This is a genomic window from Nocardia sp. NPDC057663, from assembly GCF_042799895.1.
Lineage (GTDB): Bacteria > Actinomycetota > Actinomycetes > Mycobacteriales > Mycobacteriaceae > Nocardia.
The window spans coordinates 230,566-288,236 of record NZ_JBHVHX010000006.1 but is presented as its reverse complement, the minus strand read 5'-3'; the positions used below and the strand labels follow the sequence as shown (position 1 = coordinate 288,236).

Below are 57,671 nucleotides of genomic sequence, written 5' to 3'. Positions count from 1 at the left end.
AGCGCAGGATCAGCCCGTCGCGCAACAGCACCGTGCCCGTGGTCGCCGCGACGGCTTCGGTGGTGCGCGAATCCTCTTTCACCGTACCGGGATACACCTGGCAATCGGTGGTGTCGCAGGTCTGCGCGTAGCTGTAGCGGTCCTCCGCGAGGGCGTAGGAACGGGCCGCGATCGCTTGCGCGCGCAGCGCCTCGAACGCGCCCTGGTCGGCCCAGTTCGCCTGCATCTCGGCGGGCAGCAGCCCGGCGAGGTAGTCGTCGAGGTCCACCTGGTTGACGGTCCGGTACGCACCGCCCTCCAGCGCGACGCCGAGCGCGCCGCGGTAGGCGGTGCCGCCGCATAATGTGAGGTGCTCGTCGGGGGGCCTGCCCGGCCCGGCATCGACGGGGTAGACGTACGGATCGTCGGTCGCGGCCTGCCACAGCACTTCGCCGTCGCAGCCCGTCGTCACCACGATGCTCGCGCCGCCGTCCGGTAGCGGAGTGAGGTGCGCGGCCTCGCCCGGTCCGATCATCCGGCCCGCGACCTGCGCGCCCGCGGCGGCGTAGGTGTCGAGGGTGGCGTCGTCCTGGGCCTGCAGCCTGACCCCGATGGTGGTCGGCCCGACCTGACCGAGTTCGGCGCCGGGGTAGTAGTGCCCGAGGATCTCCTCCGCGGTCCAGCCTTCCCTGGCGCTGTCGAACGCGCCGACCTGGCTCATCCCACGCCCGTGGCCGGCGCCGACGGTCGGCGCGATGTGGCCCGGCAGGATCTGCCACAGCCCGATCGCGCCGGTCAGCGCCAGTGCGGTGCCGCCGACCAAGGCCGGCAGCGGCGGGGTCCGCAGCATCGGCACGGTGCGGCGCCTGGTGCCTCGGCGGGTACTGCGGTTGATCTTGGTGTCGGCTCTCATCCTGCGCTCCCACGGTTTCGGGGTTCGACCGGCGGAGCTCGCGTCGGCATGTCGTCACCGCCGAGCGGGTTCCGAAGGCTACATTCGAGCAATCACATAATCCTCAAGTTGAGGTTTAGATATGTGACGTATGTTAACTAGTGTGGTGTGTGAGGCAAGAGGAAGCAAGCATCACTTGCCGGTGATGGCCCTGATACCACCAAGGTCTACGAGCTCGACCCTGATTGGAGAAGGCACGTGCGATATCCCAAGCCGAAACGTTCCTACGTGCTCCCGGTGGTCACCACGCTCGCCGTCGCCGCTCCTGTCGGCGCGTTCGCGCTGAGCGACTCGACCGATTACCGCAGCACCAACGACTCCCAGCTCGCGGCGGTGCCGGCGCAGCTGGCCGAGGTCCCACTGACCTCGGTCCCCGACATCACGGTCCCGCTACGCCAGCTGACCGGTCTCGACCTACCCGATCTGCACCTGTCGGATCTGCAGATGCTGCCGCTGCCGACCTCGATTCCGGTGCCGCCGGGATTGCCCGTTCCGCCGGGCGTGGCGCTGCCGACCGAGATCGTGCTGCCGCCGCTACCGACGAAGGCGCAGCCGACCACGACGACCGCCGCGCCCGCACCCGCCCAGCAGGGTGACGCGCCCGCGCGGCCACCGGCGCCGAGCACCTCGGTCCCGACCGCACCGCCGGCACAGCCGCCCGCCGCCGCACCGGCCGCACCCGCGGCACCAGCACCGGCGGCACCAGCAGCTCCGGCTCCCGCAGCGCCGCTAGCGCCGACGTCCGCCGCCCCGGCACCGACAACCTCCGCACCGGCCCCGGCCGCACCAGCGACCACTCCCTCCGCGGGCGCTCCGGCTTCCCCGAACCGTCCGACCGGCATCAAGTTCATCGCCGACCCGGCCAACCTGGAACCCGGCACCACTCCCGACACCCCCGCGCTCTCCCCCGGCGCGATCGCCCCCGACCTGGTCGACCAGGTCGGCGCGCAGGTCAAGGAGCTCACCCAGGACACCCCGTTCAGCATGGTCGCCGTCACCGCGCGGGACCTGGTGAACACCACGACCAAGCTGCGCGCCCGCCAGCAGGACGGCAACTGGGGCCCCTGGTACGACGCCGATCCGCTCGACACCAGGGCCACCGATCACACCCCCGCCGACGCCCCGACCGGCACCGAGCCGATCTACGTCGGCGAGACCACCGCCGTCCAGATGCTGGTGACCCGCAAGCCGACAGCGGGCCGCGACCACGACCCGGCCCACCTCACCGAGGCCGCGCTCAAGGCCATCCTGATCAATCCCGGCCGCGCCGCCATCGACGCCGGACTCACCGACGTCGCGGCCGCGCTGCCCGGCGGTGGGCCGAAGGTCATCACCCGCGCGCAGTGGGGCGCCGACGAGTCGATCCGCTGCGAGGAACCCACCTACGACGACGGCGTCGGCGGCATCACCGTGCACCACACGGCCGGCCGCAACGAATACAGCCGCGCGGAGTCGGCGGGCATCGTCCGGGCGATCTACGCCTACCACGCCGAAACCCTCGGCTGGTGCGACATCGGCTACAACGCCCTGGTCGACAAGTACGGCCAGATCTTCGAGGGTCGCTACGGCGGCCTGGACCGGGCGGTGCAGGGCGCGCACGCGGGCGGCTTCAACGAGAACACCGCGGGTGTGGCGCTGATGGGCAACTACGAGTCCGAGGAGCCGAGCGAGGCGTCGCTCAACGCGATCGGCAAGTTCGTCGGCTGGCGGACCAAGCTCGCCGGGCTGAACCCCAAGGGCTTCACCACGATGTATTCCGAGGGCACCGAATTCACCCCGTACGCCCTGGACGAAGCGGTCGACCTGCCGGTGGTGTTCGCCCACCGCGACGTCGGCAACACCGACTGCCCCGGTGACGCCGCCTACGCGCTGATGGACCGGATCCGCAATATCGCCGCGGGCAACGCGGGCACCTACTCCTCACCCGCGACGCCGTCCCGTCCGCCGAGCAGGCAGGCCCGCGCACCGCAGGGCAACATGGCCGAGCTGGGCGCGCTGGTCGACAAGCTGCTCGGCCTGTCCGGCGAGAACGAGATCGCCAGGCACTGGGTGAGCCGCGGCGGTGTCGACGGTCCGCTCGGCGCGCCGCAGTCGGACCTGCTGTCGGGCTCACAGGGTCGTCAGTACGCGAAGTTCGCCAACGGCTACATCTTCTCCGGCGAGAACGGCCAGGTCTTCGAAGTGGTCGGCGCGATCCTGGATCGCTATCTGAGCCTGGGTGGCGACGCGGGCGTGCTCGGCCTGCCGACCGGCAGCGCGTACCTGGTGCCGGACGGTCTGCGCACCGATTTCCAGAACGGTGCGCTGGTGCTCAACGAGCTCACGGGCATCGTCACCACGTTCTGGAAGACCTACAACGAGACCTACCAGGAAGAGATGGAAGGGATGGACGGCACCAAGCCCGAACAGACGCCCGCCACCACGGCGCCCACGTCGACGGTGCCCGTCACCCCGGCCGCACCGGCATCGACCGAACCGGCCGCCCCCGCGACCCCGCCGGTCCCCGCTGACCCGCAGGCCGCCGCACCCGCACCAGCCGCACCCGCACCAGCGGCACCCGCGCCCGCCGCACCCGCACCGGCTGCACCCGCACCGGTCGATCCGGCACCGGCCCAGCCCCCGGTCGCCCCGGAGCCCGCCCCGGCCGGCTAACCCCCGGTCATGGCGAAGAACGGCCGGTGCCCCTCCGAGCGAGGGCACCGGCCGTTTTCGCGTTCGTCTATCTCCACCAGCGTTCGAGCACCATGGCGACGCCGTTGTCGATGTTGCTGCCAGTGACCTCGTCCGCGGCGGCCCGCGCCTCCGGGTGCGCGTTGCCCATGGCGACACCGTGCCCGGCCATCGTCAGCATCGGCACGTCGTTGGGCATATCGCCGAACGCGACGATCGACGCGTCGTCCACGCCGACCCGCCGCGCCACCTCGGCCAGCCCGGACGCCTTGGTCACCCGCGGCACCGCCAGCTCGATCAGCCCGTTCTCGGTGGAGTAGGTGATCTCGGCGCGGTCCCCGATCAGCGGCGCGAGCGCGGCGCGCATCTCGGAACTGCGGGCCGAGCTGAGCCGGATCAGCATCTTGATCGCGGGCGATTCGATGACCTCGGCGTGCGAGACGACGGTGTCGTCGGGGTTGAGCCAGGCGTGCTCGTAGTTCGGCGAGCTGACGAACTGCGGGGTAGCGGCGTCGTGCGCGCTCGCGCCGACGCGCTCGGTGGCCAGCCCGCAGCCGGGTAGCGCGTGTTCGGCGAGTTCGGCCAGCCAGCCCAGGGTCTCGACGTCGAGGGTGTGGCTGGACAGGACGCGATCGCTGGCGCTGTCGTAGATGACCGCGCCGTTCCCGCACACCGCGAGCGGGGCGTAACCGAGTTCGCTGACGACCGGATCGATCCAGCGCGGCGGCCTGCCGGTGGCGAGCACGAAGATGGCACCGTCGGCGACGAGCGCGTTGACCACGGACTTGGTGCGGGCCGATACCTTGTCCGCGTCGTCGATCAGCGTGCCATCGACATCGGTGGCCACCAACTTCGGTTTCGGGTGCAGGGGCGTCATCCGTTCCATCCTGCCGCACGTCGCCACGCGGGGACGGCGGACTGTCCTTATGATCAGGGCCTGAATACCCGATCCAGAGGGGACTGATGACCGGCTTCTTGTTGCGGCGCGCGCTCAACTACGTCGTGCTATTGCTGCTGGCCTCGTTCCTGACCTTCAGCCTGGCCTCGCTCACCTTCAGCCCGCTGGACAGTCTCGAGCAGCGCAATCCGCGTCCGCCGCAGTCGGTCATCGACGCCAAGGCCGAGCAGTTGCACCTCGACGAGCCGATCCCCCAGCGCTATCTCACCTGGCTCGGCGGCGTCGTGCAAGGGGATTTCGGGACGACGCTGGCGGGCCAGCCGGTGAGCGAGGAACTGGGCAGGCGGGTGGCGGTGAGCCTGCGGCTACTGATCCTCGGCTCGGTCATCGGCACCGTGCTCGGCGTGCTGATCGGCGCGGCGGGCGCGATCCGGCAGTACAAGTTCAGTGACTATTTCACGACCGTGGTGTCACTGCTGATCATCTCCACGCCCGTGTTCTTGCTGGCGACATTGCTGAAATACGGTGCGCTCCAGATCAACACGGCCACCGGCACGCAGATCTTCCTCTATACCGGCGAGACCTCGGCCACCCAGATCGTCGGCTGGTGGAACCAGTTCGTCGACCGCGCGCAGCATCTCGTCCTGCCGACGCTGGTGCTGGTACTCAGCGCCGCGGCCGGATACAGCCGCTACCAGCGCAACGCGATGCTCGACGTGCTGCAGAGCGATTTCATCCGCACCGCCAGGTCGAAGGGCCTCAGTCACCAGCGCGCGCTGTACAAACACGGCCTGCGCACCGCCCTGATCCCGATGGCGACCATGTTCGCCTACAGCCTCGGCGGCCTGATCACCGGCGCGACCTTCGTCGAGAAGATCTTCGGCTGGCACGGCGTCGGCGAATGGTTCATCGACGGGGTGAACTCCCAGGACCTCTACGTCGTCGTCACGGTGGCCACTTTCGCCGGGCTGGTGGTGCTGGTGTCGGGTCTGCTCTCCGATGTCGTGCTGGCCCTTCTCGACCCGAGGGTGCGTATCTCATGACCGAAACCGAACTCATCGTCGTCGGCGCCCCCGAGGCGGTCGCGGCCGGGCGCAGCAAGCTCGTCTGGCGGCGCTTCCTGCGCAACAAGCCCGCCGTGGTCGGCGCGGTGATCCTGCTCCTGCTGGTGATCGTCAGTTTCACGCTGCCGCCGCTGCTGGCGTGGGACTACCAGCAGATGGACTACACGGCGCTGCTGAAGCCGCCGAGCCTCGAGCATCCGTTCGGCACCACCCAGATCGGCCAGGACGTGCTCGCCCAGACCATGCGCGGGTTGCAGAAGTCGCTGATCATCGGCTTCTGTGTGGCGCTGTTCTCCAGCGTCATCGCCTCCACCGCGGGCGCCCTGGCCGGGCTGCTCGGTGGCTGGACCGACCGGGCCATCATGTGGCTGGTCGACCTGCTGCTGGTCGTCCCCGCCTTCATCATCATCGCGCTGTTCGCGCCGCGCACCAAGGGTTCCGGTTCGATCGCGATCCTGATCGTGCTGCTCAGCGTGTTCGGCTGGATGATTTCCGCGCGCATCATCCGTGGTCTCACCCTGAGCCTGCGTGAACGCGAATTCATCCGCGCCGCACGGTATATGGGCGCGCCGACGCACAAGATCATCCTCAGCCACATCATCCCGAACATCGCCTCGATCCTGATCATCGACACCACGCTGGCCGTCGGCGCCGCGATCAGCGCCGAAACGGGTTTGAGCTTCCTCGGTTTCGGTGTCCAGCCGCCCGATGTGTCGCTGGGTTCGCTGATCGCCGCGGGCACCAAGTCCGCGCTGACCTACCCGTGGCTGTTCCTGTTCGCCGGTGGCCTGCTGATCACGATCGTGTTGTGCGCCAACCTCGTCGGCGACGGCCTGCGTGACGCCTTCGACCCGGGCGCCCGCGGTGCCCGCAAGGCGCGCAAGGAGGTCGCCGAGAAGAAGGACGAGGCGCAGGTGGAGTTGAAGAAAGCCGAGAAGCGATGACCACGTCCACTGCGCCCCTGCTCGAGGTGACCGACCTGCGGGTCTCCTTCCCCGGCGAGGAAGGCCGCGTCGACGCGGTGCGCGGGGTGAACTACACCGTCGCCGACGGCGAGGTGCTCGCGATCGTCGGCGAGTCCGGTTCCGGCAAGTCGGTGTCCTCGCTCGCGGTGATCGGCCTGCTGCCCGAACAGGCGCGGGTGCAGGGTTCGATCCGCCTGCGCGGGCGCGAGCTGCTCGGCCTGGGCGACAAGCAGATGTCGAAGCTGCGCGGCTCCTCGATCAGCATGGTCTTCCAGGACCCGCTCTCGGCGCTGACCCCGGTGTACCGGGTGGGCGATCAGGTAGCCGAGGCGCTGCTCGCGCACGGCTCGATGAGCCGCAAGGAAGCGGGCGAACGCGCGATCGAGCTGCTCGAACTCGTCGGGATCCCCGACGCGCGGGTGCGCTCGCGAGCGTTCCCGCACGAGTTCTCCGGCGGTATGCGCCAGCGCGTGGTGATCGCCATGGCCATCGCCAACGATCCGGCGCTGATCATCTGTGACGAGCCGACCACCGCACTCGACGTGACGGTGCAACGCCAGATCCTGGACCTGCTGCGCAAGGCCCGCGACATCACCGGCGCCGGCGTCATCATGATCACCCACGACATGGGCATCGCGGCCACGATCGCCGACCGGGTCGCGGTCATGTACGCGGGCAAGGTCGTCGAAACCGCACCGGTCGCCGAGCTTTTCACCGCGCCACGGATGCCGTACACGGTGGGTCTGCTCGGTTCGATCCCGCGCATGGACGGCCCGCCACGCATGCCGCTGATCCCGATCGTCGGCGCGCCGCCCGCCATGCACGATCTGCCGCGTGGCTGCTCGTTCGCGCCGCGCTGCCCGATCGCGATCGACGACTGCACCGCCGCCGAACCGCCGCTGGAGAAGGTCGCGCCCCGGCACTCGGCGGCCTGCATCCGCACCGCCGAGATCGGCACGGCCCAGCTGTTCGAGGCCTACCGCAAGGAGATCGCCGAACCGGCGCAGCCCGACGCCACCGATACCGATGTCGTCCTGCGGGTCACCGACCTGGTGAAGACCTTCACGCTCACCTCCGGCGTGCTGCTGCGCCGCAAGACCGGCGAGGTCCGTGCCGTCGACGGCATCAGCTTCGCCGTGCGCTCCGGCCGCACCCTGGCCCTGGTCGGCGAATCGGGTTCGGGCAAGTCGACGACCCTGTCCCAGATCATGGACCTGGTCCGCCCGCAGTCGGGCAGCATCGAGGTGCTCGGCAACGACGTCGCGAGCCTCACCAGGGACCGCACCCGCGAGATCCGCCGCAAGATGCAGATCGTCTTCCAGGACCCCAGTTCCTCCCTCGACCCCCGCCTGCCGATTTTCGACGCGCTCGCCGAACCGCTGCGCATCGACGGCCGCTCCCGCGAGGAGGTCAACCGCCGGGTACCGGAGCTGCTGCGGCAGGTCGGCTTGCGCCCCGAGCACGCCGAGCGCTACCCCGCGGACTTCTCCGGCGGCCAGAAACAGCGCATCAGCATCGCCCGCGCCCTCGCCCTCGACCCCGAGCTGCTCGTCCTCGACGAACCCGTCTCCTCCCTGGACGTGTCGATCCAGGCCGGCGTGCTGAATCTGCTGCGTGACCTGCAGGCCGAACGCGGACTGTCCTACCTGTTCGTCTCGCACGACCTGTCCGTCGTCCGCAATCTCGCCCACGACATCGCCGTCATGTTGCGCGGCAAGATCGTCGAATCCGGCCCGGCCGAGCAGATCTTCGCGAATCCTCAGCACGAGTACACCCGCGCGCTGATCGCGGCAGTCCCGGAACCCGTCGTCAGCGGCTGAACACCTGGAGGCACGCCATGAGATCCCGAGGAATGCAGTCCCGTCGCCGCACCAGGCTGCGCTGCGCCGCGGTGGTGGTGGCGGCCGGGATGATCGTGGCGGGGTGTGGGGCGGGTGAGGAGTCGGCGACCGGTCTCAGCGATGCGCTCGGGACGACCAGCGATATCAATCCGCAGGGGTTGGATGCGCTGCGTGAGGGTGGGAATCTGCGGCTGGCCACCACCTCGTATCCGGCGAACTGGAACACGCTGTCCAACGACGGCAACGAGGGCGAGATCGCCGACATCCTGCGGCCGATGATGCCCCGCTCGTTCGAGATCGACGCGGCCGGACAGCTCAGCGTCAACACCGACTATTTCACCGATATAGCGCTGACCGGCACCGACCCGATGCGGGTCACCTATTCGATCAACCCGAAAGCGGTGTGGTCGGATGGTTCGCCGATCACCTGGGAGGACATCGCCGCGCAGGCGAACGCGCTCAGCGGCCGCGACAAGCGCTACCTGATCGCGATCACCAGCGGTTTCGAGTTCGTCGAGAAGGTGGAGCGCGGCGTCGACGACCGCCAGGCGATCCTCACCTTCCACACCCCGTTCGCCGACTGGCGTGGCCAGTTCGCAGGCAACAGCTCCCTGTACCCGAAGTCGGTGACCAGCACGCCCGAGGCGTTCAATACCAGCCTGGTCGACGCGATCAGCCTCACCTCAGGCCCCTTCGTCATCACCGCCACCGACCGTGCTCAGGGCCGGATCACTCTGGGCCGCAACCCGAAATGGTGGGGCGACAAGCCGGTCCTCGACACCATCACCTACAGCGTGCTCGACCGATCGTCGTGGGTACAGGCCCTGCAGAACAACGAGCTCGATCTCGCGCTGCTCACCACCATCGACGACGTGAAGACGGTCCGCGGCACCGAAGGACTCGTCGTCCGCCGTGCCCCCGGTAATCGCTGGCGGCACATCACCTTCAACGGCGCACCCGGCTCGATCCTCGCCGACCCCGCTGTGCGCGTGGCGATCTCGAAGGCGATCGACCGCCAGGGCATCGTCTCCGCGATCCAGAACGGCCTCGTCGAGAACCCGAAACCGCTGAACAACCACGTCTTCCTGCAGGGCCAGAAGGGCTACCAGGACAACAGTCTCGGCTTCGATCCATCCGCCGCCGCCCAGGAACTCGACGCGCTGGGCTGGAAGCTCAATGGTGACATCCGCGAGAAGGACGGCCGCAAACTCGTCATCCGCGACGTCATGTACAACGACCCGACCTGGGTGCAGATCGCCCAGATCATCCAGCAGAACCTGGCCGCGATCGGCGTCGGACTGACCATCGACACCAAGCCCGCCGCGGGCCTTTTCACCGACGTCATCCAGCCCGGCGATTTCGACGCCGCCCAATTCACCTTCCTGGGCGACCCGTTCCCCCTCGCCAGCATCCGCCAGATCTACTACTACGACCCCAACGACCTGCAGGGCAATTACGGCCGCATCGGCTCCCCCGAACTCAACGCCCTCATCGAACGCACCCTCACCGAACTCGACCCCCAGAAGTCCATCGACCTGGCCAACCAGGTGGACCGCATGGTCTTCGAGGAAGGCCACTCCCTGCCGCTCATGCAGTCCGACGGCAGTTATGGCGCCCGCACCACCCTCGCCAATATCGGCTCGCCGGGATTGGCATCGTACGACTACACGAAGATCGGATTCACGAAATGACCACTGCTACTTACGCATCCCGGCTGCGTCGCGCCGGTTTCCGCGTCGCGGCGCCTGTTGTCGCGTTGACCTTGGTACTTGGTGGCTGTGGGTCCGATACCGGTTCGCAGATCGGCGCCATCGAGATCGGCGCCACCAACGACATCAACCCGAAGGACGCGAGCGAAGTCCGTGACGGCGGCAACCTGCGTCTAGCGCTGACCGCGTTCCCGGAAACCTTCAATTCCGACCATGTCGATGCCAGCGCGGATGTCTCCGATGTCGTCGGCTGGACGCTGCCGGGCACGATCACGTCGAACGCCGCGGGCGAACTGTCCGTCGACCACGACTACTTCACCGATATCCAGCTCACCGGCACCGACCCCCAGCAGGTGACCTACACGATCAACCCCAAGGCGGTTTGGTCCGACGGCACGCCCATCACCTGGGAAGACATGCGGTCCCAAGCCCAGTCGCTGACCGGGAAGAACGTCGCCTACCAGGTGCGCGGCACCGACGGCTTCGACCGGGTGGAGAAGGTCGAGCGCGGCGTCGACGACCGGCAGGCCGTGGTCACCTTCGCCAAGCATTACGCCGAGTGGAAGGGCATGTTCAACCCGCTCTACCCGAAGGCCTCCACGCAGTCGCCCGAAGCGTTCGAGAATTGGGCGCGCAACGAGCTGCCGGTGTCGGCGGGTCCGTTCATCATCACCTCGATCGACCGGGGACAGCAGCGAATCACCCTGAACCGCAATCCGAAGTGGTGGGGTAACACGCCCAAGCTGGATACGGTCACCTTCGCTGTGCTCTCCTACGAGGCCCGCATGGCGGCCCTGCAGAACAACGAGCTCGACGCGGCGTCGGTCTCAGGCGTCGAGGAGATCACGACCGCGGCCAATTCGCCGGGTCTGATCGTTCGCCGCACGCCGTCGCAGCGGTTCTCGCACTTCACCTTCAACGGTGCGCCCGGTGCGCTGCTCGAGGATCCGAAACTGCGCATCGCGATTTCGAAGGGCATCGACCGCCAGGCCATCGCCACCACCACCCAGCACGGCGTCGTCGAGAAGCCGGAGCCGCTGAACAACCACATCTTCATGAAGGGTCAGAAGGGCTACCAGGACAATGCCCAGGCCGTCGGCTACGACCCCGCCGAAGCGGCGCGCATGCTGGACGAGCTGGGCTGGAAGCTCAACGGCGACGTCCGCGAGAAGAACGGCCGGAAGCTGGAACTGCGCGATGTGATGTACCAGCAGGACGCGTGGGTCCAGATCGCGCAGGTCGCCCAGCAGAACCTGGCCGCCATCGGCGTGAAGCTGACCATCCAGACCGTTCCCGGCAACGGCCTGTTCAAGGACGTGATCGACCCGGGCAACTTCGACATCTGCCAGTTCACCTGGTCCGGCGGCATCCTGCCGCTCGGCGCGCTGCCGCAGATCTACGCCTACAACCCCGAGAACCGGCTGAGCAACAAGGGCCGCATCGGCAGCCCCGAGCTCAACGCCCTCATCGAGGAGACCATCTCCGAGCTCGATCCGGAGAAGGCGATCGAACTCGCCAACAAGGCCGACCGGATGATCTTCGAGGAAGGTTTCTCGCTGCCCATCGTGCAGTCTCCCGGCGCCGTGGCCGTTCGCTCTACGCTGGCCAATTACGGAGCCTTCGGTCTCGCCTCCAGCGACCTGACCAAGGTCGGCTTCGTCAAGTAGCTACCACCGTGCCGCACTCGTGCAGCGAACCAAGGGGAAAGGGAGCGGACCATGCGAATTCGTTCGATGACCACCCGCCTGGCGATACCACTGGTCGTCGTCAGCCTGATCGCTGCCGGGTGCGGCTCGGGTAAGGACAGCTCGCCCACCGGCGAGGCAGCGCTCGGCACCACCAATGACATCAATCCGAAGGATGTCAGTGAATTGCGCGACGGCGGCAATCTGCGCCTGTCGCTCAGCGCGCTGCCGCAGAACTGGAACGCACTGCACACCGACGGTAACGACGCGCAGATCGCCGGAGTGTTGCGGCCGACGATGCCGCGGGCGTTCGCCACGAACGCCAGTGCGGAGCTGTCGGTCAATACCGACTACTTCACCGATGTCTCGTTGAGTTCCACCGACCCGCAGCAGGTCACGTACACGATCAACCCGAAGGCGGTCTGGTCGGATGGTTCACCGATCACCTGGGAGGACATCAGCTCGCAGGCGAACGCGCTCAGCGGGAAGGACAAGTCCTATCTGATCGCTATCGCCAACGGTTTCGACCGGGTCGAAAAGGTCGAACGCGGCGTCGACGACCGGCAAGCGATCATCACCTTCGATCAGCACTATGCCGATTGGCGCGGACAGTTCGCCGGGAACTCGTTCCTCTATCCCAAGTCGGTGACGAGCAGCGCGGAGGCCTTCAACAAGAGTGTCGTAGACGGTCCCGGTCTCTCGGCCGGTCCGTTCAAGGTCCAGTCCATCGACCGGGGTCAGGGGCGGATAGTCCTCGAACGAAATCCCCTGTGGTGGGGCAACACCCCCAAACTCGACACCATCACCTTCAGCGTGCTCGACAGCGCGGCGACCCTGCCCGCGCTCCAGAACAACGAGATCGATGCTGTCGGACTGGGCGACATCAACGACGTGCAGACCGCGCGGAGCACGCCCGGCATCGTCATCCGCCGCGCTCCCGGCAACCAGTGGTCGCACCTGACATTCAACGGCGCACCGGGTTCGATCCTGGCCGAGCAGGGTGTGCGCGTCGCGATTTCCAAGGCCATCGACCGTCAGGGAATCGCCAACGCGATCCAGAACGGCCTGGTTCAGGACCCGAAACCGCTCAACAATCACGTCTACCTCGTCGGCCAGCAGGGCTACCAGGACAACAGCCTCGGCTTCGATCCCACCGCGGCCGCCAGCGAACTCGACGCCCTCGGTTGGAAGCTCAACGGCGATGTGCGCGAAAAGGACGGGCGCAAGCTCGAGATCCGCGACGTGATGTACAACGATGACACCTGGGTGAGTATCGCCCAGATCATTCAGCAGAATCTCGCGCAGATCGGCGTCAAGCTGAACATCGAGACGAAGCGAGGAGCGGGCTTCTTCGCCGACAACATCCATCCGGGCAATTTCGATGTCGCCCAATGGAGCTGGGTCGGCGACCCGTTCCCGCTGGGCAGCCTCAACCAGATCTACGGGCTCTACCCGGACGACGTCCAGGGCAACTACGGGCGGATCGGCTCGCCCGAGCTCAACGCTCTCATCGAGCAGACCGTGTCCGAACTCGACCCGGCCAAGGCGATCGAACTGGCGAACCAGGTCGACCGGAAGGTCTTCGAGGAAGGCCATTCCCTTCCGCTGATGCAGTCGCCCGGCAATGTCGCGGTGCGCGACACGCTCGCCAACTACGGTGCGGCAGGCCTGGCGTCGCTCGACTACACCAAGATCGGCTTCGTCAAGTAGCCGTGACCAGTTCAGGCCCGGCGCGCGCCCTCACCTACCCACTGCTGGTCACGTCCGGCACCCTCGCGGTCATCGCCGCGTGGGTGCCGTTCGCCGATCTCGATCAGGTGAGCGCGCTCGCCGTGGTCGCCCTGGCGATCCTCGCTGTCACCGCCTATCAGCTCGGACTCGCCTTCGGTGTCATCCCGACCGGTCTCGTGGCGACGGGCACGGTGGGCGGAAAGCGGGTCCGGCAGCAGCATCGGCTGGTGAGCCGGTCGTGGCTGGAGATCACCAGTGGTGATCGGATGGTGTGGCAGCCGGTCTTCTACGAACCGAGCCTGTCCACGCTGACGCCCACGGACCTGGAATTGACCGGCCGCACGATCCGGTCGGGCGATACCCGCTTCTACCCCTCCGGCCGGGTCCGCACCACCGAGCCCGCGGGCAAACTGATCGACAACCCGACCCGCCCCACCGAGGTACCGGCGTTCAGCATCGCCCGCCGCCTGATCCTCGACATCCAGCCCGCCGTCGGCTCCCCCATCGCCGGCCTGCTGTGGGTCTACGTCATGAACGGCGGCACCGGCGCCTTCGCCGCCGCCACCACGGTCGCCGCCGCCACCTTCACCTGGCTCTCCGCCATCCGCGGCTCCGACCCGAGCTGACGCCCATCTGGACGTTCGATCACCAGGCTTTGATGGATTTTCGCTCTCGGGCGATGTCGACGCGAAAGCCTGGTGATCAATTGACCAGCTTCATGCACTGGTCTGACCACTTGACCTCTTGACCTGTTGGGCGCATTATCAGTGGCATGGCATGGACTCCCGTGGTGAAGCGCTCGGTTTCCGGTGATGTGTTCGAGCAGATCGCCGCCGAGGTGCTGGGCGGGGAGTTGGTGGCGGGGAGTACGTTGCCGAGTGAGCGGCAGTTGGCCGAGGCGCTGGGGGTTTCGCGGCCTGCTGTGCGGGAGGCGTTGCAGCGGCTGGCCGCGGCGGGGCTGGTGTCGGTGCGGCAGGGTGAGGCCACCACGGTGCTCGACTATCGGCGGAGTGCGGGGCTGGAAGTGCTGCCTCGGCTGCTGCTGCGGGGTGACACCATCGACCCGGGGGTGGCGCGCAGCATTCTCGAGGCGCGGCTGCACAACGGTCCGAAGATCGCCGAGCTCGCGGCCGCGCGGGTGCGCGGCGGCGCCGAGTCGCAGGTCGACGGCGAGTTGACGCTGCTGCACGAATCGGTGGATTCCCTTGTCGCCGAATCGGACCCGCTCACCCAGCAGCGGATCGCCCTCGAATTCTGGGATCACGTTCTCGATCTCGCCGATTCGATCGCGTTCCGGCTGATGTATTCCATGCTGCGCGCCGCCTATGAACCCGCGCTCGCAGCGCTCGCGCCGATCATGTCGGCCGAGGTGGGCAATGGTGGCGCGTATCGAGACCTGGCCGCCGCGATTGCCGCGGGCGAGCCGGAAAAGGCCGCCGATTTCGCCCGGGCACTGCTCGGGCCGGCGACCACCGCTCTCATTCACGCCCTCGACGGGGCGTGATCCACCCAAGGAATCGCCATGAAGAATGACCGTCCGACAACGACGTCGCACGAGACCGCCCCGGCAGGGGACACCCCGATCGATACCGGGCAACGCCGCACGACCGGCGCGATCCGCCGCGGCGCGACGCTGCGCGAGATGGCGCGCGAGTTCGTCCGGCACCCGTCACCCTGGATGATCGCCGCGGTTTTCGTCGTCGCGCTGGTGGCCCGCGTCGCCGTCGGCGACTGGGAGCTCACCGACGCCCTCGTTCCCCTGATCGTCGTCGCCACCTTCCCGGTGACCGAGTGGATCATCCACGTGACGGTGCTGCACTGGCGCCCGCGCCACCTCGGCCCGATCACCATCGACAGCGAGCTCGCGCGCAAACACCGTGAGCACCACACTGATCCGCGCGACACCCCCTTGGTGTTCATCCCGCCCAAATCCCTGCTGCTCACCATCGTCACGCTGGTCGCCATCGCCCTGCTGGCATTCCCCCGCCTCGGCCTCGGCCTGACCTTCCTGCTGACGATCACCACACTCGGCCTGCTCTACGAGTGGACCCACTACCTCATCCACACCGACTACAAGCCCAAGCACGCTCTCTACCGGGCGATCTGGCGCAACCACCGCCACCACCACTACAAGAACGAGCACTACTGGTTCACCGTGACCACCTCCGGCACGGCCGACCGGCTGCTCGGCACCGCCCCCGACCCAGCGACCGTGCCCACCTCACCGACCGCCCGTCACCTGCACGCGCAGTAAGCCCCACAGCCCCGCCGCCGACCGCGCCGTACGCCTGCACTGCGCATCCGGGTGACCCCCAGGCAGTCGCCGCTCGATGCCGCCACCGACACTCAGGCGAGCAGCCGGGCGGCGATGGCGGCCGCGCGGTCGGCGGCGGCCGGGGAGTTCTCGCGGACGGCGGTGACGATGGCGCCGTCGATGAGCAGGGCCAGTTCGGCGGCGAGGGTGTCCGGATCGGGTTGGTCTGCGGCGGTGAGGAGTTCGGTGAGGTAGGCGATGACGCGGCGCTTGTGCCGGTCGGCGACCTGGTGGGCCGGGGAGGTGGCGTCGGCCATTTCGATCATCGTGTTGATGAAGGCGCAGCCGCGGAAGTCGTTGCGGGCGAAGCGTTCCGCGAGGGCGGTGAAGACGGCCAGCGGGCGGGCCGCGGGGTCGTCGACGGATTCGACCGAGGCGCGCAGCCAGTCGAGCCAGCGGCGGTCGCGGTCTTCCAGGACGGCGACGACGAGGTCGTCCTTGCTCGCGAAGTGGCGGTAGAAGGAGGCGCGGCCGACGCCGGACTCCTGGAGCAGCCGGTCGATGCCGACGGCGCGGACGCCCTCGGCGTAGAACAACTCTTCCGCGGTCGTGAGCAACCGCTGCTTGGCCTGTGTCGCCATGCGCTCACCGTACCAGAACGGAAACGATCGGTACCGAATTGCTTGACCGTCATGGAACCGATCAGTACCGTCTCAATTCGGTACCGATCAGTACCGTCGTCGAAAACCCTGGAGCGCACCATGTCCCGACTTCCCCTCGTCACCCCCGACACCGCCGATGCCGAACAGGGCGAACTACTCGCCGAGGTGCAGCGGCAACTGGGCCGGGTGCCGAACCTCTATGCCGCGATGGCGAACAGCCCGGCCACCCTACGGGGGTATCTGCGCCTGCGGGACGCGCTGACCGCGGGCAAGCTCGGCGCCAAGACCCGCGAGCAGCTCGCCCTGCTGATCGCGAGCGAGAACGGCTGCGAATACTGCGTTTCCGCGCACACCATGCGTGCGGCGAAGATGGGCTTCACCCCCGAGGCGATCACAGCGACGCGCGCAGCACGGGCCGAGAGCCCGCATGCCGAAGCCGTGCTGCGCTTCGCCCGCGAGGTGCTGCGCACCGGCGGCCGGGTGCGCGACGAGCAGCTGACCGAGGCCAGGAACAGCGGTGTCGGCGACGGCGAGCTGGCCGAGGCGGTCGGCCATGTGGCGTTGAACGTGCTGTCGAACTACTTCAACCATGTCGCCCGCCCTGAACTGGACTTTCCGCTTGTTCCGAGCACCACGAAAGAGAGTGCCATGACCCCGAAGTGGCGTGCCGCCGACACCGTCGCGCTGGTCGACGGCTACACCCTGACCGATCCCGACGGGCGGCCGGCGTCGACGGTGCACGATGTGCACGTCGCCATTGAGGGCGGCTTCGCGCACATCTCCGTCAACGGGAGCGCACAGGTTCAGATGGTGTCGGCGCCCGCCGTCGCGCTGATCACCTATCGCCCCGAATCCTGACCCCGCACAGCTCCATACGCCCGGCCCGCCGCGATGCGGGCCGGGTTTTCGTCTCTCCGAATCCTTCTCGCCGGAGGCTTGACAGGTCAATACCCTAGGGGGGTATGGTACCGAGCACGAGACGCACTCCGCTCGAAAGGACGAAAGTCGTGACTACGCAATCACAATCCACCCGCAAGTGGTGGGCGCTGGCGGTGATCGCCGCAGCGCAATTCATGGTCATCATGGACACCTCGATCATCGGGATCGCGCTGCCCGAGATGCAGGCCGAGCTCGGCTTCACCCCCGGCAATCTGACCTGGGTGTTCAACGCCTACGTGATCGCCTTCGGCGGCCTGCTCCTGCTCGGCGGCCGGCTCTCCGACCTGCTCGGCGCGCGCCGGGTATTCGGCGCGGGCTGGCTGGTCCTCGCCGTCGGCTCCGTGATCGCCGGCGCCGCAGGCACTGTCGGCCTCGAGCTCGCGGGCCGGGCGATCCAGGGCGCGGGCGCCGCATTGATCGCACCGTCGGCGCTCACCCTGCTGATGATGTTGTTCGGCGGCTCGCCACAGGAACTCACCAAGGCACTCGCCGTCTACGGCGCGGCCGCACCGGCCGGTGGTACCGCGGGCGTGTTCCTCGGCGGCGTGATCACCGAATACATCAGCTGGCCTTGGGTTTTCTACATCAATATCCCGATCGCGGTACTCGCGCTGATCGCGGTTCCGCTGCTGATGCCCGCCGCTCCCGCACGCAAGGGCTCGATCGATATCGCCGGATCCGTCACCGTGACAGCCGGTTTGGCGGCCGCGGTATACGCGATCGTGCAGGCGCCGGAGGCAGGCTGGGCTTCGGGTCAGACCTGGGGCGTGCTGGCGCTGGCCGCCGCGCTGCTGGCCGGTTTCGTCGCCATCCAGTCGCGCCGCGGCGAACCGCTGATGCGGCTGAGCATCTTCCGCGCGCCGAACCTCGCCGCCGCCAACTTCGCCCAGTTCGCACTGGCGGCCGCCTGGGTGCCGATGTGGTTCTTCCTCAACCTGTACCTGCAGCAGGTGCTCGGCTACAGCGCGTTCCCGTCGGGCGCCGCGCTACTGCCGATGACCACGCTGATCATGCTCGGCATGGTGGTGCTGGCCCCGAAGGCCATGCAGCGCTTCGGCGCCAAGCCGATGATCGTCACCGGCCTGATCGTGCTCGGCCTCGGCCTGGGGATCATGTCGCTGGTTCGCCCGACCGGCAACTTCTGGGTCGACGTGCTGCCCGCCTCGCTGGTGGCCGCCGGCGGTATGTCGCTGGCCTTCATCCCCTCGCTCGGCACCGCCATCTCGGCGGCGCGACCGGAGGAGGGCGGCCTGGCCTCGGGCATCGTCAACGTCAGCTACCAGGTGGGTTCCGCGCTCGGCCTGGCCGCGATGACAGCCGTGGCCGCGGCATTCGGCGCGGGCGAGCTGGGCGACGCCACGGCACTGACCGACGGCTACTCGGCGGCCTTCCTCGGCGCGGGCCTGCTGGCCCTGGCCGGCGCGGGCATTACCGCGGCGGTCATGCGCACCCCGGCCCCGGCGACGGCCGACGCGACTGTTTGACAACGTACCCTAGGGGGGTATGGTAATGATTGAGATCGACGACGAGGAGAACACCACCATGAGCACCACCGTCACCGTCACCGGCATGACCTGCGGTTGCTGCACCAACAAGGTGCGCGACAAGGTCGGCGCCCTGCCCGGCGTCACCGGCGTCGAGGTCGACCTGGCCGCGGGCTCGGTGACCATCGAAGGCGCCGAACCCGACCGCACCGCCCTCGCCGATGCCGTCACCGCGGCCGGTTTCCAGCTCGCCGACTGAACCCCGAAACGGAGCATCCCGATGAACGCAACAGGCAAGTTCGCCGGTTTCACCCTCGGCCTCGCGGCGGTCTTCGGGATCGCTCTGGCCGCAGGTGCCCTGGTCGGTCCGGAACCCACCGAACCGGCCGGGCACGGCGAGCACGAGACCGCCGCGGCGCCGTCCGCCGATCTGCCCGGTGGCCTGCTGGTCACCGATCAGGGCTACACACTGGCCCTGGACAAGCCGAACACCACGACCGCGGCGCAGACACCCGTCGCCTTCCGCATCCTCGACGCCACCGGCGCCCCGGTCACCAAGTACGAGACCAGCCACGACAAGGACCTGCACCTCATAGTGGTCCGGCGGGACATGGCCGGTTTCCAGCACGTGCATCCGGTGCTGGACCCGGCCGGGACCTGGTCTGTTCCGCTGAATCTGAGCAGGGCGGGCGACTACCGCGTGTTCGCCGACTTCACGCCGGTGGGCGGGTCGAACCTGACTCTCGGCGCCGATCTGCGCGTCGCGGGCAACTATGACGTGCAGGCGCTGCCGGCCCCGGCGGCCACCGCGCAGGTCGGGGAGTACACGGTCGCGCTGAACGGCACCGTCACCCCGGGTGCGGCGTCGAAGGTCACGCTCTCGGTGAGCCGCAACGGCGCGCCGGTCACCGACCTGCAGCCCTACCTCGGGGCTTACGGTCATCTGGTCGCTTTGCGGGCGGCCGACCTCGCCTATCTGCACGTTCATCCCGAGGGCACGCCCGGTGACGGGGTCACTCCCGCCGGTCCCGGCGTCGACTTCGTGGTGAACGCGCCGAGTGCGGGCGACTACCGTCTGTTCCTCGACTTCCAGCACCAGGGCGTCGTGCGCACAGCCGAGTTCACGGTGCGGGTCGCCCAGCCGGACGCCGTCGGCGCGAGCAACCCCGCGCCGACGAGTGCACCGGCCGACCACGGCACCCCGGGCCACGGGCACTGACGTAACTCACCTCGACTCGGGCAAGGCCACCGGCGCAGCCACGGCACTGATGTAGCCCACCAGCAATCCCTCAGTAAGAATCGATACCAGGAACGAAACGGAGCACCCATGACCACCGTGACGCAACCACCGGGCACCAGCCAGGTCGAACTGGTGATCGGTGGCATGACCTGCGCTTCCTGCGCGAACCGGATCGAGAAGAAGCTCAACAAGCTCGACGGGGTCACCGCGACGGTCAACTACGCCACCGAGAAGGCCAGGGTCGATTTCACCGGTGACGTCTCCCCCGAGGAACTGATCGCCACCGTCGAGCAGGCCGGCTACACCGCGGCACTGCCCGCGCCGAAGCAGGCCGAGCCCACCGAGGACGCGGCCGCCGAGCCGGACCCCACGGCCTCGCTGCGCACCCGGCTGCTGGTCTCGCTGGTACTCACCGTCCCGGTGATCGCGATGGCGATGATCCCGGCGTTGCAGTTCACCAACTGGCAGTGGCTCTCGCTGACGCTGGCCGCGCCGGTCGTGGTGTGGGGCGCGCTGCCCTTCCACAAGGCGGCGTGGACCAACCTGAAGCACGCCACCGCCACCATGGACACGCTGGTGTCGATCGGCGTACTCGCCGCCTTCGGCTGGTCGCTGTACGCCCTGTTCTGGGGTACAGCGGGCACGCCGGGGATGACCCACCCGTTCGAGTTCACCATCGCGCGGATGGACGGCACCGGCAGCATCTACCTGGAGGCCGCGGCGGGCGTCACCACGTTCATCCTGGCCGGGCGCTTCTTCGAGGCCCGCTCCAAGCGCCGCGCCGGTGCGGCGCTGCGGGCGCTGCTCGAGCTGGGCGCCAAGGATGTCGCGGTGGTGCGGGGTGGCGTGGAGACCCGGATTCCGGTGGAGCAGTTGGCCGTCGGTGACGAGTTCATCGTGCGGCCGGGCGAGAAGATCGCCACCGACGGTGTGGTGACCGAGGGTTCCTCGGCCGTCGACGCCTCGATGCTCACCGGCGAGTCGGTGCCGGTGGAAGTCGGCGTCGATGACGTCGTCACCGGCGCGACCGTCAATGTCGGCGGACGACTCCTGGTGCGCGCCACCAGGATCGGCGCCGATACCCAGCTGGCCCAGATGGCGCAGCTGGTCGAGGACGCGCAGACCGGCAAGGCGCAGGCCCAGCGGCTGGCCGACAAGATCTCCGGCATCTTCGTGCCGATCGTCATCGCGCTGGCCGTCGCCACGCTCGGCTTCTGGCTCGGTACCGGCGGCGCGATCGCGGCGGCGTTCACCGCGGGCGTCGCGGTCCTGATCATCGCCTGCCCGTGCGCCCTCGGCCTGGCCACCCCGACCGCGCTGATGGTCGGCACCGGTCGCGGCGCCCAGCTCGGCATCCTGATCAAGGGACCGGAGGTGCTGGAATCGACCCGCAAGGTCGACACCATCGTGCTGGACAAGACCGGCACCGTCACCACCGGCAAGATGACCCTGCTCGACGTGATCCCGGCCGAAGGGGAGCTCGGTAGTCGGGTGCTGGAACTGGCCGGTGCGCTGGAGGATTCGTCGGAGCACCCGATCGCGCAGGCGATCGCCAAGGGCGCTCGGGACGAGGTCGGCACGCTGCCGCAGGTCGAGGGCTTCGCCAATGTCGAGGGTCTCGGTGTGCAGGGCGTCGTCGACGGGCACGCGGTGATCGTGGGCCGGGCGCGGCTGCTGGCCGACTGGTCGCAGGCACTGCCCGAGGCGCTGGAAACCGCCATGGCGGAAGCGGAGTCGGCGGGCAAGACCGCGGTCGCGGTCGGCTGGGACGGCAAGGCGCGCGGCGTGCTCGTCGTCGCCGACGCGGTGAAACCGACCTCGGCGCAGGCCATCTCGCAGTTCCGCGCGCTCGGCCTGACCCCGATCCTGCTCACCGGTGACAATGCCCGCGCGGCCCGCGCCATCGGTGACGAGGTCGGCATCGACGAGGTCATCGCCGAGGTGCTGCCGCAGGACAAGGTCGCCACGGTCAAGCGGCTGCAGGCCGAGGGCAAGGTCGTCGCCATGGTCGGTGACGGCGTCAACGACGCGGCCGCCCTGGCCCAGGCCGACCTGGGCCTGTCGATGGGCACCGGCACCGATGTCGCCATCGAGGCCAGCGACCTGACCCTGGTCCGCGGCGACCTGCGCGCCGCCGCCGACGCGATCCGCCTGTCCCGCCGCACCCTGACCACCATCAAGGGCAACCTGTTCTGGGCCTTCGCCTACAACGTGGCCGCCATCCCCCTGGCCATGGCAGGCCTGCTCAACCCGATGCTGGCCGGCGCCGCCATGGCGTTCAGCTCGGTATTCGTGGTGAGCAACAGCCTGCGCCTGCGCCGGTTCAAGTCGACGGCACAGTAGTCCTTCTGAAAGGGCGGGGCGGCAATACTATTGCCGCCCCGCCTTTTCGGTGCAGGCCCATCGACTAGAACAGGGTCTGGTTGTCGGCGGAGATGGTGAAACCGTGGCCTGCCGCGTCGCAGCGGACGCCCTGCTGGGTGGAGGTGCAGGCGACGCCGCGGACGACGAGGGTGTCGCCGTAGTGCAGGGTTGCGCCGCCGCCCTTGTTGGTGCCGTCGACCGGGGAGCCGACGAAGATGCCCTGGCTGGTGCAGAGGAATTCGGACTTGCCGTCGACGACGTGGACGGCGACCTTGCGGTCGGGTGCGTCGTCGCAGTTCGGGAGTTGGGGTGGAATGACATTCGTGCGGGCGAGCTGGCAGCCGACGCCGAAGGGGGCGTCGGCGAGGATGCCGCACATGATGTTGCCGGTGGGTGACTGGAAGTAGTAGTTGTCGCGCTGCTGGTAGTCGCGAGCGTCGACGGTGGCGTCCTCGCGGGTCGGTACCGGCGCACCGGTCGGAGCCGTGGGGGCGGGTACGACGGCGGGCCCGGTGGCCGGCGCGCCGGTCGGCGGTGTCCCGCTAGGTGCGGACGGCTGGGTGACGGTCGGCTGCGCGCCCGATCCCTGGTCGCCAGCACAGCCGGCGAGTCCCCCCGCCAGTGCCACCAGCGCGGCCACCGCGATCGCTGATCTCATGATCTCTCCCCTCGATGTCCTCCCCGACCCGTCGAAGGAAGAATCGACAGCAGGAGCGGATTCGTTTCCTTCGCTCAGGGAACCGTGACCCACCCGAGGTGAGCCCGTGACCACAGTTCAGCACGTCTGGTATGCCGCGTACGGCTCCAATATGCATGCCGCGCGCTTCGCCTACTACCGTCGCGGTGGCACTCTGCCGGGGACCTCGCACACCTATCCGGGGTTCCGCGACCCCACCCCACCGGCGGCCGTCACCGCACTCACACTGCGGGGAAGCCTGTATTTCGCCTGGCAGAGCCCGGTCTGGACCGGAGGCGTCGCCTTCTACGCCGACCGGCCCGCCGCGGGCTGGCCGACCGGGGTCGCGGCCCGCGGGTACCTGCTCACCGTCGACCAGTTCGCCGATCTGCAAGCCCAGGAGATGTACCGCGAGCCCGGCGCAGGCTTCGACCTGGCGCGGGTGCTCGCCGACGGCGCGGTGCGGCTCGGGCCGGGCCGCTACGAGACCGTGCTGCACGCGGGCACCGAGGACGGTGCGCCCGTCCTGACCTTCACCGCGCCGTGGGCACCGGAAACCGTCGCGCTGCAACAACCGTCGGCCCGGTACCTGGCCATGATCGGCGCGGGCCTGCGCGAATCACACGGCTGGGACACCGATCGCATCGTCGAGTATCTGAAGGTGTGTCCGGGGGTCGTCGACCGGTGGCGCGAACACGACCTGCGTGTCCTGCTGACCGGCGACCGATGACGACGCCCATTTCGCCGATCGGTCATCGGGTGGACAATCGAACCGGGGAGGCCGACCGTCCGGGAGCGGGTGCATGGAGTGGTTCACGGCACCGGAGTACTGGCAGGGCAGACTGATCTTCCAGCGTGGCCTGGCGGTGATCTACGCGCTCGCGTTCCTGGCCGCGGCGCTGCAGTTCCGCGCGCTGCTCGGCGAGCGCGGGATGCTGCCGGTGCCGCGCTACCTGGCCCGCACCCCGTTCCGCCGGTCACCGAGCCTGTTCCACCTGCACTACTCCGATCGGTTCTATGCCGTCCTGGCCTGGTCGGGGGCGGCGCTGGCGGTGGCGGTCGCCGTGGGGGCCGCGGATCTGGTGCCGCTGTGGGCGTCGATGCTGCTGTGGTTCGTGCTGTGGGTGCTGTATCTGTCGATCGTCAATGTCGGGCAGACGTGGTACTCCTTCGGCTGGGAATCGCTGCTGCTCGAGGCGGGATTTCTGGCGATCTTCCTCGGCAACGACACCGTCGCGCCGCCGCTGCTGGTGCTGTTCGCCGCGCGCTGGCTGCTGTTCCGGGTGGAGTTCGGTGCCGGGCTGATCAAGATGCGCGGCGACCGGTGCTGGCGTGACCTGACCTGCCTGTACTACCACCACGAGACCCAGCCGATGCCAGGTCCGCTGAGCTGGTTCTTCCACCATCTGCCCCGGCCGCTGCACCGGGTGGAGGTCGCGGCCAATCACTTCGCCCAGCTCGTCGTGCCGTTCGGGCTGTTCGCGCCGCAGCCGGTGGCGAGCGTGGCCGCCTGCATCATCATCGCCACCCAGCTGTGGCTGGTGTTCTCCGGCAATTTCGCCTGGCTGAACTGGGTGGCGCTGCTGCTCGCCACGACCGCCGTCGACGCGCGGACCTACGCGGTGCTGCCCGACGCGCCGCCGGTGTCGGCGCCACCGGCGTGGTTTTTCGGGGCGGTGTTCGCCTATGTCGCGCTGGTCACCGCGCTGAGCTACTGGCCGATCGACAACCTGTTGTCGTCGCGTCAGGCCATGAACGCCTCGTTCGACCCGTTGCACCTGGTCAACACCTACGGCGCCTTCGGGGACATCACTCGCGTCCGCCAGGAGATCGTGGTCGAGGGCACCGATGCCACCCACCTCACCGCGGACACGGTGTGGCGCGAGTACGAGTTCAAGGGCAAACCGGGTGACCCCCGGCATCGCCCGGGCCAATGGGCGCCGTATCACCTGCGACTGGACTGGCTGATGTGGTTCGCCGCGCTGTCACCGTTCTATGCGCGGTCGTGGGCCCTGCCGCTGGCCGCGCGTTTGCTCCGCAACGACCCCGACACGCTGCGGCTGCTGCGCCACTGCCCGTTCCCCGACGCACCGCCGCACTACCTGCGCGCCCGCCTGTACGAGTACCACTTCAGCACGCCCCACGAACTGTTCCGCGAGCGAATATGGTGGCGCCGCACCCTGGTCGGCGAATTCCTGCCGCCGCTGACGCTCGAGCGGATCGCCCGGCGTTGAGAAACCAGAAAAGCCCGGCGCGACAGTGTGTCGGCCGGGTTTTCGTGGAGCGGATGACGAGATTCGAACTCGCGACCCTCACCTTGGCAAGGTGATGCGCTACCAGCTGCGCTACATCCGCGTGCAGTTCGAGGCCCGATCCGGGATCCCCGGGGGCTTCGGCGTGCGAGAAGAAACTTTAGCGCGTGATCCCGGAAAAACGAAATCCGTGCGCACAGCTGTTCGACAGCCGCGGTGAGATCGACGGGAGCCCCTGGTCGGCGGGTCGTGTGTTAAGCGCGCGACAAGGAATCGGAAGTCGTTGCCCGGAAAGCTCTTTCACGGGCCGGCGCACACCGCCGGCACTACAGGAGGAGCGGGATGAAGACTCTGGGGCTGATAGCGGCGGGTGTCGCTGTGACCACCGTGACCATCATGGGGGCCGGTCCGGCGCACGCCGACTTCACCGACGCGGTGGAGTACACCGACAGCGGCGAGAACGTGGAGGAGGGCGAGTACGGCGAGTACGCGATCGACCGGAACAACCCGGGATCGTGCCTGGTGGTCCAGAACCACACGGGCGGCAGGGTGACGCTGCGGTTGAACTACCCGACCAGCAAGGGCAAGTGGACGTTCTCCCACGACGAGGTGGGCGTGCTCACCCGCGGCGGCCGGGTGGTGACCTCGCCGTCCGGACGCTGGAACGTCCGGACGAACCCGCCGATCGTGTTCAACTGGGTCTACGACAGCAACCTGAACAACCGTAAGGGCTGCAACGGGTCGTGGGTGCTGACCATGAACTGATCGGGGTGTGGCCCGGAGCAGCGCCGCTCCGGGCCGTGCACCGGCCGGGTGTCGCTACCCCGCGGTGACGACCGGCTCGAAGGCGGCGCGGTGGTCGGCCGCCCACTCGGCGTAGCTGCGGGCCGGGCGGCCGAGGACCTCGGCGATGTCGCCGGAGACCCGCTCGTTGTGGCCGTTGCGGATGAAGGTCTGGCCGATCAGCGAGCCCTCGACGAAGGCGGGTGGGAGGCCCGCCGCGGTCATGAAGGCACGGGCGTCGGCTTCGGCGATATCGGTGACGGCGATCGGGCGGCCGATGATCTCGGCGAGGACGGCGGCCTGGTCGCGACCGGTCTGCAGGGTGGGGCCGGTGAGGGTGTAGATCCGGCCGTCGTGCGCGCCGGTGCGCAGGGCCGCGGCGGCGACCTCGGCGACATCGCGGGGGTCGACCACCGCCTGCCTGCCGTCGCCGGTGAGGTTCGGTACCGGGAACCCGGTGGACAGCGGTTCGATCCAGCTGAAGGTGTTGGAGGCGAACGTGTTGGGGCGCAGGATCGTCCACTCCAGGCCGGAGTTCCGCACGGCGTCTTCGCCGGGCACATGCCAGGACCCGGGTGCGCCGAGGCGGGGGTCGCCGGTACCGACGGCGGACAGTTTCACCACCCGGCGCACACCGGCGGCGCGGGCGGCCGCGACCAGTGCGGCGTCGACGCCGGTGTCGTCGGGGCCGGGGAGGCCGTTGAGGAACGCGGCCTCGACGCCCGCCATCGCGGTGGCGAAGGTGCCCGGCTCGCGGTAGTCCACGCGGACCACCTCCACGCCGGCGGGAAATGTCGCGTTCTCCGGGTCGCGGGTGGCTGCCCGGACGGGCACGCCCTCGGCCACGAGCCGGCGGACGATAGCGCTGCCGATGGTGCCTGTCGCACCGGTGATCAGGATCATGCGACGAGCATGACAACTTCCCTGCCTGCGACTATAGGAAAAACCGGCACAGACAAGGCGGGCCAGGAGCACCTACTGTTGAGCACGTGAGCACGCAGTATCTGACCTCGGCACAGCTCGAGACACCGGTGCCGACGCCGGAATCCTTGCGGCCCTGGCTCACCGAGCTGACCAGCACGCCCGTCTACGACGACCTCACCCGGCCGTTCGCCCATCCGCCGGTGGCGTCGACGACGGTGGTGCTGCGCACCGAACAGTCGGGCAGGAGAGCGGCTTTCGTCGTCGGAGCGCAGACGAAGGCGTCGTACTCCCGTGCCGACGAGCCGGCCGGATGCGTGCGGCTGCGCCTGGCGCCCGGCGTGACCCGTCAGCTGCTCGGCGTGGCCGCGGGCGAGCTCACCGACCGGGTGGTGCGGCTCGACGACTTGCCGGGACCGCTGAGCACGGTCGCAGGCGAACTGACCCGGGTGCCCGCCGACGAGGCGATCACCTACCTGGAAGACGTTCTCCCGCACCAGGTCTCCGAAACCGGCACCGAACGCGCGCACCGGATCGTGCTGCGCGAGGCCATCTCGGCGCTCACCGCCGCCGATGCCCCGGCCATCCCCGACCTCGCCGCCCGGCTCGCCGTCAGTGAACGCCAGCTGCGCGCCCTGTTCACCACCGGAATCGGCGTGTCCCCCAAGCATTTCGCCCGCATCGACCGCGTTCACCGCGTCCTCGCCTACGCGGGCAACACACCGTGGTCCCACCTCGCGGCCGACGCGGGCTACTACGACCAATCCCACCTCACCGCCGACTTCCGCACCCTCATGGGCGTCCCACCCGCGGCGTATCTGCACGGCCGGCTCCCCGCACCGAGCCGCTGCCGGGTGCCGCGCTGAGCGCTGACGCACCCACCCGGATCACCGCCGTCGCGTCAGCGACGCTGCGGCAGGTCACCGGGCGGCGGAGATCAGGCTTCCGGGTTCTCCTGCTGCTCGGCCTTGCGGGCGAGGCGTTCGGCGGCCTCGGCGTCGTCGAGGGCGGTGGCCTCGTCCAGGGTCGGGGCGCTGCCGCCGAGGCGGCGCGGGACCCAGTAGGCGCCGGGCTCGTGTTCGTAGGATTCCTGTAGGCCGGCAAGTAGGCCCTGCATGGTGGTGCGGAGCTCGGCGGTGAGGTCGGCGGCGGGTTCGTAGGGCTGGATGGGGGCGCCGACGGCGATCGAGATGGGGGTGTTGGTGCGGCCGAGGCGCTTGGGGAAGCCCTTGGTCCAGACACGCTGGGCGCCCCAGATGACGATCGGGATGATCGGGACATCGGCTTCCAGCGCCATCCTGGCCGCGCCGGACTTGAATTCCTTGATCTCGAAGCTGCGGCTGATCGTGGCCTCGGGGTAGACGCCGACGAGCTCGCCGTCGCGCAGGTACTTCACCGCCGACTTGTAGGAGTCGGCGCCCGCGGTGCGGTCGACCGGGATGTGTTTGAGGGCGCGCATGATCGGGCCGGAGATGTTGTTGTCGAACACCTCCTGCTTGGCCATGAACCTGATGTAGCGACCAGGGGTGCGGGCGGGCAGTCCCGCGTAGGTGAAGTCCATGTAGCCGGTGTGGTTGATCGCCACCACGGCACCACCGGAGGCGGGGATGTTCTCCGCCCCCTTGACGGTGAACTTCAGACCTTCGAGGAAGAAGACGGTTCGGGCCAGGCCGATGATCGACCGGTAGACGGGTTCCACAATTCAGCTAGCGTAGTCGCAGATCGCCGCTTCCGGCAGGGCTGCCGCCATCGCACGCCGCCCCGCTGGCTCGCGGCGTTTTCCGCGCGGGCGAATTCGCTTCGCGCGCACCGGTCTATCCCCGGCGAGCTCGCTCGCCCCGCCAGTCACCGCCCGCGCCGAACCCGCGGGACCAGGCCTAGGAATGAGGAACGTCGTAGTGGAACGCGCGCAGCCGACCCCGCTTGCTCTGCCCCGTCCCCGCCCACACCGCGCCGTCGCGCTGGCCGCAGGACTCACCGTCGCGGCCCTGATCGCCGGATGCGACTCCGTCTCGGGCATCCCCGGCGACGATCCGGCCCCGGCGGGCACCGCCGCGACGGCGGCGCCGTCGACCACGTCCACCGCTACCCAGGCGATCGCGCCCGGCGAACCCGCCCCGAACGCGGCGACGACCAGCCTGCCCCCGCTGCCCGCCGACGCACCGCGGGTCGGGGCGGTGCCCGGCGCCGCCGAGGCGGTGACCGCGGTGCGCCGCTGGGCCGCCGACCTGCAGACCGGCACGATCGCCGAGTTGCAGGACAAGTGCTGGACCATCCCGCCGCGCACGGTCACCGACATGTACGCCGACCCGCAGGCGATCCTGGCCGCGCTCAGCCAGCCCGGCACCGCGACCACCGACACCGTCACCTGGCGCAACCGCACCACCGTCGTCACCGTGGAGCGCGACGCCGTTGCCACCGGCTACGCGTGCGGACGGGTGTTCGCGGCGGGTGTCGAGCCCGGTTACGACGAGGCCGACGCGCGCCACACCGTGCGCCGCTACCTCGCGCGGGCCGCGGGCAAACCGCTCGATCCGGCCGACGTCGAAGCCACCTATCCGCTGACCTGCAAGGCGAGCCTCACCACCTGGGATCCCCAGGGTACCGGCAACCCCACAGCACCCCCGCTGACCGGCGACTCGGGCAAAGTAGGCAATGTCACCTCCTACGCCGGTGACGAGCTACGATCCGACCAGGTCCGCGGCGACTACCTGGCAGTTCACGTCCCGGTGACCACCTCGCCGGGGGGCACGCGGACCCGAACTTTCACCGTCGCCCCCACCGCCGAGGGCTATTGCATCGGTGACGTGACGGCCTAACCACTACCCTGGTTGGCTGGTACTGGTCAGGAGGACAAGCTCGTGCAGATCACCAGCGTCGGACACGCCGGCTTCCATATCCGCACCACGGCCGGGACGATCCTGTGCGATCCCTGGGTCAATCCCGCCTATTTCGCGTCGTGGTTCCCGTTCCCGGACAACTCCCAGCTCGATTGGGAGTCGCTCGGCGATGTCGACTACCTGTATGTCTCGCACCTGCACCGCGACCACTTCGACGCCGCGCACCTGCGCAAGTACGTCAACAAGGACGCGACCATCCTGCTGCCCGACTACCCGGTGCCGGATCTGCGCCGCGAACTAGAGGCGCTCGGCTTCACCAAGTTCTTCGAGACCGAGGACTCGGTCAAGCACACCGTCACCGGGCCCAAGGGCTCGCTCGACATCATGATCGTGGCGCTGCGCGCGCCCGCCGACGGTCCGATCGGCGACTCCGGCATTCTCATCTCCGACGGTGAGACCACCTGTTTCAACATGAACGACGCGCGCCCGGTGGACATGGACGTCATCCACGACGCGTTCGGTGACATCGACATCCACCTGCTCCAGTACTCGGGCGCCATCTGGTACCCGGCGGTGTACGACATCCCGGCGCGCACCAAGGCCAACTTCGGCAAGCAGAAGCGGCAGCGCGGCATGGACCGCGCCCGCTCCTACATCGAGCAGGTCGGCGCGACCTGGGTCGTGCCATCGGCCGGTCCGCCGGTGTTCCTCGACGAGGACCTGCGCTACCTCAACGACGATCGCGGCGACGAAGGCAATATCTTCCCCGACCAGATCGTGTTCCTCGAGCAGATGGAGATCCACGGCAACGCCGGCGGCATCCTGATGATCCCGGGTTCGGTCGCCGACGTGCGCGGCAAGGAACTCGACCTCGAGCACCCCTTCGATCCGGACCGGATCTACGGCGACAAGGCCGCCTACATCGCCGAGATGGCCGAGCGTTTCGCGCCGGTCCTCGCGGCCGAGAAGGCGTCGTGGGAGATCGGCGAGGGTTCGCTGCTCGAGCCGCTGCGTGAGCTGTTCGAACCGATCATGAAGCAGTCCGCGCTGATCAGCGACGGTATCGGCTATCCGGTCGGCCTGGTCATCGGTGACGAGACCGTGGTGCTGGACTTCCCGCATCGCACCGTGCGCGAGCCGGTCGAGGGCGAGGGCCGCTACCGCTACGGCTTCCGGATCGCGCCCGAACTGGTCCGCACCGTGCTGCGCGACAACGAGCCGGACTGGGTCAACACGATCTTCCTGTCCACCCGGTTCCAGGCGTGGCGCATCGGCGGCTACAACGAGTTCCTCTACACCTTCTTCAAGTGCCTCACCGACGAGCGCATCGCCTACGCCGACGGCTGGTTCTCCGAGGCGCACGACGACTCCGCCGTCACCGAACTCGACGGCTGGGAAGTCCAGCGCCGCTGCCCCCACCTCAAGGCCGACCTCTCGAAATTCGGTGTGGTGGAAGGCAACAACCTCACCTGCAACCTGCACGGCTGGCAGTGGGACCTGGAATCGGGCCGCTGCAAGACCTCCAAGGGCCACGAACTGCGCTCGCGCAAGCTCTGAGACCGGATTACGAACGGGCGGGACGACTTTCGTCCCGCCCGTTTCGCATGTCCAGGCCGGATCGGCGTTCAGGGCTCGGCGGGGTCCGCTACGTGGCGCGCGTATTCGAGGATGCGCAGGGTTTCCACGGCGTCGCGTGGGTCGACCGGGACGGGGGCGTCGTCCAGGAGGGCGGCGGCCATGCCCGCGTAGAAGGCGGGGTAGTCGCCGGGGACGGTGGGGATCGGGCGGAGGTCATCGCCCGCGCCGAAGGTTCCCCACTTCTCGGGTCGAACTGTGCCCCACTGTTTTCCATCGACCGGGCGGCGGCCCGCCCGCAACGCGTCTTCCTGCGGGTCCAGGCCGAAGACGGTATAGGCGTTGGTGGAACCGAGGACTCGCATGCGTGGGCCCAGTTGCGGCGCGACGGCACTCATCCACAGCTGCGAGCGGGTCCCGGAGGCGTGGGTGAGGGCGATGAAGGCGTCGTCGTCGGCTTGGACATCGGGGCGGCGGCGGTCGAGTTCGGCGTAGAGCTCGGTGACCGGGCCGAACAGGGTCAGCGCCTGGTCGACCAGGTGACTGCCCAGATCGAAGAGGATGCCCGCACCAGCCTCGGCCTCGCCCAGTTCACGCCAGCCGCCCTTGGGGGTCGGGCGCCAGCGTTCGAAGCGGGACTCGAAGCGGCGGATCTCGCCCAGTTCGCCCGCGTCCATCAGGCCGCGCACCGTCAGGAAGTCGTTGTCCCAGCGGCGATTCTGGAAAACGCTCAACGGCAAGCCCGCGCGCTCGGCCGCCGTGACCACTTCGTCGGCGTCGGCGGAGGTCACCGCGAACGGTTTGTCCACGACCACCGGCAGACCGGCGGCCAGCGCCTGTAGCGCCAGGGGCGCGTGGGAACGGTTGGGCGTGGCGATCACCACGAGGTCGATGTCGTCGGCTTCGGCGAACAGCGCGTCGGCGCTCGGCCACACCCGCGCACCGGGATGTTCCGCCTGCGCCTGCTCGGCCCGCTCCTGCGACGAGGTGACCACCGCCGCCACCCGCAACCGCGGATCGGCCGCGATCAGCGGCGCGTGGAACACCGACCCGGCCAGGCCGTACCCGACTACCGCTACCCCGAGCTGGTCCATCGCTGTCCCTTCGTGGTGGTCTCCGGGGACGAGTATGCCCCGGAGCCGGACGCCGGGCGGGGATCTCAGCGGTTCGGCAGCTTCAGCACCACCTGACGCAGGGTCGCGGTGGCGATGGCGCAGTAGTCGTCGCGGAATCCCTCGATACCGTGCACCGAGACCTCCACCGTCTCCTCGCTGGAGTCCGACCGGAGGTAGGCGCGGGTGCAGATGGCTTTCGAGTTGCCCTTGTCGACATACACGTGCAGCCCGTCGACGGAGATGGTCACCAGGTTGTCGCCCTTGGTGAGCATGCTGGTGGGGAGCAGCTTCACGCTCAGTCGCAGGCGGGCATCCCACTGGCAGGTATGCGCGGCGGCGATCGTCGGTTCGGCGGGCAGCACGCCGATCTGCGCGGTGACGGCGTCGCGGTCGAGCAGTGCGCACGGGTCGAGCAGGGCCAGCGACGACTCCCTGCCCTCGGCGCGCGGCGCGTCCGTCAGCGAACGGGCGATATTGGCCGCGATGTAGTCGATGCCGGGGCAGTCCTTCACCCCGGAGGGCCGGAAGAGAGTGATGACGATACCCGCGTCACGCTCGGCGCCAGGGCTGGCGATGGCCCGCGTGCAGGCCGCCGAGCTGCCGTCGATGATCGGGACACCGTCGACGACAGTCTGATTCGGCGTCAGGTACTCGTCTTCCTCGCCGAGCAACAGGCTGAAGGAGTAGTCGCCCGCGCTGGCCCGGCAACCCCAGGCCAGGGACGGCTGCAGCTTCCAGTCGTCGGCGGCCAGCGGGCTCGGCGAGACCGGGACCGCGTTTCCGAGGGCCATGGCGAGCCAGGGGCAGGCATCGATCTGGCGTAGCTGGGCGAGGGTCAAACCGGTTACCGGCGCCGGTTCGCTCGCCGGTCTGGTGACGAAATAGGTGATGGCGCCGACGACGAGCAGCAGGGCCGCCAGCCCGCCCGCCACGCCGCGCCGCACGCCGGGTCCAGCGTCGGCCCAACCTCGACGACCGGCTTTCGTTGCGCGCCTGAAGGTTTCCAGTACGGTCCCGCGGATGCCGGCGAGGATTTCGGGCAACGGCCGCGACGGTGGCGCTTCCGGCGCGACGACCGGCGGCAGTGCGGCGAGCAGGGCCGCCACCTGGTCCTGCTGGCGGCCGATGTCATCGAGGACCGGTGCCGGCCATGGCGCGGGCTCCGCCGGCGCGCCGCCGAGATAGTCCAGGATCTGCGCGGGCGTCGGCCGGGCCGCCGGATCCTTGCGCAGGCACGCCGCGATCATCTCGAACAGCGGTTCGGGTACCCGGCTCAGGTCGGGCTCCCGCTGCGCGATATTGAACAGCGTGTACGGCACCGACGGCGCGGCGAACGGGGCGACGCCGGAAGCCGCGAAGGCCAGGACCGAGCCGAGGGCGAAGACATCGGCGGCCGGAGTGATCGCCAGACCGAGGGCCTGTTCCGGGGACAGGAAGTCCGGGGTGCCGAGGGTGGTCACGCTGCCGGTCGACGGTGGTCCGGCCACCGGCGTGATGCCGATTTCGCCGAGACGTCCACTGTCCCTGGCCAACAGCACCGAATCGGCGCGGATCCGTTGATGAACGAGGCCGGCCGCGTGCACAGTGTGCAGGGCGGCGGCCAGCGCCGCGGCGAGTGCGCAGACGGCGGGAACCGGCAGCGGGCCGTGTTCGGCGACAGCGCTGTCAAGTCGCACACCGGGGACGAATACCGTGGCGAGCCACGGCTTCTCGGCATCAGCGTCGACATCGATCACCGTGGTGTTGGTGGCGCCGGAGACACGCATCGCGGCAACCGCGCTGTGCCGCATCCTGAGTCGGAACTCCGGTTCGTCGAGCAGCTCCGGTTCTGCCTGCTGCACGACGACCAGCGCGTCGTCGGGTCCGGCGGCTAGCACCGAGTGGAAGCCGACGGCGGATTCGAGGGTGCCGAGTACCCGGTAGCGGCCGATGGTGTCGGGGTCGCCGGGGCCGCGTGGATGGATCGTCATGATGTCGGCAACTTCGCGAGAACAGGGGTGAGCAGTGTGGCAGCGGTATCGCAGGGTGCGGGTGGATCGGGCAGATACGAGTAGTACGTGGCGTGGACCTGTTCGGCCTTGTCGTCTCGGCTCGGCCGGGTCAGCACGATGAGCTCGCAGTAGTTCGTACCCCGGTTCTGGACGTAGACCGTGCGATCCGCGATCGTCCTGGTCGGCCGGACCTTGCCACCGGTCACGTTGTCCGGCCGGAGGCGATCGGCGATATCGAGCGAGAAGTAGCCGTCGCGTCCCGTCGCCGCGCAGCCGTGCGCAGTACGGCTGCGGACCGGATCACCGACCACAGGCTTGGTGACCGACATGTCGATCAGGGCACAGGCGTCGAGCAGCAGAACCGAGTTCGCGGGATAGTCCTTCAGTGGCGGATTGACGGACAGTCGTCGCACGACCGCGCCGAGCGCGCGTTCCGCCGCCGGGCAAGCGTCGCCCTCCGGCGCCTGGGCGGTGATCGTCAGCGCCATCGGCAGGCCGCTCTGCGTCACCACCGAGCGGTCGCAGATGCGGGCTTCCCGGTTCCTGCCGAGCACCGGCATCCAGTTGACCGTGTTGCCCATCGGCGGCTTATCGGCCTTGATCTCGGCGACCGGGACACCCGTCTCGATGCTGAAATACACCTTGCGACCGGCCTGGTCACGATAGAAGATGCTGCAGCCACTCACCCCGTTCTGCACGAGTTCGCCCACCGCCGTGCCGAGTTCGCCGAGCACCGGAGGTTTCATCAGTCCGCAGACGTCGAGTCGGCGGGATTCGTCGTCGGTCAGCGCCAGCGGCGGATCGTCCATCGCCACCGCGTTGCCGTCCACGCCGACACCCCAGAACGCGATGGCGCCGAGCACCAGCGCCGATACCGCCGCGGCGGCGGGGACCAGGCGCGACCACACCCGCTTCCGTGGTTCCTCCTGCGCCGGCTCGGCGGTGGCAGTGCCCGCGGCCCAGCGGGCTGCCTCGGTATGGCATTCGCCGATCCGCCTGCGGATACGGACCGGCCAGACAGGTTCGGCATCGATCCCACTCGCCGCGTCGAGCAGTTGCTCGGGCGTCGGGCGGGCAGCCGGGTCCTTTGCCAAGCACGCATCGACCAACGCGCGGATCGGCTGCGGAATGCCGGTGGTGTCCGGGGACGTGTAGAGCACGTTGTAGAGCACCTGCGGCGTGGACGCGGCATCGAAGGGACTGACGCCGGTGGCCGCCATCGCCAGGATCGCGCCGACCGCGAACACGTCGGAAGCCGGTGTAAGCGGACGGCACTCGGCCTGCTCGGGCGACATGTACGCAGGCGAGCCGATCACGGCGCCGGTCGCGGTGAGGGTGACGTCGTCCTCGAGCGCCCTGGCAATGCCGAAGTCGATCACCCGTGGACCGTCGTTGGTGAGCAGGACGTTGCTCGGCTTGAGGTCGCGGTGCACCATGCCAGTGCGGTGGATCTCGAGCAGCGCCATCGCCAACCCGGTCGCGAGCAGCTTCAACCCGCTCACGGTCAGGCGGCCGAACTCGCCGACCACGTCCTGCAGAGCGGGCCCTGCGATGTATTCCGAGGCCAGCCACGGTGTTTCGGCCTCCGCGTCATGATCGACGACGCCGGCGGTGTAGGCACCGGTCACCTGCTGGGAGGCAAGTACCTCGCGGCGGAATCTAGCCCGGAACTCCGGGTTTCCGGTGAACTGCCGATGGATCTGCTTGACGGCGACCAACCGGCCGTCAGGGCCCTGCCCCAGCAGCACCTGCCCCATGCCACCGCGACCGATCACGGCCAGCAGTCGGATGCGGCCCAGCCGATCGGGATCCTGCGGACCCAACGGTTTCATCGCCCCGCCTCCCGTGCTCACCGGGGACCGCTCAGCAACGCGTACTGCGCGACCGCCAGTTGCCGGACATCGGTTTCCTGATTGCTGTAGATCCGGGCGACGAACTCGTTTCGCTGCACCAGGCACACGAACCGCCGGGCGGCGATCGCCATCGGGTTCGGTCGGGCCGCGCGATAGCACGACACACCGGAAAGCTCCGGAAGGCCCGCGGTCACCGTGTAATCGGCGGCCAGTAGCAACTTCTCCTCGGTCTCCGCCTGGGCCTGCGCGGCGCGGTCGTCGCTCGCGCGATGGAGGAACTTGTTGTACGACACCGCGACGGCGCCCACCGAGCTCGCCTCGAATTCACGCAATCGAGCCGACGGATTGTCGAGCAGCAGTGCGTAGGCTCGCGGCCCATAGACCATGAAGTCCCATCGGTCCGGCCAGTATTCGCCCGTCTTCACCACCCGGGAGAGCAGGTGACCGCTGTCGAGTTTCAATGCCGCCAGGTCGGCGGCGGGTGTCGGGACGAAGGTGTCCAGTTCGGCCAACTGGGCGCGGTAGCTGCGCGTGAGCAGGTCGGCCAGCACCTCGGGCCGGGGATCGATGACCTTCGCGTAGACCCGGATCACCAGGTTCTTCCACACCAGCCAGCTACCGGCCGTCGGGACGCCAGGTCGCCAATGGCTCAGCGCCGCAGGGTAGTCAGGCAGCGCGATCGGCGCGTTCTCGGTGTTGGCGCCGAAATCCGCGGCGGCCATCGCTTGCGCGGCGGCACCAGCCTGCTCCGCATCGGGCAGCGACAGGATCGTGATCGAAAGCAATTTGTGCTTCTGCTCGTTGTCGGACTGGCCGTTGCTGCCGATCGCGCCGAAGCCGGCCAGCACATCGAACGGTTTCAGCGCGGTTTGCTGAACACCCGAGAGCAGGTCGTCCACACCGCGCACCCCAACGACCACGCCGCCGCCGTCACCCTCGATCAGCTCCGGGTCGATCCGGTCGGCGAACAGCAGCCGTTCACCGATGCGCACCGATTCCACCAGGGACCCACGCACGCGGCTCGGTGCGTCGTCGAAATCGCCTGCTACCGGCTCCAGGGCGTAGTCACCATGATCGAGCATGGTGGGTTCGTCACCACATGCCGCGGTCAACAGGGTGAGCGACAGCAATGCCGCGAGACAACGCGACCGGTAACGCACGAACATTCCCCTCCGACCGGCGAACTGAACGCCGGGCCCCTCCCGAACTCTGCCGTGAAACTATCACCTGGACATTCGGGCCGCTACTGCGCGGGCAACCTGCCGACAGCTTGCTTCACCAGCGGATCGGCGACCTTGCACAGTGCCGACGTATTCTGCTTCTCATCGCTGACCAGCACCTCGACGATTTCGGAGAAGGTCTGACCGATCTTGCGGTATCGGTATATCCGTTGGCATTCTGTCGCCGACACCATCAAGGTGGAGCTTTTGATCACCACCACACCGTCGCCGATATCGATCACTTCCTCCTCCATCGATGTCTGCTTCTGGTGTGGCTGCGAAAGCGTGACCTGTACGTTGGTGGCGCCGGGCCACTCGCAGACATGCGCGGACTTCGCGACGGGGGCGCCGAGCGCGGCGAACGCCGAATTGTCTACCAACGCACAGGGATCAACCGATGACAGTGACTTCTGTGCGGCGGGATCGCTGTGCAGCTCGCCGAGCGAGGCGGTGAGGCGGTCTACGACATGGTCTGCGAGCGAACACGTACTACGCGAGAAGGTGTCCACCGTGATTCCCCAGCGCTGGCCCTGTGCTCCGCCCTCGATCGCGAAGGCGCAATCGTCGCCTCGGCGCGCCAGTGCGTAGCCGTTGACGACCTGTCCGCTGGATTCGAAACCGTCCAGTGCGGCACCGATTTCCAGTGCGATGCGCGCACCACCCGAGCTGCCGTCACAACCCCAGCTCGAGGTCGACTGCCAGCGCCACTCGGAGACATCCGGTGATGCTTTGGCGGCCACCCCGGCGGGCAGGGATTCGCCGAGGGCCGCTGGCAGCCAGGCGCACGCGTCGACGCCACGCAGGCGATCGAGAGTTGGGAGGGTTGCCGTGGGTGCGGCGGCCGGGGCTGCCGATTCGCTGCCGCTCAGGACGACAGCGGTGAGCCCGGCGGCGATCACCACCGCGACGACCGCGGCAAGGCCCAGCCGCAGGGCGGTGCGCCGTTTCGGGGTCGCCATCGGGACCTCGGTGAACTGCCGCGGTATCGGAATGTGCGACGGAAGGATCTGAGTCGCTTCGGGATCCGAGGTGAGCGCCACCAGATTCCCGGTCTGCTCGCCGATTTCGACATGGATCTGCGCGGGCCACGGCTGCGCCTGGACCGGGAGGACGCCGAGGTAGTCGAGGATCTGGGCGGGTGTCGGTCTGGCCTTCGGATCCTTGCGCAGGCAACCGGCGATCAGTTCGCGCAGCGGTGCGGGCACCTGGTCTAGCTGCGGCTCGCTGTGGACGATATTGAATAGGGTGTAGGGCGCAGACGTCGCCGCGAAGGGGCTCTGGCCGGTGGCCGACATGCACAGCAGCGAACCGAGGGAGAACACATCGCTGGCCGAGGTCACCGGTTCGCTCATGGCCTGTTCCGGCGACATGTACGCGGGTGAGCCGACGACGGCGCCGACCTCGGTGAGCTGGGCGCCGATGCCCGCTGCCTGGGCGATGCCGAAATCGATCACGCGTGGTCCGTCGGCGGCGAGGATCACGTTGGCGGGCTTGAGATCACGGTGCACCAGGCCGGTGCTGTGGATCGAGTGCAGGGCGGAGGCCAGGCCGGAGGCGAGGGTGCGCAAGGCGGGGACTGGTAGGGGACCGTGTTCGCGGACGGCACGGTCCAACGGGACGCCTGCGATGAATACCGAGGCCAGCCATGGTGTTTCGCCGCTGGTGTCGAAGTCGACGACCGCGGCGGTGAAGGCGCCGGAGACCCGGGCGGAAATGGCGACCTCGCGCTCGAAACGCGCCCGGAATTCGCGGTCATCGAGCAGGTGCGTGTGGATCTGCTTGATCGCGACGAACCGTCCGTCGGGACCGGTGGCCAGCACGACGCGGCCCATCCCGCCCGCGCCTAGCACGCCGTGAATCCGGTAGCGGCCGATCATCGGCGATTCACCCGGCGCCAGCGGCTCGATCACTTCGGTACTCCCCCACTTCGATCCCGCCGTCGCGGGCGAGTTCGCCACGGTCATCCGGCGCGCTCGTTCGTTCGCGAGCAACCTAACACCCGAGTGAACCCGCCACCGCCGCCCACCGGATCACCGGGGACGACCCGGTGACACCGACGGTGCCAGGCATCGCATTCAGCGAGTCAGCGATCGGCCGCCGGTACCGCTCGGCTCGCCAGAACGACGGCGGCGAGCACGATGGCGCAGCTCGCGACGGCGGTAAGGGAGAGTCTTCCGGTGGCGGCGTCGAGCAGCATGGCAGCGACGAGCTGGCCCGCCACCGAGGTGAGGCCGAGCAGCAGGACGCCGATCATGCCGACGGTGACCGCGGCGAGTGCGATGAACGCGACGCCGATGAGGCCGCCGAGGTAGAGCCAAGGCGCCGTCGGGAATTGCGTCGGCAGGCCGGCGGTGGCCAGGGTGTACACGTCGAACAGGCAGAGCGCGACCAGGCCGACGGCGAAGTTGATCAGGGTGGCCGGGAAGGGACCGCCGACCGCGCCGACCCGGCCGTTCACCGCCTGCTGCCAGGCCAGGCCGATGCCCGCCAGCGCGGGCAGCACGATGAGCAGGACATCGGACACACCGGTTGCCGCGTTGCCGGGGGCGGAATTGCCTGCCGCCGAAAGGAAGACGCCCGCGATGCCGAGGACGGCGGCGACCACCCGCCACGGGGTGATCGATGTCCGGCCGTGCGGGGCGATGCCGAGCCGGTCGACGACGAGACTGCTGAGCAGCTGGCCGGCGACGACCGCGACGGTGAACGCGGTGACGCCGATGGCGGCGATCGTGAGTCCCTGACTCGCCACGAAGAACGCGCCGCACAGGCCGCCGAGCAGCTGCCACGGCCGCACGGTGCCGTCCGCCACGGCGGTGCGCACGCTCGCGAGACCAGCGCGGAAGGCCGGACTGGCCGCGACGGCGATCAGCAGCACGATCAGGCCGGTGCCGAAGCTGATCGTGGCGGCCGCGACACCGTCACCCAGTTCGGCGCCGAGCGCGCCGTTGATCCGCCCCTGCACCGCGACACCGGCGCCGATGCAGAATCCGAAGACCAACCCGAGACCGTTGCGCCCGACCACCGCACCCTTCCGTCAGCCCGCCGTCGTGGCTTTCGACAGTAGACCGGCCGGCGACTCCAGCGGCTGTCCGGATGGTGTGGCATCTCGCTCGTCCTCTGCCGGTGCTGCGGTGGTGACTAGTCGTCGGCGGCGACCCGTGGCGGCAACCAGCTCGGGGTGAGCAGCGCGGCCACGAGCAGGACCGTGCCGAGCAGGGCGATCGTGGCCGACATCGTCAGCCACTGGGTGGCCGCGGCGACGAACCCGAAAACCAGCAGGGCGACGATCTCCGAGAGCAGGCCGGAGAACGAGAGGACGGTCGCGCGGGCCGGGCCCGCGATGGCGTCCTGGAGCCGGGCACCCGCCACCACCTCGATATTGAAGTCGATGCCGTAGGCGATGCCGATCCCGGCGAAACCGGCCCACAGCAGCCACGAACCTGCCGTGAGTGCCGCGCCCACCGCCAGCGCTCCGCCGATGAACAGGATGCCCGCGACGAACAGGGCCGCCGCCAGCCACCGCGCCGGAACGGCTTCGGTGCGGCCCGCCAGCAGGGAACCGGCGAGCGAGCCGACCACGGTCACACCGACCAGCAACGCGGAGGCACTGGTCGACGAACCGCCGGACACCGCGAGCAGGCCGAAGTACTCGTCGAAAGCGGTGACGCCGTAGAGCAGGGCGCCGAGCAGCACACCACGGCGAACCCGGCGGACGCGGAACGCTTCGGCGGTGCCGGTGCGCAGCATGGCCACGTACCGGGACAGTCCGCCGGGTTCGGCACCGGACAGCGCCGACCCCGGGACGACGTGTGGTCCGGCTGGGCCCGGCGGCTCGTCGTCGAGGTCGTCGACCGCGCCCGCGGAGATGGCGACCGGTGCGCTGGGGAGTGCCACGGCGGTCAGGGTGTGCAGCAAGGCGATGACGACGCTGACCCAGCCGACCAGCGGATAACCGCCGAGCGCGAACAGCGGTGCGGCCGCCAGAATCGCCACCAGCACCGTGGTTTCCTGCGCACCGCGCGCCCAGCCCATGATCGAGGCGTAGGCCGACGGTTGGCCGCGGGCGACGAGGTCGTCGTAGATCAGCGCCTCGAAGGTGCCCGATTCCAGGGACGAGGCGACGCCCCACACCACGAATCCCAGCGCGAAACCGAGGAACGACGGCGCCAGCATCCAGAGGGCGAAGCAGGTCGCCTGCAGGAGAGAGCTCAGGACCAGCAGCGCACGGCGGGAAACGGTATCGGCCCACGCGCCCGACGGAACCTCCAGCACGAACGCGGTCACCGACCAGAGGGCGAGCAGCAGGGAAATCTGCGCAGTGCTCAGGCCGTGATCGGCGAACAGCACGCCGTAGAGGGCATAGATCGGCAGGAGGTCGCGCGTGCCCTTGAACAGGACCGCGCGAACGGCGACACCGCGGACGCCGACCGGTTCACGGGTCAACCGTGCCACCACCGCCGCACCGAGACGCCGGAGTTCGGAAGATCAACAGCCGTAGATGAGCATGCGCATGGGTCCATGGTTCGTTGCGCACGCGCGGTGCGTCAAGCGATTATCCGAGGGGGACCCAGCCGCTCGCGGACAGCGAATCGTCGTCGTCGGTGGTGCCGATCCCGGGTTTACCGTCGTTGAGATCGTTGATCAGTTCCGAGACCGGATGCGAATCGCTGTAGTGGTAGCCCTGGGCCAGCGCGAAGCCGAGCTCGGTGAGCACCGCCGCCTGGTATTCGGTTTCCACGCCCTCGGCGATGACCTGCAGGTCCAGCGACTTGCTGAGCGCGGCGATGACACCGAGCAGCGGCGGCGCGGGCGAATCGGAGCGGATCGCGGCGACGAAGGACTGGTCGACCTTGAGGATGTCGCTGGGGATGGTGGCCAGGCGGCTCAGCGAGGAGTAGCCGGTGCCGAAATCGTCGATGGCGATGCGCACGCCACGGTCGCGCAGGGTGTGCAGGTTGGTGATCGCGGTCTGGGATTCGGCGGCCAGTTCGCTCTCGGTGACCTCGAGGACGAGCTGGTCGGCGGGCCAGCCGGTGTCGTTCAGGATGGTCGCGACCCGCTCGGCGTAATCGGGTTCGGCCAGTTCCAGGCCGGAGACGTTGACGTTGAGGGTCAGATCCAGCGAGGCGAAGCTCTCCTGCAGCCGGGCGGCGTCGGCGCAGGCGCGGCGCAACACCAGCTCGTCCAGGTCGGAGATGAGGTCGTATTCCTCGGCGACCCGGATCAGGCCCTCGGTGGTGACCTCGGGCTGGGCGTTCGACGACCAGCGCAGCAGCGCCTCGACACCGACCGCTTGGCCGCCGTCCTCGGTCAGGCTGACGATCGGCTGGTAGTGCACGTCGAGGGCGCCGCGGTCGATCGCCTCGCGCAGCTCCACCGCCAGCGGCAGCTGCCGCGACGACTCGAGCACCGTGCGGTTGCGGCCCGCCTGCTTGGCCCGGTACAGGCCGACATCGGCGCGGCTGACCAGCAGCGAGCCGGACTCGCCCGGCTGCCAGGAGGTGACACCGGCCGAACAGCCCATGGTCACCGCGGCACGCAGTTTCTCGGTGAGCAGGATCGCGGCCTGCTCGGTGGTGCCCGGGAGCAGCAGCGCGAAGACGTCGCCGCCGAAGCGGGCCAGCACCTGATCGGGGGCGAGCAGGTCGAGCCAGGTGTCGGCGACCCGCTGCAGCACCGCGTCACCGGCCCGGTGGCCGAGGTGGTCGTTGATCTTCTGGAAGCGGTCCAGGTCGACCAGGACCAGGGCCAGGCCCTGACCGCCGCGGCCTGCCGCATCGATCGCGGGGTTGAGCTGCTTCTCGAAACCGCGCCGGTTCAGCAGACCGGTGAGCACGTCTATGTCGGCGTCGGAGGCCATCCTGGTCAGGATGCCGACGACCACGCCCGCGCCGAAGGTGACGCCGGCCGGGATCATGCCCGACCACCAGGGCAGGCCGCGGTCCGGCAGTACCCACAGGCACAGCGCCATGGCGAAACCGATGTGCGCGGCGGCCTGCGGCCAGGCGAAGAACAGCGCGGCGTCGCAGGCGACGAAGACGTAGAAGGAGGCGAGCGTGATGCCGCCGACCAGGTTCGGGAAGGAGTGCACCGCGATCGTCACCAGGACGGTGGCGGTCGCCAGGTAGAGGTGGTGCAGGGCATGCGGCATCCGCGGTCCCCACGCCAGCAATGTCAGACCGAGCACCAGCGCGACCGCCGCCGCCGTACCGACCAGCAGCCGATTACCGTCGTCACCCGGTGCGACGGCAGTGATCGTCAGGCCGAGGACACCGCCGAGGACGTAGAACGCCCCCGTTGTCCTGGCCATGACCTTCGCCGTCGCCAACGCCGATGCCGCCCGCACCCGGGTTCGGGTATCGCCGCGCGCCCCGATTCCTCGCACGAGCACCAGCCTAGATGTTGTTCGGTCAGGGCGTTTGCCACATCAACAAATGTGGTTCCGGCAAACAGTGAAGAGCTCTACGGTTTGAGTACGTCGGTGCCGACGAACGGCACCAGCGCGGCGGGCACGCGCACCGAACCGTCGGCCTGCTGATGGTTCTCCAGGATCGCCACGATCCAGCGCGTGGTCGCCAGCGTGCCGTTCAGCGTGGCCGCGACCTGTGCCTTTCCGTTCTCGTCCCGGTAGCGGATCGCGAGCCTGCGCGCCTGGAAGGTGGTGCAGTTCGAGGTCGAGGTGAGCTCGCGGTAGGTCTGCTGGGTCGGGACCCAGGCCTCGCAGTCGAATTTGCGGACCGCCGAGCTGCCCAGATCGCCGGTGGCCACATCGATCACCCGGTAGGGCACATCGATCGCGGCCAGCATCTCGCGCTCCCACGCCAGCAGCCGCTGATGCTCGGCATCGGCCTGCTCGGGGGTGGTGTAGACGAACATCTCCACCTTGTCGAACTGGTGCACGCGGATGATGCCGCGGGTGTCCTTGCCGTAGCTACCCGCTTCGCGCCGGAAACACGACGACCAGCCCGCGTACCGCTTCGGGCCCTGGCTCAGGTCGAGGATCTCCTCGGCGTGGTAGCCGGCCAGCGGCACCTCCGAGGTGCCGACGAGGTACAGATCGTCGTCGGCCAGGTGGTAGACCTCGGCCGAATGCTGACCGAGGAAGCCGGTGCCCGCCATGATCTCCGGGCGCACCAGCACCGGCGGGATCATCATGGTGAAGCCGTTGGCGACGGCCTTCTGCGCGGCCAGCTGCAACAGGCCCAGCTGTAGCAGCGCGCCGGCACCGGTGAGGAAGTAGAACCGCGAGCCCGACACCTTGGCGCCGCGCTCCATATCGATCAGGCCGAGCGACTCGCCGAGCTCGAGGTGATCCTTCGGCTCGAAGTCGAACTCCGGCGGGGTGCCGACCGTTTCGAGCACGATGTAATCGTCCTCGCCGCCCACGGGCGCGCCCTCCTGCACCACGTTGGAGATGGCACGGTGCGCGGCATCGAGGTCGGCGTCGGCCGCGTTCTGGGCGACCTCGGCTTCCTTGACCTTGGCCGACATATCGGTGGCGGCGGCCAGCAGCGCCGGGCGCTCCTCCTTGCTCGCCTTGCCGATCACCTTGCCCATCGCCTTGTGCTCGGCACGCAACGTGTCGGCGGTGGCGACGGCGGCCCGGCGCGCGGCGTCGGCTTCGAGCAGCGCGTCGACGAGAGCGGGGTCCTCACCGCGGGCCCGCTGCGAGGCTCGGACGGCTTCCGGGTTCTCGCGCAGGAATCGGAGGTCGATCATAGGAAAACAGCCTAGTAGCTGATGCCCTGAGGCCGGAACAGGGGCATAGTTGCCGGTGTGAGTACTACTTTCGACACCGCCGTCATCGACAACGCACTCGCCGATCTCACCCAAGGGGAGAAGACCTGGGCCACGACGGATCTGCGTCGCCGCCGCGAACTGCTCGAGGAACTCCACGCGCTCACCGCCCGCAACGCCGAGGCCTGGGTCGCCGCCGCCTGCACCATCAAACAGCTGCCCGCCGACAGCCCACTGGTCGGTGAGGAGTGGATGTCGGGGCCGATGACGATGCTCGGCGGCGCCCAGGCGCTGGCCGAATCGATGGGCGCGCTCGAACGTGGCGCGAGCCCGCTCGACGGTGTCGACTTCGGTTCGGCGCCCGGTGGCCGGGTGTCCGTGCCCGCGCTGCCGCACAGCGGCTACGACAAGCTGCTGCTCAACGGGTTCAGCGCCGATGTCTGGCTGCGGCCCGGCATCGATGCCGCGACCGCGCGGCGCAAGGCGGGCCTGGCCCAGCTCGACCCGGCCGCGACCGGCGGTGTCGGTGCCGTGCTCGGCGCGGGCAACATCATGTCGATCGCGCCGCTGGACACCCTCTACGAGCTCTACGCCAACAACCGGGTCGTCGCGCTCAAGCTGAACCCGATCACCGATCCGCTGCTGCCGGTGTTCCAGGCGATCTTCGCCCCGTTCATCGCGATCGGCGCGGTCCGCATCCTCACCGGTGGCGCGCCCGAGGGTGGCTACCTGGTCACCCACCCGCAGGTCGCGCACGTGCACATGACCGGCGGCGCGCCCACCCACGACGCGATCGTGTGGGGTCCCGGCGAGCAGGGCGCGCAGCGCAAGCAGAGCGGCGAGCCCGCGCTGGACAAGCCGATCACCAGCGAACTGGGCGGCGTCGCGCCGTGCATCGTGGTCCCGGGCGACTGGTCGGCGGCGGACCTGAAGTTCCAGGCCGAACACGTGGCGACCCAGCGGCTGCACAACGGCGGCTACAACTGTGTCGCGGCCCAGACCGTGGTGCTCAGCGCGGACTGGCCGCTCAAGGAGCAGTTCCTCACCGAGCTGCGAGCCGCGATCGACAACGCGCCGTCCCGTCCCGCGTACTACCCCGGCAGCGACGGCCGGGTCGAGGGCGCGCTGGCGGACTACCCCGGTTCCGAGCGGGCCAACGGCCGGGTGCTGGTCGAGAACCTGCCTGCCGGCGATACCCCGCTGCTGCGCACCGAGTACTTCTCCCCCGTCCTCGGTGTGGTCGAACTCGCGGGCACCGGCAACGAGTTCCTCCGCAACGCGGTCGATTTCGCCAACGACGAGCTGATGGGCACGCTCGGGGCCAACATCATCGCGCACCCGGCGACCATCAAGGAACTCGGTGGCGCGCTCGACACCGCGATCGAGGACCTGCGCTACGGCACCGTCGCGCTCAACACCTGGACCGGTCTGGCCTTCCTGACCCCGCGCGCGAGCTGGGGCGCCTACCCCGGCCATACGCTCGACGACATCCAGAGCGGCATCGGCGTCGTGCACAACGCCTTCCTGCTCGACGACGTGGAACGCACCGTGGTGCGCGGCCCGTTCCGGCCCGCACCGCGCTCGGTCCTGCGCGGCGAATTCACCACCACCCCGAAGCCGCCGTGGTTCGTCACCAACAAGACCGCCGCGGCCACCGGCCGCAAGCTGACCGAGTTCTACGGCGACGGGAAGCCGACCCGGCTGCCCGGCATCTTCGCCTCGGCTCTGCGCGGCTGACCTCGACCGGGCCCGGGACGTGCGTTCGGACGTTCCGGGCCGAAGGTCGTGGCACAGCCGCGACCGCGCTGCCATGATGGACCGCGATGTCTGAGAAGCAGAGTGAACCAGCCAAGGGACCGGCGCCGCGCGGCGCCGCCGATTCGCTGCACCTGTCCGCGAACAAACTGCGGTGGGGGCTGCTGATCGGCGCGCTCGGCGCGGTGATCGCGGCGATGGTCACCATGGTCGTCACCGGCTTCGAGAGCGACACGGGCCTGGAGGCGCATCAGCCCGGGTCCGCGCCCGTGGTCAGGGACAAGGAGTTCAGCAGCACGAACGAGGGCGACTGCCTGAGCTGGACCAAGACCGACCGCAGCGACCTGGTGAAGGTGAACTGCGCGGACAAGCACCTGTTCGAGGTGGCCGGGGTCGTCGACCTCAGCGCCTATCCCGGTCGCGAGTTCAGCGGCGGTACCAGGCACCCCGACTCGCTGCGGATGACCGAGCTCAGGGACGAGCACTGCGTGCCCGCGGTGCAGCGGTACCTGGGCGGCCGCTTCGATCCGCGCGGCCGGTACATGGTCAACGTGATGTCGCCGAGCCCGGCGGGCTGGCAGCACGGCGACCGGACGCTGCGCTGCGGCCTGCAGGTGGCGGCCAGCTCGACGAGCCCGGCCGCGACGGGCAGCATCGCGAGTCAGGACCAGTCGAAGGTGCACGCGACCGGCACCTGCCTCGGCATCAACCAGAACCTGCCGACCGATCCGGTCGACTGCGCACAGCCGCACGCGGTCGAGATCGTCGGCACCGTCGACCTGGCGACCAACTTCACCGGCGGGCCGCCATCGGAAGCCGACCAGGACAAGTTCGTCGAGGCCGAATGCAACCGCCTCTCCAGCGACTATCTCGGCAGCCCGGACGCCATTCGGAACAAGACGCTGACGCTGTTCTTCGACTATCTGGAACCGACCAGTTGGCTTGCCGGCAGTCACAAACTGGATTGCTGGCTCGGAAAGGGCGCCGACCGTGAGGGATTCGCGCCGATCGTCGGTTCGGCGCGCGGCGAGATCCTGATCGACGGTCAAGCCCCGGTGCCGCCGCCGAACACCGGCCGCTCCACGCCGGCGCCACTGCCGGGCGCCGCGCCGCTGCCGCCGCAGCCGAAGCCGCGGTGACCGGGCCCGCCCGGATGTCGCCGGAGCGGTTCGAGGAGCTGGTCGGCGACGCACTCGACCTGATCCCGCCCGAGCTGACCGAGGCCATCGACAATGTCGTCGTGCTGGTCGAGGCCAGAAACGACGAGGAACCCTCGCTGCTCGGGCTCTACCACGGGATCGCGCTGACCGACCGCGACAGCTACTACGCCGGTTCGCTTCCGGATACCGTGACCATCTATCGAGAGGCTATTCTCGACATCTGCAACACCGACGACGAGGTGGTCGAGGAAGTAGCGATCACCGTGATCCATGAAATAGCACACTATTTCGGGATTGACGACGACCGGTTGCATGAGCTGGGATGGGGCTAGCGAAAATTGGGTGGGGAATCGATGGAACCGAACGACCCGCTCTCGCGTCCTATCACTCGTAGGGGGAATTCTCGTGGTTCCCGTTAGTCGCCACCAGAAGGAGTCGGGTCATGGTCGGACACGTTCTCGTCACACCTGAAATCGTCCTCGCCGCAGCCGCCGAGCTGGATCTGCTCGCCGAGCGGCTCGCCGTGGCCGCGGGCCTGGCCGGGCCAACCACGCACGTGCTCCCCTCGGGAGCCGAAGAGGTGTCGCTGCTCGCGGCGTCGCACTTCAACCGGGCTGCCGCCACGCACGACAGCTCGGTCGCCCAGGGCATTCTCGAGCTGCACCACGCGGCCGCGACCCTGCGCTCGCAGCTGGTCACCAACATCGGCGAGGACATCGCCCAGGGCGCGGCGATCACCGCGATCCAGATCTAGTCGTACCCGATCCGTCGACGATCATTCATTCAGGGGAGAAACAAGCATGACCGCAGGGATCACCGGGGTCTTCTGGCTGCCGCGGATGGCAGAAGTCAACTCGACCACGCTCAACGCGGGCGCACACGCGATTCCGATCTCGGCCGCGGCCACGTCGTGGGGCACGCTGGCCGCCGCCTGGGGCGATGCCACCTTCACCGTGACGCGCGTGATCGCCGAGATCGGTGTCGGCCTGCAGGGCGTCAACGGCCTCGCAGTGCTCGCCAAGCTCGCGCCGTTCGGCTTCTGGGCGGGCCAGCAGGGCATCATGGCCGCGGCGATGAGCGCCAAGGCCACGGCCAACGCCACCGCCTACACCGTGGCGTCGCTCGCGATGCCGAGCCTGCCCGAGATCGCCGCGACCAACACCGCGGTCGCCGCGTCGGCCAACCCGCCCGGCGTCGTCTCCGGCGCGTTCGAGGCCGCCGAGGTCGCCCGCAACGCCATGGACATCCGCGCCGCGCTGGTGATGGAGACCTACGAGGCCGCCACCACGGCCACCGTCACCACGCCCGGCGAGTTCTCGATGCCGCCGACGATCGCCAGCGGTGCGGGCACCGCGGCGCAGGGCGACTTCGGCGGTGACCCGGTGGCCACCGCGGTCGCTGCGGCGCAGGCCTTCGTCACCAACCCGGGCGTCGTCAGCGCGGCCACCCAGGCGGCCAATGTCGCCGGTGGCGTCGTCAGCAGCGGTGTCGGCACGGTCGGCAACATCGGCGCCTCCGCCATCTCGGCCGCCACCACGGCGACCATGCCCGCGGCCACCGCCGCCGTTCCCGCCATGGCGGGCGTCGGCGCCGCCGGTGCCGCGGCGGGCGTGGCGACCTCGGCGGCCGGTCTCGGCGGTGTCTCGCTCGCACCTGGTCAGCTCAAGATGCCCGAGGGCTGGGGCGCTCCGGCCGCCAGCGCGCCCGCGGCCGCTCCGGTCAGCGAGTCGGTCGTCTCCCGCGTCGACAGCGCACCCGTGCGCAGCACCGGCGCAGGCGCCAACCCGCTGCTCGGCAACCGGGCCGACGGCGAGGACGACGACGAGCACGACGCCATCGACTACGGCCGCTCGAGCGAGCCCTTCACCGACGGCCGCTACACCGCCGAAGGTGTGATCGGCGCCGACATCGCCGGAACGGCCAAGTGACGGTTCTCGGCGGGGGCAGCGGGGGTTCACTGCTCGAGGCCGTCGTGCTCTCGCTCGACGACATGCAGTTCCTCCTGGAGAAGCTGCAGTTCGACGAGATGCCCGTGGTGCTCGACGCCATGGGCCGCTACGACCACATCGCGGCGCACGACGCCGCCATGAAGGCTGCCGAGGCCGCCCTCACCGAACGCGAACTGCTGTTCGGTGAGGTGGTGCAGCCCGAGCTGGCCGAGCGCCTGCGGGTGCTCTACCGGCCGCAGTGGATCATCGCGCTGCGGTGGGTGGTCCAGGGTCACGTGAACCGGTTCTGTCTGGCGCAGGGCGACGACCGCGCGGTCGTCGCCCTGCGCGGGCCGGAGTCCTACGTCATCGACGACGCGGGCCTCGACCTGCCCGGCTCGGTACTGCAGGCGCTCGGGCAGTCCGAAGCGCTCGAGCTGTACGGGATGAACGCTCCCACCGAGGAACTCGCGCCGATCTTCGGTGACACCGGTGACGTCGCGGCCACCACGGAGCGGCTGAGCAAGATCGGCAAACCGGCCGGCGACGCGCCCGCGCTCGCCTCTGCCCTGGTGGAGATCCACTCCTACGCCGAGATCGTCGGCGTCGCCTACGGTGACGGCACCCGCGACATCCAGGACAACCACATCGCCGTGTTCAACACGCGCGCGGGCAGATTCATCATCACCGCCAGCGTCGCCGACGACGGCGTGAAGTGGTCGTCCATCGCCTCGGGCACGAACGCGCGCCTGCGGACCGCGGTCGCCGATCTCATCGAATCACTGCCGATCCGCACCGAATTCCCGACCGCGAAGGCCGACAACCTGGGGTAACTACCCCATCGGGTCGTCGGCCGTCGGCTCGGCCTTGACCGTGAACGGCGGCGTGAACCTGCCCCAGCGCAGGCACTCCCAGCCGCCGTCCGCGGTGGGCAGCAGTTCGATCGTCTCGGTGTTGTCGAGGTGGTTGTTCGTCGTGAACGGCGGCGCCACCCCGGCCAGTGTCTTCGCGACCAGGCGCATGGCGGCGCCGTGGTTGACGACCACCACGTCACCGTCGGCGTCGGCGCTCAGGAACTCCGTGCGCAGTCCTTCGAGGATCGGCACGATCCGGTCGAGCACCTCGTGACCCGATTCGCCGCCGGGCGCCCTGGTATCGAGTTCACCGAGATGCCAGCCGCGGTAGATCTGCTGGAAGAATTCGTGGGCCTCCTGGTCGGAACGCCCGTGTAGCTCGCCTACCTGCACCTCGTACAGGCCGTCGAGGACGTGGGTGGCCGAGCCGGTGGCCGCCTCGATGTAGCTCGCCGTCTGCCGGGCGCGCAGCGCCTCCGACGACACCAGCACCTGCGGCGCGCGCGCCAGGCCCGCACCGAACGCCTTCGCCTGTGCCACACCGCGTTCGGTCAGCGGGAGACCGGGCACCTGGGTATCGAGGATCTTCGCGACGTTCCCCTCGGTCTCGCCGTGCCGCACCAGCACCAGCTTCGCGCGTGTAGTCATAGGTCAGCGACCCCCTTTCGCAATTGCGTCAACCATTCTGCGGCAGGTTCGTCCGACGGGGGCGGCGTACCGACCGCCGAGTACGCGGGCCACGATCCGAGGAACCGGACCCGCGCGGTGCGATGCAATGCCTTCAACGTCTCCGCGACCGCCGGGTCGTCGATGTGCCCGACGCAGTCCAGGTAGAAGCGGTAGGTACCCATCGAGGTCCGGGTCGGCCGCGACTCGATTCTGGTCAGATCGACTCCGCGGGTGGCGAATTCGGCGAACGCGTGCATCAGCGAGCCGGGCTCGTTCGGCAGTTCGAGCACGATCGAGGTGCGATCGGCGCCGGTCGCGTGCGGCGCGACGCCCGGCCGCGTCACCAGCACGAACCGGGTGATCGCCTGATCATGGTCGGCAACCCCGGCGGCCAGGGTGGCCAGTCCGAGGCGCTCCCCGGCCAGTGCCGTCGACACGGCGGCGTCGGCGGTTCCCGCGGCCACGTCCTCGGCGGCCGCCGCGTTGGAGGCCGACGTGAACGGCTGCGCCGCCGGCATGTTCCGCGCCACCCATTGCCTGACCTGTGCCGCCGCCACCGGGTAGGCCGCCAGCGTGCGCACCTGGTCGAGCGTGACGCCCTGCCGTGCCACGATCGTGAAGCTCACCTCGAGCTCGGTCTCGGCGACGATCTGCAGCCGCGGCCCGATGGCCAGCGAATCCAGCGTCGCCGGAATCGACCCTTCGACGGAACTCTCGATCGGCACCACCGCGCCGTCGACATCGCCCGACCGGATCAGATCCAGTGCCGCGCCCTGACTCGGCGCGGCTACCCGCTCGACCGGGCCGTCGAAGGCCCCCGAGTTCTCGAACTTCGCCAGAGCCATCTCGGTGAACGTCCCGGACGGCCCGAAATACGCAATACGAGGCACACAGAAAGATTAGCTGGATCGTTGTCCGAAGTCGGCCCAGCTCAGGAATCCAGTGCCAGGAGAGCGCGCGTGATCGCCTGCTCATCGTCGGTTTCGATGGCGAGCAGAACCGTACGGGTGGCTTCGATGGCCGGGGGCTTGAGCGAGGTCAGGAAGTCGACATCGGGGTTCGCGAGCGCGGTGGGGATGTCCTCGCCACAGAGGGCGGCAACCGTACCGGCGACGATGGCGAGGGCACGTGGCCCGTCGGCGGTGCGGGCGACGAAGCCGTGGTCGGCGTGCGCGATGCGAACCAGGAAGGCCGCCAGTTCGGCATCGGGGATGTCGATGTCGACGACTTCCGCGGTGTCCGGTGCGCTGCCCCGCGGCCGGACCAGGCCCGCCACCAGGCTGCGGCGGGCGGGCGTCGACAGGGTGACCAGGACGGGTTCGGCGGGGGTCGCGTGGTCGTCGTGCGTCATCAGACCACCGTAGATGCGGAGTTTTCGACGATTCGGCGGGGTGTCCTCTTGCGCGAAGCGGCTCTGTAACTTAGCTTAGGTTTACCTAATCAACAGTTCGCGGAGGTTGTCATGTCGAGCCCCACCACGATCCTCGCGCCGACGACCGCCGAGCGCGTCCGCAGCGCGTGTGCGCACGCGGAGACGGCGATGCTCGCGCTGCCCGGCATCGATCCGGTGCCGACCACACTGCATCACCTGCGGCGGTGCGGCGACGCGGTGATCGCGGTGCCCGCCAGTTCACTGGCGGCGGCGCTGGCCGCGACGGCGAACGAGACCTCCGCGGTGCTCGAACTCACCGATCACGCGCCGCTGCCGCTGCGCGAGCCGGTCCGGGCACTGGTGTGGTTGCGCGGCTGGGTGCGGCAGGTGCCTGCGCAGGCACAGCGCGCGCTCGCCGTCGAGATCGCCAAGGAGTTCCCGCATCCGGGCCTGCTCGATGTGGGGCACGGGGCCACCCTGCTGCGCGTCGTGGTGAATTCGGCGGTGCTGGCCGACACCTCCGGCGCGGAATCGGTCGACCACGCCGACCTGCGCGCCGCCTCGGCCGACCCGTTCTGCGAACTGGAGAGCGCCTGGCTGCAGCACATGGCCGAGGACCACGCCGACATCGTCGCCCAGCTGGCCCGGCACCTGCCCGCCCGGCTGCGCGGCGGAATGGTGCATCCGCTGGCCATCGACCGCTACGGCCTGACCCTGCGCGTCGAGAGCACCGAGGGCGACCACGACGTGCGGCTGGCCTTCGCCACGCCCGCCGACGATGTCGAATCGCTGAGCAAAGCGGTGCGCATCCTGGCCGGCTGCCCCTACCTGAACGGCCTGCGCCGCATCTGAACCCGGCCACTGCCCGCCGCACCGCGGGCTGCCTACACTGCGCCACATGCGCGTCGACCCTCCGGACACCCAGCTGAGCGAGCGGGAACGGTTCGGTCTCCGAGTGGAGATCGCCGTCGTCCTGCTGGTGACCTTCGGGCTGAGCGGAATCAGTGCCGGTCTGTCGCTGCTGGATTCGGCGCTGTCGCCGGGTGGTCTCGGCGGGCGCACGATCGCCCTGAACGCCTCCCGGTCGGACAACTCGCTGATCGACCTGCTGTTCCAGCTGGTCAGCATCACCCGGCTGCTGGCCTGGGCCGCGCTCGGCCTGTACCTGTTGTGGCGCAGCGGGATCGGGCCGCGGCTGATCGGACTGGCCAGGATCGGACGCGCCGATGTGGTGCCGGGCTTGGTGCTGGCCGCGGTGATCGGCCTGCCCGGGCTCGGGCTGTATCTGCTCGCGCACGCGCTGGGATTCAGCGTCACCATCGTGCCCAGTTCGCTGTCGGAGCACTGGTGGAGGTTGCCGGTGCTGATCCTGTCGGCCTGTGCGAACTCGGTGGCAGAGGAAATACTGGTGGTCGGCTATCTGATCACCCGGCTGCGACAGCTCGGCTGGTCGGACAACCGCTCGCTGGTCGCGTCCGCGCTGCTGCGCGGCAGCTACCACCTGTACCAGGGGATCGGCGGCGGCCTCGGCAACATCGTGATGGGCCTGCTCTTCGGGCGATACTGGCAGCGCACGAATCGGCTGTGGCCGCTGATCCTGGCGCACGCGACGATCGACGCGGTCGCCTACCTCGGCTACACCGTGCTGCGCGGTCGCGTCGGCTGGCTGCCGTGAGCGGCGTGTCACGGCGAGTCTGGCCACATCCCGGCGTTTCGCGCTAACGCGGGCGCCCGAGCGGGGTATCCCAGTAGTGACCCAGCGCGCACAACCGACCCGCGCTCCCGACGATCAGTAGAGTGCCCCAGTGATGAACGGCGACGATCCCCGCGATGACCCGCGTAGGCGCCGGGTGCCGCCGCAGGCAGGCCGCCCCGGTGGTCCTCTGCTGCCGCCGCCCGGTCGCGGCGACGGTCCACGTCAGGGCCGTCCGCTGCCGTCCGGCAACGATCCGACGGTTCGGCACGGCAACCCGCAGGCCGGGCGGACGCCCCCGCCCGACGAGGGCCCGACGGTCCGCTACAACCCCGCGCCGCGCCGCGAACGGCCCGCCTCGCACATCGAGCCGACCCAGGTCCTGCACCGTGACGGCCGCGGCGGCGAGCCGCTGGCCTACTCGCAGATGCCACCCGAGCAGCCGCGCAGGCACGCGCCGACGCAGCGCCCGGTGCCGCACCGCGAGCCGGTCCGGCACGCGCCGACGCAGCGCCCGGTCCCCCACCACGACGCCGTCCCGCCCCGGCGCACCACGCCCCCGCCCACCGTGGGCAGGCGGGCCCAGCCGCCGCGGCGGCCGCGTAAGCGTCATCCGTTCCGGTGGCTGATGGTGATCGTGGTGGCGCTGATCGCCGGGCTGATCGCCGCGGTCGTCCACCTCGACGACTCGCTCACCCGCATCCCCGCCCTCACCTCCTACAGCGACCGGGTCGGCAATACGCCGGGCACGAACTGGCTGCTGGTCGGTTCCGACGGTCGCGGTGGCCTGTCGACCGAACAGGAGCAGGAACTGGCGACCGGCGGCGATACCGGTCCCGAACGCACCGACACGATCATGCTGGTACACATCCCGTCCGCCGGACCGACCACGATGGTCAGCCTGCCGCGCGACTCCTATGTCAGCATTCCCGGCCACGGCAAGGACAAGCTCAACGCGTCGTTCGCCCTCGGCGGTGCGCCGCTGCTGGTGCAGACCGTCGAGATCGCGACCGGGCTGCGGATCGACCACTACGCGCAGATCGGCTTCGGCGGTTTCGCCGGCGTCGTCGACGCGCTGGGCGGAATCGAGATGTGTCTGGACGAGCCGATCGTCGACCCGCTCGCCGGGCTCGACCTGCCCGCGGGCTGTCAGCAGCTGAGCGGGCCCGAGGCGCTCGGTTTCGTGCGGACCAGGGCCACCCCGCGCGCGGATGTCGACCGGATGAACCATCAGCGGACCTTCATGGCGGCGATGTTGAAGAAGGCGACGAGCATGGGCACGCTGGCCAACCCGTTCGCGCTGTGGCCGATGGCCACCGGCGTGGCCGATTCGCTGAAAGTCGATGACGGCGACCACATCTGGAACCTGGCCGCGCTCGGCTGGGCGATGCGCGGCGACACCGTCACCACCAGCGTGCCGATCGGCGGCTTCGACGACACCGACGTGGGCAACGTGCTGCTGTGGGACAAGTCGAAGGCGCCCGGCTTCTTCGAGGCACTGGCCAACGACCAACAGATTCCCGAGGACCTGCTGACGCGGTAACGTCGTCTGTATGGCCGAGGACCGTTCGTTCATCGAGCTGCTGCGGGACCAGATCCGGCATGGGCTGACCGCCGCGCAACAGTATCTGGCCGCCGCCGTGTACTTCGACACGCAGCGACTACCCGAGTTGGCCGCGCAGACCTATGCCCGGTCGGCGGAGAATCGCGGGCATGCGATGCGGATGGTCCAATATCTGCTCGACCGAGATAATCCGGTGACGATCGGGGGCCTCGACGAGGTGCGCTCCGATTTCGATTCGCCGCGCGCCGCGATCGCCTTCCTGCTCGACCACGAGCGGGCGGCCACCGCGCAGATCAGCGGTCTCGCCGCGGCGGCGCGGACCGCCCAGGATTATCTCGGTGAACAATTCGTGCAGTGGTTCCTCAAAGAGCAGGTGGCCGAGGTCGCCGAGATGAGCACGCTGCTCACCGTGCTGGACCGGCAGCAGAATCTGTTCGACGTGGAGGAATTCATTCGGCGCGAGCTGACGAACGCGGTCCCGGCGGACAACACAGCGCCGAAAATGGCTGGGGCAGGGCGGGTTTAGTTAGGGAATACTTGGTTAGGAAATACTTCCCTCAATAAGGTTGCACTTGGATGACAACCCCTGTGACCAGCGCTAATGTTGCCGACATGTCGAGTCATTCGGAAACCCCGCGCAGCAAGTTCCACAGCCTGCTTCAAGATCAGATCCGACATGAGTTCAACGCCGAACACCAATACATCGCCATTGCGGTGTGGTTCGACAATGCCGATCTGCCGCAGCTGGCCAAGCGGTTCTATGCGCAGTCCGTGGAAGAACGTAACCACGCGATGATGATCGTTCAATACTTCCTCGACCGCGATATCAACATCGACATCGCGGGCATCGATGCGGCCAAGTCGCATTTCGAGGATGCTCGTGAGCCGATCGCGCTGGCATTGTCCCAGGAGAAGACGGTCACCGACCAGATCATCCAACTGGCCAGCACCGCCCGCGAGGAAGGCGACTACCTCGGCGAGCAGTTCATGCAGTGGTTCCTCAAGGAGCAGGTCGAGGAAGTCGCGCGCATGAACACGCTGCTCAACATCGCCGACCGGGCCGGTTCGAACCTGTTCGACCTGGAGAACTTCATCGCGCGGGAGATGTCCACCCCGTCCGACGCGTCCGGTGCTCCGTCCGCCGCCGGCGGCCACCTCTGACGTTCGCCCGGATTCGGGGGGCGCCCCCCGCGCCGCCCAAAACGCGAGGGGGTTGAGTTAAAAGCCGGGGGTACCAGACCCCCCCCCGGCCCGCGCGCGCCCCACAGTAAACACC

50 protein-coding genes and 1 tRNA gene (1 of these 51 running past the window's edge) are annotated in these 57,671 nt (G+C 69.0%); 32 read left to right on the top strand and 19 right to left on the bottom strand.

Features of this window, described 5'->3' with window-relative positions; all coding sequences use genetic code 11:
- Positions 1–892, bottom strand: partial view of a SpoIID/LytB domain-containing protein gene (locus ACFVAV_RS16895; protein WP_379035816.1) — the 5' portion only. It extends 614 nt beyond the left edge of the window; only the first 892 of its 1,506 coding nucleotides appear in the window; the start codon lies at positions 890–892; the stop codon falls past the left edge of the window.
- Positions 893–1,129: 237 nt separating this feature from the next.
- Between ACFVAV_RS16895 and ACFVAV_RS16890 the strand changes: the two genes are divergently transcribed.
- Positions 1,130–3,583: an N-acetylmuramoyl-L-alanine amidase gene (locus ACFVAV_RS16890; protein WP_379035815.1), complete on the top strand. Its 2,454-nt coding sequence runs from the start codon at positions 1,130–1,132 to the stop codon at positions 3,581–3,583.
- A gap of 67 nt (positions 3,584–3,650) precedes the next feature.
- On the opposite strand, the gene ACFVAV_RS16885 is transcribed toward ACFVAV_RS16890, so the two are convergent.
- Entirely contained in the window at positions 3,651–4,487 is an 837-nt protein-coding gene (locus ACFVAV_RS16885; RefSeq protein WP_379035814.1) for an HAD family hydrolase, read from the bottom strand.
- Between the two features lie 77 nt (positions 4,488–4,564).
- Between ACFVAV_RS16885 and ACFVAV_RS16880 the strand changes: the two genes are divergently transcribed.
- From ACFVAV_RS16880 to ACFVAV_RS16840, 9 genes are all read left to right on the top strand, one after another.
- On the top strand, positions 4,565–5,542 hold the full coding sequence (locus ACFVAV_RS16880; RefSeq protein ID WP_379035812.1) for an ABC transporter permease: 978 nt from the start codon (positions 4,565–4,567) through the stop codon (positions 5,540–5,542).
- Positions 5,539–6,507: an ABC transporter permease subunit gene (locus tag ACFVAV_RS16875; protein WP_379035811.1), complete on the top strand. Its 969-nt coding sequence runs from the start codon at positions 5,539–5,541 to the stop codon at positions 6,505–6,507. The genes ACFVAV_RS16880 and ACFVAV_RS16875 overlap by 4 nt, the downstream gene beginning before the upstream one ends.
- Positions 6,504–8,348 (top strand): dipeptide ABC transporter ATP-binding protein, encoded by a 1,845-nt coding sequence (locus ACFVAV_RS16870; protein WP_379035810.1) that lies wholly within the window; start codon positions 6,504–6,506, stop codon positions 8,346–8,348. Before ACFVAV_RS16875 ends, ACFVAV_RS16870 begins: the two co-directional genes overlap by 4 nt.
- 17 nt (positions 8,349–8,365) lie before the next feature.
- Entirely contained in the window at positions 8,366–10,060 is a 1,695-nt protein-coding gene (locus tag ACFVAV_RS16865; protein WP_379035809.1) for an ABC transporter family substrate-binding protein, read from the top strand.
- Positions 10,057–11,745: an ABC transporter family substrate-binding protein gene (locus ACFVAV_RS16860; RefSeq protein WP_379035808.1), complete on the top strand. Its 1,689-nt coding sequence runs from the start codon at positions 10,057–10,059 to the stop codon at positions 11,743–11,745. The genes ACFVAV_RS16865 and ACFVAV_RS16860 overlap by 4 nt, the downstream gene beginning before the upstream one ends.
- A gap of 51 nt (positions 11,746–11,796) precedes the next feature.
- Positions 11,797–13,473, top strand: coding sequence for an ABC transporter family substrate-binding protein (locus ACFVAV_RS16855; RefSeq protein ID WP_379035807.1), 1,677 nt, complete (start codon positions 11,797–11,799; stop codon positions 13,471–13,473).
- A gap of 2 nt (positions 13,474–13,475) precedes the next feature.
- Positions 13,476–14,120 (top strand): hypothetical protein, encoded by a 645-nt coding sequence (locus tag ACFVAV_RS16850; protein ID WP_379035806.1) that lies wholly within the window; start codon positions 13,476–13,478, stop codon positions 14,118–14,120.
- A gap of 146 nt (positions 14,121–14,266) precedes the next feature.
- Positions 14,267–14,998, top strand: coding sequence for a FadR/GntR family transcriptional regulator (locus tag ACFVAV_RS16845; protein ID WP_379035805.1), 732 nt, complete (start codon positions 14,267–14,269; stop codon positions 14,996–14,998).
- Between the two features lie 138 nt (positions 14,999–15,136).
- Positions 15,137–15,748 (top strand): sterol desaturase family protein, encoded by a 612-nt coding sequence (locus tag ACFVAV_RS16840; RefSeq protein WP_379035946.1) that lies wholly within the window; start codon positions 15,137–15,139, stop codon positions 15,746–15,748.
- 92 nt (positions 15,749–15,840) lie between these two features.
- On the opposite strand, the gene ACFVAV_RS16835 is transcribed toward ACFVAV_RS16840, so the two are convergent.
- Entirely contained in the window at positions 15,841–16,389 is a 549-nt protein-coding gene (locus ACFVAV_RS16835; RefSeq protein WP_379035804.1) for a TetR/AcrR family transcriptional regulator, read from the bottom strand.
- Between the two features lie 120 nt (positions 16,390–16,509).
- Here ACFVAV_RS16835 and ACFVAV_RS16830 point away from each other — a divergent pair, with 120 nt between their 5' ends.
- From ACFVAV_RS16830 to ACFVAV_RS16810, 5 genes are all read left to right on the top strand, one after another.
- Positions 16,510–17,268, top strand: a complete 759-nt coding sequence (locus ACFVAV_RS16830; protein ID WP_379035803.1) for a carboxymuconolactone decarboxylase family protein — start codon at positions 16,510–16,512, stop codon at positions 17,266–17,268.
- A gap of 149 nt (positions 17,269–17,417) precedes the next feature.
- On the top strand, positions 17,418–18,833 hold the full coding sequence (locus tag ACFVAV_RS16825; RefSeq protein WP_379035802.1) for an MFS transporter: 1,416 nt from the start codon (positions 17,418–17,420) through the stop codon (positions 18,831–18,833).
- Between the two features lie 19 nt (positions 18,834–18,852).
- A complete protein-coding gene (locus ACFVAV_RS16820) occupies positions 18,853–19,092 on the top strand; it encodes a heavy-metal-associated domain-containing protein (RefSeq protein ID WP_379035801.1) in 240 nt (79 codons plus the stop codon).
- A 21-nt stretch (positions 19,093–19,113) separates the two neighbouring features.
- Entirely contained in the window at positions 19,114–20,052 is a 939-nt protein-coding gene (locus tag ACFVAV_RS16815) for a hypothetical protein (RefSeq protein WP_379035799.1), read from the top strand.
- A gap of 108 nt (positions 20,053–20,160) precedes the next feature.
- Positions 20,161–22,416 (top strand): heavy metal translocating P-type ATPase, encoded by a 2,256-nt coding sequence (locus ACFVAV_RS16810; RefSeq protein ID WP_379035798.1) that lies wholly within the window; start codon positions 20,161–20,163, stop codon positions 22,414–22,416.
- A gap of 64 nt (positions 22,417–22,480) precedes the next feature.
- Here ACFVAV_RS16810 and ACFVAV_RS16805 read toward each other — a convergent pair whose 3' ends face one another.
- Positions 22,481–23,095: a DUF6636 domain-containing protein gene (locus ACFVAV_RS16805; protein ID WP_379035797.1), complete on the bottom strand. Its 615-nt coding sequence runs from the start codon at positions 23,093–23,095 to the stop codon at positions 22,481–22,483.
- Positions 23,096–23,201: 106 nt separating this feature from the next.
- On the opposite strand from ACFVAV_RS16805, the gene ACFVAV_RS16800 reads away from it, so the two are divergent.
- Together ACFVAV_RS16800 and ACFVAV_RS16795 are read left to right on the top strand one after the other, a co-directional pair.
- Complete coding sequence (locus tag ACFVAV_RS16800) at positions 23,202–23,843, top strand: histone deacetylase (protein ID WP_379035796.1); 642 nt, start codon at positions 23,202–23,204, stop codon at positions 23,841–23,843.
- Between the two features lie 73 nt (positions 23,844–23,916).
- A complete protein-coding gene (locus ACFVAV_RS16795; RefSeq protein ID WP_379035795.1) occupies positions 23,917–25,347 on the top strand; it encodes a lipase maturation factor family protein in 1,431 nt (476 codons plus the stop codon).
- Between the two features lie 45 nt (positions 25,348–25,392).
- Here ACFVAV_RS16795 and ACFVAV_RS16790 read toward each other — a convergent pair.
- Positions 25,393–25,468 (bottom strand) — tRNA-Gly (locus ACFVAV_RS16790).
- A 239-nt stretch (positions 25,469–25,707) separates the two neighbouring features.
- Here ACFVAV_RS16790 and ACFVAV_RS16785 point away from each other — a divergent pair.
- The gene (locus tag ACFVAV_RS16785; protein WP_379035794.1) at positions 25,708–26,130 is read left to right on the top strand and encodes a hypothetical protein; all 423 of its coding nucleotides are present in this window, start codon (positions 25,708–25,710) and stop codon (positions 26,128–26,130) included.
- A 54-nt stretch (positions 26,131–26,184) separates the two neighbouring features.
- Here ACFVAV_RS16785 and ACFVAV_RS16780 read toward each other — a convergent pair whose 3' ends face one another.
- On the bottom strand, positions 26,185–27,051 hold the full coding sequence (locus tag ACFVAV_RS16780; RefSeq protein ID WP_379035793.1) for an NAD(P)H-binding protein: 867 nt from the start codon (positions 27,049–27,051) through the stop codon (positions 26,185–26,187).
- A gap of 86 nt (positions 27,052–27,137) precedes the next feature.
- Here ACFVAV_RS16780 and ACFVAV_RS16775 point away from each other — a divergent pair, with 86 nt between their 5' ends.
- A complete protein-coding gene (locus ACFVAV_RS16775) occupies positions 27,138–27,935 on the top strand; it encodes a helix-turn-helix domain-containing protein (protein ID WP_379035792.1) in 798 nt (265 codons plus the stop codon).
- A 71-nt stretch (positions 27,936–28,006) separates the two neighbouring features.
- Here the strand turns inward: ACFVAV_RS16775 and ACFVAV_RS16770 are convergent, their stop codons facing one another.
- Positions 28,007–28,768 carry a lysophospholipid acyltransferase family protein gene (locus ACFVAV_RS16770; protein ID WP_379035791.1) on the bottom strand — a complete coding sequence of 254 codons (762 nt, stop codon included), beginning with the start codon at positions 28,766–28,768 and terminating at the stop codon, positions 28,007–28,009.
- A gap of 184 nt (positions 28,769–28,952) precedes the next feature.
- Here ACFVAV_RS16770 and ACFVAV_RS16765 point away from each other — a divergent pair, with 184 nt between their 5' ends.
- Together ACFVAV_RS16765 and ACFVAV_RS16760 are read left to right on the top strand one after the other, a co-directional pair.
- Positions 28,953–29,888 carry a hypothetical protein gene (locus ACFVAV_RS16765; protein WP_379035790.1) on the top strand — a complete coding sequence of 312 codons (936 nt, stop codon included), beginning with the start codon at positions 28,953–28,955 and terminating at the stop codon, positions 29,886–29,888.
- A gap of 42 nt (positions 29,889–29,930) precedes the next feature.
- Positions 29,931–31,466, top strand: a complete 1,536-nt coding sequence (locus ACFVAV_RS16760; protein ID WP_379035789.1) for a Rieske 2Fe-2S domain-containing protein — start codon at positions 29,931–29,933, stop codon at positions 31,464–31,466.
- 68 nt (positions 31,467–31,534) lie between these two features.
- On the opposite strand, the gene ACFVAV_RS16755 is transcribed toward ACFVAV_RS16760, so the two are convergent.
- The 9 genes from ACFVAV_RS16755 to serS all read right to left on the bottom strand — a co-directional run bounded on the left by ACFVAV_RS16755 (position 31,535) and on the right by serS (position 45,382).
- Positions 31,535–32,578 (bottom strand): Gfo/Idh/MocA family oxidoreductase, encoded by a 1,044-nt coding sequence (locus tag ACFVAV_RS16755; protein WP_379035787.1) that lies wholly within the window; start codon positions 32,576–32,578, stop codon positions 31,535–31,537.
- A 65-nt stretch (positions 32,579–32,643) separates the two neighbouring features.
- The gene (locus ACFVAV_RS16750) at positions 32,644–34,569 is read right to left on the bottom strand and encodes a protein kinase (RefSeq protein WP_379035786.1); all 1,926 of its coding nucleotides are present in this window, start codon (positions 34,567–34,569) and stop codon (positions 32,644–32,646) included.
- Positions 34,566–36,422, bottom strand: a complete 1,857-nt coding sequence (locus tag ACFVAV_RS16745) for a serine/threonine-protein kinase (protein WP_379035785.1) — start codon at positions 36,420–36,422, stop codon at positions 34,566–34,568. The genes ACFVAV_RS16750 and ACFVAV_RS16745 overlap by 4 nt, the downstream gene beginning before the upstream one ends.
- Before the next feature lie 17 nt (positions 36,423–36,439).
- Positions 36,440–37,603: a hypothetical protein gene (locus ACFVAV_RS16740; RefSeq protein ID WP_379035784.1), complete on the bottom strand. Its 1,164-nt coding sequence runs from the start codon at positions 37,601–37,603 to the stop codon at positions 36,440–36,442.
- An 83-nt stretch (positions 37,604–37,686) separates the two neighbouring features.
- The gene (locus tag ACFVAV_RS16735; RefSeq protein WP_379035783.1) at positions 37,687–39,627 is read right to left on the bottom strand and encodes a serine/threonine-protein kinase; all 1,941 of its coding nucleotides are present in this window, start codon (positions 39,625–39,627) and stop codon (positions 37,687–37,689) included.
- 119 nt (positions 39,628–39,746) lie between these two features.
- A complete protein-coding gene (locus ACFVAV_RS16730) occupies positions 39,747–40,685 on the bottom strand; it encodes a DMT family transporter (RefSeq protein ID WP_379035782.1) in 939 nt (312 codons plus the stop codon).
- Positions 40,686–40,801: 116 nt separating this feature from the next.
- Complete coding sequence (locus ACFVAV_RS16725; RefSeq protein ID WP_379035781.1) at positions 40,802–42,115, bottom strand: MFS transporter; 1,314 nt, start codon at positions 42,113–42,115, stop codon at positions 40,802–40,804.
- A 100-nt stretch (positions 42,116–42,215) separates the two neighbouring features.
- Entirely contained in the window at positions 42,216–44,048 is a 1,833-nt protein-coding gene (locus tag ACFVAV_RS16720; protein ID WP_379035780.1) for a putative bifunctional diguanylate cyclase/phosphodiesterase, read from the bottom strand.
- Between the two features lie 77 nt (positions 44,049–44,125).
- On the bottom strand, positions 44,126–45,382 hold the full coding sequence (serS, locus tag ACFVAV_RS16715; protein ID WP_379035779.1) for a serine--tRNA ligase: 1,257 nt from the start codon (positions 45,380–45,382) through the stop codon (positions 44,126–44,128).
- Positions 45,383–45,439: 57 nt separating this feature from the next.
- On the opposite strand from serS, the gene ACFVAV_RS16710 reads away from it, so the two are divergent.
- The 6 genes from ACFVAV_RS16710 to ACFVAV_RS16685 all read left to right on the top strand — a co-directional run bounded on the left by ACFVAV_RS16710 (position 45,440) and on the right by ACFVAV_RS16685 (position 51,076).
- Positions 45,440–47,137 carry an aldehyde dehydrogenase family protein gene (locus ACFVAV_RS16710; RefSeq protein ID WP_379035778.1) on the top strand — a complete coding sequence of 566 codons (1,698 nt, stop codon included), beginning with the start codon at positions 45,440–45,442 and terminating at the stop codon, positions 47,135–47,137.
- 86 nt (positions 47,138–47,223) lie between these two features.
- A complete protein-coding gene (locus ACFVAV_RS16705) occupies positions 47,224–48,294 on the top strand; it encodes a septum formation family protein (RefSeq protein WP_379035777.1) in 1,071 nt (356 codons plus the stop codon).
- A gap of 14 nt (positions 48,295–48,308) precedes the next feature.
- Positions 48,309–48,647 carry a metallopeptidase family protein gene (locus ACFVAV_RS16700; protein ID WP_379035776.1) on the top strand — a complete coding sequence of 113 codons (339 nt, stop codon included), beginning with the start codon at positions 48,309–48,311 and terminating at the stop codon, positions 48,645–48,647.
- Positions 48,648–48,757: 110 nt separating this feature from the next.
- Positions 48,758–49,069: a PE family protein gene (locus ACFVAV_RS16695; RefSeq protein ID WP_218717458.1), complete on the top strand. Its 312-nt coding sequence runs from the start codon at positions 48,758–48,760 to the stop codon at positions 49,067–49,069.
- 46 nt (positions 49,070–49,115) lie between these two features.
- The gene (locus ACFVAV_RS16690) at positions 49,116–50,243 is read left to right on the top strand and encodes a PPE family protein (protein ID WP_379035775.1); all 1,128 of its coding nucleotides are present in this window, start codon (positions 49,116–49,118) and stop codon (positions 50,241–50,243) included.
- Positions 50,240–51,076, top strand: coding sequence for an ESX secretion-associated protein EspG (locus tag ACFVAV_RS16685; protein ID WP_379035774.1), 837 nt, complete (start codon positions 50,240–50,242; stop codon positions 51,074–51,076). The genes ACFVAV_RS16690 and ACFVAV_RS16685 overlap by 4 nt, the downstream gene beginning before the upstream one ends.
- On the opposite strand, the gene ACFVAV_RS16680 is transcribed toward ACFVAV_RS16685, so the two are convergent.
- The 3 genes from ACFVAV_RS16680 to ACFVAV_RS16670 are packed head-to-tail and all read right to left on the bottom strand — an operon-like array spanning position 51,077 to position 53,117.
- Positions 51,077–51,745 carry a histidine phosphatase family protein gene (locus ACFVAV_RS16680; RefSeq protein ID WP_379035773.1) on the bottom strand — a complete coding sequence of 223 codons (669 nt, stop codon included), beginning with the start codon at positions 51,743–51,745 and terminating at the stop codon, positions 51,077–51,079.
- On the bottom strand, positions 51,742–52,656 hold the full coding sequence (gene pheA, locus ACFVAV_RS16675; protein ID WP_379035772.1) for a prephenate dehydratase: 915 nt from the start codon (positions 52,654–52,656) through the stop codon (positions 51,742–51,744). The genes ACFVAV_RS16680 and pheA overlap by 4 nt, the downstream gene beginning before the upstream one ends.
- A gap of 41 nt (positions 52,657–52,697) precedes the next feature.
- On the bottom strand, positions 52,698–53,117 hold the full coding sequence (locus tag ACFVAV_RS16670; protein WP_379035771.1) for a hypothetical protein: 420 nt from the start codon (positions 53,115–53,117) through the stop codon (positions 52,698–52,700).
- A gap of 111 nt (positions 53,118–53,228) precedes the next feature.
- Here ACFVAV_RS16670 and ACFVAV_RS16665 point away from each other — a divergent pair, with 111 nt between their 5' ends.
- The 5 genes from ACFVAV_RS16665 (at position 53,229) to ACFVAV_RS16645 (ending at position 57,556) form a co-directional block, all read left to right on the top strand.
- Positions 53,229–53,990 (top strand): DUF2470 domain-containing protein, encoded by a 762-nt coding sequence (locus tag ACFVAV_RS16665; RefSeq protein ID WP_379035770.1) that lies wholly within the window; start codon positions 53,229–53,231, stop codon positions 53,988–53,990.
- Positions 53,991–54,036: 46 nt separating this feature from the next.
- Complete coding sequence (locus ACFVAV_RS16660) at positions 54,037–54,813, top strand: type II CAAX prenyl endopeptidase Rce1 family protein (RefSeq protein WP_379035769.1); 777 nt, start codon at positions 54,037–54,039, stop codon at positions 54,811–54,813.
- A 133-nt stretch (positions 54,814–54,946) separates the two neighbouring features.
- Complete coding sequence (locus tag ACFVAV_RS16655; protein WP_379035768.1) at positions 54,947–56,374, top strand: LCP family protein; 1,428 nt, start codon at positions 54,947–54,949, stop codon at positions 56,372–56,374.
- A 10-nt stretch (positions 56,375–56,384) separates the two neighbouring features.
- Positions 56,385–56,921, top strand: a complete 537-nt coding sequence (locus ACFVAV_RS16650) for a ferritin (protein ID WP_379035767.1) — start codon at positions 56,385–56,387, stop codon at positions 56,919–56,921.
- A gap of 86 nt (positions 56,922–57,007) precedes the next feature.
- Positions 57,008–57,556 (top strand): ferritin, encoded by a 549-nt coding sequence (locus ACFVAV_RS16645; protein ID WP_379035766.1) that lies wholly within the window; start codon positions 57,008–57,010, stop codon positions 57,554–57,556.
- The last annotated feature ends 115 nt before the right edge of the window (positions 57,557–57,671 follow it).

Bases quoted from the DNA above. Each gene is read 5' to 3' on its own strand.
- ACFVAV_RS16885 (WP_379035814.1), bottom strand. From the start codon at position 4,487: ATGGAACGGATGACGCCCCTGCACCCGAAACCGAAGTTGGTGGCCACC.
- ACFVAV_RS16880 (WP_379035812.1), top strand. From the start codon at position 4,565: ATGACCGGCTTCTTGTTGCGGCGCGCGCTCAACTACGTCGTGCTATTG.
- ACFVAV_RS16875 (WP_379035811.1), top strand. From the start codon at position 5,539: ATGACCGAAACCGAACTCATCGTCGTCGGCGCCCCCGAGGCGGTCGCG.
- ACFVAV_RS16870 (WP_379035810.1), top strand. From the start codon at position 6,504: ATGACCACGTCCACTGCGCCCCTGCTCGAGGTGACCGACCTGCGGGTC.
- ACFVAV_RS16865 (WP_379035809.1), top strand. From the start codon at position 8,366: ATGAGATCCCGAGGAATGCAGTCCCGTCGCCGCACCAGGCTGCGCTGC.
- ACFVAV_RS16860 (WP_379035808.1), top strand. From the start codon at position 10,057: ATGACCACTGCTACTTACGCATCCCGGCTGCGTCGCGCCGGTTTCCGC.
- ACFVAV_RS16855 (WP_379035807.1), top strand. From the start codon at position 11,797: ATGCGAATTCGTTCGATGACCACCCGCCTGGCGATACCACTGGTCGTC.
- ACFVAV_RS16845 (WP_379035805.1), top strand. From the start codon at position 14,267: ATGGCATGGACTCCCGTGGTGAAGCGCTCGGTTTCCGGTGATGTGTTC.
- ACFVAV_RS16840 (WP_379035946.1), top strand. From the start codon at position 15,137: ATGGCGCGCGAGTTCGTCCGGCACCCGTCACCCTGGATGATCGCCGCG.
- ACFVAV_RS16835 (WP_379035804.1), bottom strand. From the start codon at position 16,389: ATGGCGACACAGGCCAAGCAGCGGTTGCTCACGACCGCGGAAGAGTTG.
- ACFVAV_RS16830 (WP_379035803.1), top strand. From the start codon at position 16,510: ATGTCCCGACTTCCCCTCGTCACCCCCGACACCGCCGATGCCGAACAG.
- ACFVAV_RS16820 (WP_379035801.1), top strand. From the start codon at position 18,853: ATGGTAATGATTGAGATCGACGACGAGGAGAACACCACCATGAGCACC.
- ACFVAV_RS16815 (WP_379035799.1), top strand. From the start codon at position 19,114: ATGAACGCAACAGGCAAGTTCGCCGGTTTCACCCTCGGCCTCGCGGCG.
- ACFVAV_RS16810 (WP_379035798.1), top strand. From the start codon at position 20,161: ATGACCACCGTGACGCAACCACCGGGCACCAGCCAGGTCGAACTGGTG.
- ACFVAV_RS16805 (WP_379035797.1), bottom strand. From the start codon at position 23,095: ATGAGATCAGCGATCGCGGTGGCCGCGCTGGTGGCACTGGCGGGGGGA.
- ACFVAV_RS16795 (WP_379035795.1), top strand. From the start codon at position 23,917: ATGGAGTGGTTCACGGCACCGGAGTACTGGCAGGGCAGACTGATCTTC.
- ACFVAV_RS16785 (WP_379035794.1), top strand. From the start codon at position 25,708: ATGAAGACTCTGGGGCTGATAGCGGCGGGTGTCGCTGTGACCACCGTG.
- ACFVAV_RS16780 (WP_379035793.1), bottom strand. From the start codon at position 27,051: ATGATCCTGATCACCGGTGCGACAGGCACCATCGGCAGCGCTATCGTC.
- ACFVAV_RS16765 (WP_379035790.1), top strand. From the start codon at position 28,953: ATGAGGAACGTCGTAGTGGAACGCGCGCAGCCGACCCCGCTTGCTCTG.
- ACFVAV_RS16755 (WP_379035787.1), bottom strand. From the start codon at position 32,578: ATGGACCAGCTCGGGGTAGCGGTAGTCGGGTACGGCCTGGCCGGGTCG.
- ACFVAV_RS16750 (WP_379035786.1), bottom strand. From the start codon at position 34,569: ATGACGATCCATCCACGCGGCCCCGGCGACCCCGACACCATCGGCCGC.
- ACFVAV_RS16745 (WP_379035785.1), bottom strand. From the start codon at position 36,422: ATGAAACCGTTGGGTCCGCAGGATCCCGATCGGCTGGGCCGCATCCGA.
- ACFVAV_RS16735 (WP_379035783.1), bottom strand. From the start codon at position 39,627: ATGACCGTGGCGAACTCGCCCGCGACGGCGGGATCGAAGTGGGGGAGT.
- serS (WP_379035779.1), bottom strand. From the start codon at position 45,382: ATGATCGACCTCCGATTCCTGCGCGAGAACCCGGAAGCCGTCCGAGCC.
- ACFVAV_RS16705 (WP_379035777.1), top strand. From the start codon at position 47,224: ATGTCTGAGAAGCAGAGTGAACCAGCCAAGGGACCGGCGCCGCGCGGC.
- ACFVAV_RS16700 (WP_379035776.1), top strand. From the start codon at position 48,309: ATGTCGCCGGAGCGGTTCGAGGAGCTGGTCGGCGACGCACTCGACCTG.
- ACFVAV_RS16695 (WP_218717458.1), top strand. From the start codon at position 48,758: ATGGTCGGACACGTTCTCGTCACACCTGAAATCGTCCTCGCCGCAGCC.
- ACFVAV_RS16690 (WP_379035775.1), top strand. From the start codon at position 49,116: ATGACCGCAGGGATCACCGGGGTCTTCTGGCTGCCGCGGATGGCAGAA.
- ACFVAV_RS16680 (WP_379035773.1), bottom strand. From the start codon at position 51,745: ATGACTACACGCGCGAAGCTGGTGCTGGTGCGGCACGGCGAGACCGAG.
- ACFVAV_RS16670 (WP_379035771.1), bottom strand. From the start codon at position 53,117: ATGACGCACGACGACCACGCGACCCCCGCCGAACCCGTCCTGGTCACC.
- ACFVAV_RS16665 (WP_379035770.1), top strand. From the start codon at position 53,229: ATGTCGAGCCCCACCACGATCCTCGCGCCGACGACCGCCGAGCGCGTC.
- ACFVAV_RS16660 (WP_379035769.1), top strand. From the start codon at position 54,037: ATGCGCGTCGACCCTCCGGACACCCAGCTGAGCGAGCGGGAACGGTTC.
- ACFVAV_RS16655 (WP_379035768.1), top strand. From the start codon at position 54,947: ATGAACGGCGACGATCCCCGCGATGACCCGCGTAGGCGCCGGGTGCCG.
- ACFVAV_RS16650 (WP_379035767.1), top strand. From the start codon at position 56,385: ATGGCCGAGGACCGTTCGTTCATCGAGCTGCTGCGGGACCAGATCCGG.
- ACFVAV_RS16645 (WP_379035766.1), top strand. From the start codon at position 57,008: ATGTCGAGTCATTCGGAAACCCCGCGCAGCAAGTTCCACAGCCTGCTT.